This window comes from Candidatus Hydrogenedentota bacterium, assembly GCA_019637335.1.
In the GTDB taxonomy this organism is placed as follows: domain Bacteria; phylum Hydrogenedentota; class Hydrogenedentia; order Hydrogenedentales; family JAEUWI01; genus JAEUWI01.
On record JAHBVV010000005.1, the window covers coordinates 230,687 to 274,365 of the forward strand.

Consider the following 43,679-nt stretch of genomic DNA (forward strand, 5'->3'; position numbering starts at 1 on the left):
CCTCGACGGCGTCAATGCGCGGGTCTTCTTCGACAAACAACTTCCGGTTGGCGGTGGCGAGCCCGATGGAGAGGAGGCCGCCAAGACCAGCCATGAAGAAGGTTGCTATCAGTACGTCCGCCATTACACCACCTCACATTTGCGCGATGCTGCCTTGCAATCGTCGCCTTTGTCCTGTGCAAGATGGGCGCCAACAATAAACGGGTCCAAATCCCCGCAAAAGCGCGAAATACAGAGCTCTCGGCCCCCAGCCAGCGCGCTATACTGTGCGAGAGACATGTGCAATTGAACACTGCTGCGCAGTGGACGAGGGGTCTCTGGCGCGGGCTGCCGCCCCGTTGCAATGGGGCCGCGATGATCGCCCATTTCCCTTTGCAGGACGTTCAAACTACAGTAATGTGCATGCAATATCGCCCGGCCCGAAGACGCACATCCGGGGGCGCGGGATCGAGCAGAGGGGATTTCCGAGGGGTTGTTGTATGAATTGCGCACTAGTGCACGCGCAGAAGTGCTCAGGTTTTCGCCCGCTGGTCGCCTGGGGCGAACTGGATTCGCACTCCCGCCGCCTCAGTGCTAGAATCGGGTGGTCATCGCGCTGCGGGAATGGTCCAGCCCGAAGCGGCACGGTTTATGCGAACAGTTCGGTTGCACACAGCAACCTGTACGCGCTTCCGGTCGGCGCCGTTGACCTGATGCGTGGATGCGCCACCGGCGAGAAGCACGATGTGTAGACGGGAGTATTCCATGGTAGATACGGATCTCATCAAACGGATCGTCCAGCAATATGGATCGGACCGGAGCCGCCTGATGGATATGGCGCGCGCGGTTCATGCGGCATTGGGGCACATCTCCGAGGAGGCGTCCGCCGCGCTTGCGGAGGCCCTGGGCGTACCGTTGGTGGAAGTGCGGGACATGGTCAGCTTCTACGCGTTCTTTTCCCGGGAAGCGCAGGCGCAGAATGTGGTCCGGCTGTGCCACGCGGCGGTGGAGCGGATGCAGGGCGCGGACGCGATTGCGGCGGCGCTGGAGTCGGCGGCGGGGACGCGGTTTGGAGCCAATGATCCCGGCGCGGACATCGCCCTGCGTTACACGAGCTGCATCGGCCTGAGCGATCAGGGCCCGAGCGCGCTGGTCAATGGGGTTCCGCTGACGAACCTGACCGCGGACGACATTCCGGGGATTGTGGCGGCCATCCGTTCCGGCGCGGACCTGAGCAAGCTCCCGCAGGCGAGCGTGGACAACGATGTGCGGGTGGCGGGCCCGGTAATCTTCGCGTCGACGGAGCGGGGCGCGGCGGTGCGGAAGGCGGTGACGATGACGCCGGACGAGGTTATCGACGAGATAAACACGTCGCGGCTGCGCGGGCGGGGCGGCGCGGGTTTCCCGACGGCGATGAAATGGCGCTTCTGCCGGGACGCCAAGGGGGAGGCGCACTACGTGGTGTGCAACGCGGACGAGGGTGAGCCGGGGACGTTCAAGGACCGGGTGATCCTGGCGCAGAACCCGAACCTGGTTTTCGGGGGGATGACGGTGGCGGCGTATGCGGTCGGGGCGCGGGAGGGCATCCTCTACCTGCGCGCGGAATACGAATACATGGTCCCGCACCTGGAGGGCGAACTGGCGAAGCGCCGGCACCTCGGGCTGCTCGGGACGAATATTTGCGGCCGCGAAGGCTTCGACTTTGATATCCGCATCCAGCTCGGGGCCGGGGCGTACATCTGCGGCGAGGAATCGGCGCTGATCGAGTCGCTCGAAGGGAAGCGCGGCGCGCCGCGCGCGCGCCCGCCGTTCCCGGTGCAGTGCGGCTACCTGGGCCAGCCGACGCTGGTGAACAACGTCGAGACCTTGTGCTGCGCGGCGCGGATCCTGGTGAATGGGGGCGCGTGGTTCGCGGGCATCGGCACGAAGGACTCCACCGGAACGAAGCTGTTGAGCGTCTCCGGCGACTGCGAGAAGCCGGGTGTGTACGAGCTGGACTACGGGATTACGGTGCGGCAGCTGCTGGAGATGGTGGGCGCGGAAAACGCGCAGGCCGTGCAGATGGGCGGCCCTTCGGGCCGTTGCCTGGCCCCGAAGGACTACGCGCGCACAATATCCTTCGACGATCTGCCCACGGGCGGTTCGGTGATGATCTTCGGGCCGGAGCGCGACATCATCGAAGTGATGCGGCAGTTCACCGCGTTCTTCGCGGAGGAATCCTGCGGGTGGTGCACCCCGTGCCGCGCGGGGACGACGCTGCTGGAGAAGGGGCTGGAGAAGATTCTGGAGGGCCGGGCGACGGATCGCGACCTTCGCGAGCTGGAGTCCCTGGGCCTCACCGTGAAGACGATGAGCCGGTGCGGTCTGGGACAGACGGCGGCCAACCCGGTGCTAACGACCCTGCGCAACTTCCCGGACCTGTACGCGGACCGCGTGCGGCCCGATAACGGCGGCGTGGGGATAGACCTCGAGAAGGCGGAGGCCGAATTCCACGCGATCGCGGGGCACGCGGCGGCCACAGGAGAGACGAACTGATGAGCGCGCAACACGATACTTCCGCCGAGACCTTTACCTTCACCTTGGACGGTGCAACGGTAACCGCGAAACCGGGCCAGACGATACTCGAGGCCGCCCAGGACGCGGGCATTTACATCCCGAAGCTGTGTCAGAAGGATGGCCTGAGCCCGGGCGGTCACTGCCGTATTTGCACGGTGATGGTGAACGGACGCCCGGCCAGCGCGTGCACGCTGCCGGCGACGCCGGATGTGGTGGTGGAGAACAATACGGACGATCTGAACACGATGCGGCGGCACGTGGTCGAGATGCTGTTCGTCGAAGGCAACCACGTGTGCCCCTCCTGCGAAGCGAGCGGCAACTGCGAGCTTCAGGCCCTGGGCTACCGCCTGGGCATGACGGCGCCACAGTATCCGTACCTCAGCCCGGTGCGCGAGTTGGACGCCACACACGACGACATCCTGATCGACCGCAACCGCTGCGTGCTCTGCGGGCGTTGCGCCCGGGCGTCGCGGGAGCTGGACGGCAAGTCGGTCTTCGGGTTCGAGGGCCGCGGCATCAACAAGCGCATCGCGGTGAACGCGAGCAACGGCCTGGCCGGCACGGACATCGAGTTGACGGACGAGGCGGTGGCGGCGTGCCCCGTCGGCTGCATCCTGGTCAAAGGCCGGAGCCACGTCGTCCCCATCGGGCAGCGCATGTACGATCATACCCCCATCGGCGCGGATGTTGAGTCCTGAACCCGGCGCGGGCCGAACTGCATAGGAGTATAAGAACCATGGCGAAACCGCGGATTGCAACGGGCCACTTCACCGGTTGTTTCGGGTGCCATATGTCGCTGCTGGACATCGACGAGCGGATCCTGGATCTGGTGGACATCGTGGATTTCGACAAGTCGCCAATCAACGACAAGAAGCGATTCGACCAGCCGGTGGATATTGGCATTGTCGAGGGCGGCATCAGCAACGACGAGAACCTGGAATTCCTGCTGGAGTTCCGGAAAAATTGCAAGATACTTATTGCGATGGGCGCGTGCGCGATCACGGGCGGGGTTCCGTCGATGCGCAACACTGTTCCCCTTCGCGAGTGCCTGGAGGAGGCCTATCTGAACGGGCCGACGGTGGAAGGCGGGATCATTCCGAACGACCCGGATATTCCCGTGTTGCTCGACAAGGTGTACCCGTGCCACGAAGTGGTGAAGATTGATTACTTTCTCCCGGGGTGCCCGCCGTCGGCGGACACGCTGTGGGCGGCGCTGACGGCGCTGCTCTCGGGCCAGGAGCCGGAGCTGCCGTACGAGCTGGTTAAATACGACTGAACGGAAACAACAGGGCCCAGCATGAATTCATACGCATCACGGATGCGCGGAGGTACCAGGCAATGACACAGGCTGTAACGACCGATCGCCGGAAGGTGGTGATCAATCCGGTGACCCGCGTGGAGGGGCACGGGAAAGTGACCTTGCACCTCGACGACGCCGGCCACATTGAGGAAGCGCGGTTCCACATCATCGAGTTCCGCGGGTTCGAGCGCTTCATCCAGGGGCGGCCCTACTGGGAGGCTCCCACCGTGGTCCAGCGCCTCTGCGGCATCTGCCCGGTGAGCCATCACCTCTGCGCCTCCAAGGCGATGGACGTGGTGGCGGGGGTGGACGAGGTTTCGCCGACGGCCGACAAGATGCGCCGCCTGATGCACTATGGCCAGACCTTCCAGTCGCACGTGCTGCACTTCTACCACCTGGCCTCGCCGGACCTGCTGTTCGGCTTTGACGCCCCGGTGGAACAGCGCAACGTGATCGGCGTGATCCGCGCGCACCCCGATGTCGCTCGGAAGGCCGTCCTGATGCGCAAGTACGGGCAGGAGGTGATCAAGGCGACGGCGGGAAAGAAGATCCACGGCACGGGATCGGTGCCCGGCGGCATCAATAAGAATCTCAGCATTGCGGAGCGGGACGTGTTGCTGCGCGGCATCGACGAGATGATCGCCTGGGCCGTTGAAGGGCTGGAGATTTGCAAGTCGGTCGTGAAGTCCGACATGGACCGCCTGCTCGCCTTCGGCAGCTTCGATTCCAACTTCGTCAGTATCGTGACCGAGGACGGCGGGCTGGACCTGTACGACGGCAATCTCCGCGCGCGGGACCAGGACGGCAAGATCATCTTCGACCAGGTCCCCCCGGCGGAGTACGTGAATTACATTCGCGAGGAGGTCCGCCCCTGGAGCTACATGAAGTTCCCGTACATCATTTCGATGGGCAAGGAACGCGGCTGGTACCGCGTGGGCCCGCTCGCGCGTATCAACAACTGCGATTACATCGACACCCCGATCGCGGAAGCGGAGCGCCAGGCCTTCGTCGCGCTGGGCGGCGGGAAGCCGATCCAGTCGACGATGGCGTACCACTGGGCGCGCATGATCGAGACCGTGCACTCGGCGGAGAAGATCAAGGAGCTGTTGAACGACCCGGACCTTCAGGGCGACGAATTGATCCGGAAGGGCGAACGCCGGGCCTCGGGCGCGGCGTGGATCGAGGCGCCGCGCGGTACGCTGATCCACCACTACGAAGTGGACGACAAGGACCTGATCACGATGGCGAATCTGATCGTGTCCACAACGCACAACAACGAGGCGATGAACCGGGCGGTGCAGACGGTGGCGGCGCAGTACCTGGACGGCCACGAGATCACCGAGGGCCTGCTCAACCACATTGAGGTGGGCATACGGGCCTACGATCCGTGCCTGAGCTGCGCGACACACGCGCTGGGCCAGATGCGGCTGCAGGTGCAGCTCGTGGACCAGTCCGAGAACGTGGTTTCGGAGCTGGTGCGCGGATGAGCCCGGACCGGCATAGACGCACCGTGGTGCTGGGCTACGGGAATCCCGGGCGGCGCGACGACGGGCTTGGCCCGGCGGCCGCCGCGGCCCTGGAGGCGCGGCCTTTGCCGGATGTGGCCGTGGAGGCGGCGTATCAACTCAACATTGAGGACGCCGCGACGCTTGCGGAATACGGAAAGGCGATATTCGTGGATGCGGCCGTGTCGGGGCCGGAGCCCTACGAGCTGCGCCCTATAGCGCCGGCGTCCACCATCGCCTTTACCAGCCATTCGATGGATCCCGCGTCGGTGCTGGCGATATGCGAAGAAAGTTTCTGCCCCGCGCCCGAGGCCTGGGTGCTTGCGATACGGGGGTATGATTTTGCGCTGGGGGAAGGCCTCACCCCGCGGGCCGAAGAAAACCTGAACGCCGCGCTGGACGCCGTTCGCGCGCTGCTTCAGGTCAAGGAGGACAGGACACATGGATGCCGCACGGCACACAAAAACCATACTGACCATTGACGACGATGCCGATATTCGCGCCGCGCTGCGGGTGGTGTTGCAGGCGGAGGGCTTCAGCGTGGGCGAGGCCGCGAGTGGCGAAGAGGGCCTGAAGGTGGCGAAGAGCATCCAGCCGGACGCCATCGTCGTGGACTTGATGATGGAGAAGGTGGACACGGGCCAGCAGGTCGTGAAGGCGCTGCGGGAGAGCGGGTATGATCGCCCGATCTATTTGCTGAGCGCGGCGGGCGATACCGTGCGCTACAACATCGATCCGCGCGCCCTGGGACTCTCCGGCATCTTCCAGAAGCCCATCGACCCGAAGTCCCTCGTGGAAACCCTGAAGGCGAAGCTGCTGCGGGACCAGGGCTCCACAGCCTGATCCACGGCGGCGCGCCCTCCTGGAGCCGTGCCGATGCCCCTGAACCGGAATTCCGGATCGCGGATTGCTCACACACGGGAGTACCCGGTGCTCTCGAATCTGGATCTCCGGCAGCGGCTGCGGGGTCTGGTGCTGGCGCGCTTTGCCGTGGCCGCCGCGATGGTTTTCGGCGCGTTTTTCGCCCGGAACGTTGTCGGCATCGAGCAGTTGGATGTGGGCGCGCTTTGCGTGCTGGCGGCTGTGCTGTGCGGGTACAATGCCGCCGTGTACCTGGTGCTCCGCCCGTACCACCGGGACGACGAGAGCGCCGAGGTGGCCCGTGTATTCCTCGAGCGGGTGCTGCATTTTTCCGTTGCGGCGGACTTCATCGGCCTTACCGTTGCGCTATGGCTTGTCGGCGGCCCGTACTCGCCCTTCCAGGCGTTTTTTATTTTTCACGTTATCATCGCGAGCGTGCTGCTGTCGCGCCGCGCGGCCTTTGCGCACGCGTCGGTTGCGTTCGCGTTGCTCTCTGGGCTGGTTATTGGCACGTGGTTCGGGTGGATACCCGGGCGCTACCCGGAAGGGGCGGTGGCGGCCTGCGCGGATCTTACCGGGCAGTATGTCCTGACTGTGTTGACGGTCCAGGGCCTCCTGATCATGTTGACCGCCTACCTTACGACGCACCTGGTGCACGTGCTGCGGCTGTATACCGAGCGGCTGATGGAAACCAATCAGAAACTGGAGCGGGTCTCCCGGTTGCGGCGGGATTTCCTGCATATTGCGTTGCACAACCTGCGCTCACCGGTTGGTGTCGTGAGCATGCACATGAGCAACCTGGCGCATGGCTACGGCGGCCCGCTGACCGCGGACCAGCAGCACTGGGTGGAACGATCGCAGGCCCGGCTGCACGAGCTGAGCCGTTTCCTGAACGATCTGGAATACCTCGCGGCGCTGGAGGCGGATGAGCTTGACCATCAGATGGAGCCGGTGGACCTGGGCGCGTTGGCGGCGGAGCTGGTGGAGGAAAACCGCGACCTGGCGGAAAAGTCCGGGCACACGTTGAGGATCGAGACCGGCGATGGCGCGCTCGCGGTCTCTGGTATCGCCCGCCTGATACGCGAGGCCATCGCGAACTACATCACGAACGCGATCAAGTACACGCCGCGGGGTGGAGAGATCTCCGTTCGCGTTCTTGAGCGCGGGCAGACCGCCTGTGTGGAGGTGGAAGATACCGGGATCGGGATCGCGCCGGCGGATCAGGGGCAGCTTTTCCACGAGATGGTGCGGATCGCGCACGGGAACGCGGAGATCGGCGACGTCGCGGGGTCGGGCCTGGGGTTGTACATCGTCCAGCGCATCGCGGAGATGCACGGCGCGAAAATCGGCGTCCGCAGCCAGGTTGGCGCGGGAAGCACGTTTTCCTTGTGCTTTCCGAAGCTGCCGGGGTTTGATGGGCGAACGGAAAACGGGTATAATACTAGAAAAGATTCGGAAGGGCGCGACCATGCATGAATTCAGCCTTGCGGAGCGTATACTGGAGTGCGCGCTGGAAGTTTCCGGCGAGCACGGGGGCGCGGCCATCGAGCGGGTCGTGCTGGAAATTGGCGCGCTGCGGGCGGTCGTCCCGGAGTCGCTGAAGTTTGCGTTTGAGGCCGCGTCAATGGAAACCGCCGCGGAGGGCGCCCTGCTCGAATGGCGCGAAATACCGGCGGAAGTCGAATGCCGATCCTGTCTTGAAACATACTGCCCACAGGACATTGTCTGGTGCTGCCCCGGTTGCGGGGCCACGGGCGGCCGCGCTGTTCGCGGCGATGAACTTATCATAACCAGTGTGTCGTTGTCGGACACCCCCTGCCTTGAGGGGGCGATCCGGTAGTCGCAAGGAGGTGCCCCATGGAAATCAATGTTGTCCAGAAGGTCATGAAAGTGAACGACGAACTGGCCGAAGCGGTCCGCAAGTCGCTCGCGGATGCCGGCGTGCTTGCCCTGAACATCATGAGTTCCCCGGGGTCCGGCAAGACTACGCTTATCGAGAAGACGCTGGCCGCGTTGAACCACTCTATCCGCGTCGGCGTGATCGAGGGGGACCCGGAGACCTCGCTTGACGCGGAACGCATCGCGAAGTACGACGTTCCGGTGACGCAGATCGAGACCGCGGGCGGTTGCCACCTGGAGGCGAATCTCGTCCAGCGCGCGCTGGCGAACTTCGACCTGCCGAATCTCGACCTGCTGATCATCGAGAATGTGGGCAACCTCGTCTGCCCGGCGAGCTTCGACCTCGGCGAGGCGGCGAAGGTGGTGATGGTGAGCACGACGGAGGGGCACGACAAGCCCGCGAAGTATCCGAACATGTTCCGGAAGGCCGATGCGATTATCCTGAACAAAGTGGACCTGATGCCCTATGTGGACTTCAATTTTGAGAAGTTTCGCGACTATGTGCACCAGCTGAACCCCGGCGCCCCGCTGATCGATATCTCGTGCGTCACCGGCGAGGGGCTGGACGCCTGGCTGCTGTGGATCGAAGAACGGCTCGCGCTGGAATCCGCCCAACCGGTTTCCTGAGGGGGGCGGATGCGGGCTTCGCGCACAACGCCTCCCCCGGCGCGGCGGCGCCACCGGCTTCTCGTGCGCGGGCTCGTGCAGGGCGTGGGCTTTCGTCCCTTTGTATACCGCCTGGCGCGCGAACTCATGCTGGGCGGCTACGTGACCAACACGGGGGCCGGCGCGTGCGTGGAGATCGAGGGGCCGGCGGCGGCCCTGGAGGCTTTTCGGGCGCGGCTCTTCGCCGAGCTTCCTCCGCCCGCCGCCATCACGGAATGCACCGTCGAGGAGATTCCGGCGGGGGCCGGCGCGGGCTTCTCGATCCTGGAGAGTGATCGCGCCGGGCGGATGCAGGCGCTGGTCCTTCCCGATATCGCGACTTGCGCCGAGTGCCTGGCCGAAATCCGTGACCCCTCGGATCGGCGCTATCGCTATCCCTTCACCAACTGCACGCATTGCGGCCCGCGCTACAGCATTATCGAGGCGATGCCCTACGACCGCCTGTACACGACCATGGCCGACTTCACGATGTGCGCCGACTGCCGCCGGGAGTACGAGGACCCCGGCGACCGGCGCTTCCACGCGCAGCCGGTGGCCTGTCCCGCGTGCGGTCCGGCGCTTTCCCTGTGGGACCGCGACGGTACTATGGAGGCGCGGGGCGACGAAGCGCTGCGCGCCGCGGCCGCGATCCTGCGAAATGGGGGGATCCTGGCGCTGAAGGGACTCGGCGGATTTCAGTTGCTCGCCGATGCGGGCAGCGATCGCGCCGTGGCCCTGCTTCGCGAACGGAAGCGCCGAGATGCAAAGCCCTTTGCGCTGATGTACGCCGATACCGCGTTGATGGCGGCGGACTGCGCGATCGATCCGGTGCGCCTCGCGGTCATACAGTCGCCGGAGGCCCCCATCGTGCTGGCGCCATCCCGGCCGGAGGCCGCGGCGCTTCAGGCGCGCATTGCGCCGGACACGCGCTTCCTGGGCGTCATGGCGCCGTATACGCCGCTGCATCACCTGCTGCTGGCGGAGCTTTCCGGGCCCGCCGTCGCGACGAGCGGGAATCTGGACGAGGAACCCATTTGTATTGACAACCAGGACGCGCTTTCGCGGCTCGCGGGTATCGCCGACGCGTTTCTGGTGCACGATCGCCCGATCGCGCGGCAGGTGGACGACTCCATTGTCACGGTTGTGGAGGGCGCGCCGATGCTGCTGCGCCGTGCGCGCGGGTACGCGCCGGGGCCGCTGGATTCCGCCGCGGGCGGCGAGGATGTGCTTGCGGTTGGCGCGCATTTGAAGAGCAGCGTGGCCTATCGCAAGGCCGGGACGATATTTCCGAGCCAGCATATCGGCAACCTGGAGAACGTCCTCGCACTGGACGCCTTCCGGAGCACGGCGGACAGCATGCGGCGGCTGTTCGAGGCGGCGCCCGTTCGGGTGGTCCACGATCTGCACCCGGATTACGCGAGCACGCGGCATGCGCTCGCTCTGGGGCTGCCGGCGCACGGTGTGCAACACCACTACGCGCACGTGCTCTCCTGCATGGCGGAGCACGGCCTGGAGGGGCCGGTGCTCGGGGTATCCTGGGATGGGACGGGGTACGGTTTGGATGGTACAATATGGGGAAGCGAGTTTCTCCGTTGCACGCGTACCGGGTTTGATCGCATCGGCAGCTTGCGCCCGTTCCCGCTTCCGGGCGGCGATGCGGCGGCGCGCGCGCCCTGGCGTTGCGCGGCCAGCCTGCTCCACGGCATCGGCGCGCTGGACGTGCTGGCGAAATTCGGCCTGACGGAGACGGTTCCCGAACCGGAATGGCGCCTGGTCCGGCAGATGCTCGACCGGAAATTTAACGCGCCCGTCACCACCAGCATGGGCCGCCTCTTCGATGCCCTCGCGAGCCTCTGCGGCCTCTGCCAGCACAGCCAGTTCGAGGGCCAGGCGGCGATGCGGCTGGAGCGCGCGGCGGCGGCCTGGCATGGCCCCGCGCACCCGTTGCCCCTTCCCGCCGAAGCGGAGGGCGGGCGGATGCAGCTGGACTGGCGCGGCATGGTCGCGGAGACGGTGGCGGCCCGGCGCGCAGGTGTTCCGGCGGGCGCCATCGCCCTCGGGTTTCACGAAGCGTTGGCCGAGGCCCTCGCGCTGGTTGCGCGGGACGCGGGCCTGCCGGTGATTCTCACGGGCGGCTGTTTTCAGAATGTGTTGCTGCACGAACTGGCCCTGGCGGCCTTGAAACGGAATGATTGCCGCGTATACCGGCATGGTGCGGTTCCGCCCAATGACGGCGGAATTGCGGCCGGCCAGGCGTGGTTTCAGCCGGCTGGAGAAGAAATACCATGTGTTTAGCCGTACCCGGTGAAATTCTCGAAATAACCGAAGAGGATCCGCTTGCGCGGCAGGCGAAGGTGAGCTTCGGCGGCTTGGTGAAGCCCGTGTCGCTGGCCCTGCTTCCCGAGGCGTGTGCGGGGGAATACGTGCTGGTGCACGCGGGCGTCGCCATCAGTGTGGTCGACGCGGAGGAAGCTGAGAAGACCCTGGAGTACCTCCGCGAGATCGACGAACTGAACGAGCTGGAAGACGGGGCCTCCCCATGAAGTACATGGACGAATACCGCGACCGCGATGCGATCCTGCGTCTCGCCGAGGCGATCCGACGGACCGTGACCCGGCCGCACGCGATCATGGAGATCTGCGGCGGCCAGACCCATGCCATCGTCCGCTTCGGGCTGGATCAGCTGCTGCCGGACGAAGTCACGCTGGTGCACGGGCCGGGGTGCCCGGTTTGCGTTACGCCGGTCGAGATGATCGACAAGGCGATCGCGCTCGCCGCCATGCCCGATGTGATCCTGTGCACCTTTGGCGACATGATGCGGGTGCCGGGCTCCGAGCACGACCTCCTGGGCATCAAGGCGCGCGGCGGCGACGTGCGGTTCGTGTATTCGCCGCTGGACGCGGTGAAGGTGGCGGAGGAAAACCCGGGCAGGCAGGTGGTGTTCTTCGGCATTGGCTTCGAGACGACGGCGCCGGCGAACGCGCTGGCGGTGAAAACGGCCGCCGCGCGACAGCTCCGGAATTTTTCCATGCTCGTGTCGCTCGTGCTCGTACCGCCGGCCATGGAGGCGATCCTGTCGGCGGAGCGTTGCGCGGTCAACGGCTTCCTCGGGCCGGGGCACGTCTGCACGATCATGGGCAGCGAGGAATACGAGCCCATCGCGCGGAAATACCGCGTGCCCATCGTGATCAGCGGCTTCGAACCGCTGGACCTGCTCCTGGGCATTCACATGTGCGTGAAGCAACTGGAAGCGGGCCGATGTGACGTGGAGAACCAGTACGCGCGGTCGGTGGCGCGGGCGGGCAATGCGGCCGCGCGCGCGCTGCTCCAGGAGGTTTTCGAGATCAGCCCGCAACAATGGCGCGGCCTGGGCCCGATTCCCGCCAGCGGAATGCGCCTGTCGGAGGCGTACCGCGATTTCGACGCGGAGGGGCGCTTTGAACTGGCGGGCGTGGTCGCGCGCGAGTCCGAGGAGTGTATCAGCGGGGAAATCCTGCAGGGGCTGAAGAAGCCGTGTGACTGCCCGGCCTTCGGGACGCGCTGCACGCCGGATCGCCCGCTGGGCGCCCCGATGGTGTCGAGCGAAGGGGCCTGCTCGGCCTACCACCGCTACCGCCCGGCCCTCGCGCCGGCCCAGACGGGAGAATGCGCATGAACGGCAAGCCCGCGCCCGCGATCGCGTGTCCCCTGCCACTTCCCGACCAGGGACACATCACCCTGGCGCACGGCGGCGGCGGCACGCGCATGCACGACCTGCTGGAGCGCGTGTTCCTGAAGCGGTTCCGGAACGAACTGGGCGACGGCCAGACCGACGCCGCCACGATCGCCGTGGGCGAAGGCCGGTTGGCCTTTACGACGGATTCCTTCGTGGTCGATCCCCCCTTCTTTCCCGGGGGCGATATCGGATCGCTCGCAGTGCACGGCACGGTCAACGATCTGGCGATGGCCGGCGCGGAGCCGCGCTACCTGTCCGCCGCGTTCATTCTGGAGGAGGGCTTCGAACTGGCGCGGCTGGAGCAGGTGGCGGATTCGATGCAGGCGGCGGCGCTCGCGGCCGGGGTCCAGATCGTGACGGGGGACACCAAGGTCATCGAGCGGCAGCGCGGCGGCGGCATCTACATCAACACGGCGGGCATCGGCGTGGTTCGGCCTGGCGTGGCGCTGGGTCCGGGCGCCATTCAGTCGGGAGACCGCGTGATCATCAACGGCGATCTCGGCCGGCATGGCATGGCGATCATGACCATGCGCGCGGGCTTCGACGTGGATACACCCATCGAAAGCGATTCGGCGGCGCTGTGGCCCGAGGTGAAGGCCCTGCTCGACGCGGGCATCGCGGTGCATTGCCTGCGCGACCTGACCCGGGGCGGCCTCGCAAGCGCGCTGAACGAACTCAGCGCGTCGTCCGGGCGGGCGATACACATTGCCGAGGACCGGGTCCCGGTGTTGCCCGCCGTGCGCGGGGTCTGCGAGATTCTCGGCTTCGATCCGCTGCACGTGGCGAATGAGGGGCGCTTCGCGGCGATCGTGGCGCCGGAGGATGCGGCGCGGGCGGTGGCGATTTTAAGTGCGCTGCACCCGGACGCGCCCGCGGCGGACATCGGCGCGGTGACGGACGCGGCGGAGCGGCGGGTGACGTTGGAAAGTGTGATCGGGGTGACGCGGGTGCTGGATATGCTGAGCGGGGAGCAGTTGCCCCGGATTTGTTGAGGGGTGTTGTGGTTGATGGAGGGGGGTGGCTTTTTGGGGTACAGCCTCGGGCGGGGGTGTTTGTGGTTGTTGGAAGGGTTGGGGTGGTATTTCCGCCCGATGCAGTCCCCCTTTTTGGGGTGCAGCCACGGGCGGGAGTGCTTGTGGTTGTTGGAAGGGTTGGGGTGGTATTTCCGCCCGATGCAGTCCCCCTTTTTGGGGTACAGCCACGGGCGGGGGTGCTTGTGGTTGTTGGAAGGGTTGGGGTGGTATTTCCGCCCGATGCAGTCCCCCTATTCTCGGGGGAGGAGGCCGTAGTGGCGGAGGCCTTCGATGATGCCGGCGGCGTATTCGGCTTTTGCGAAGTAGATGCGGCTGGTGTCGCGGCGGAGGGGTTCGAGTTCTTCGGCGTAGTTGCCGACGGCGATGCCGCTGGTGCGGCCTTTGAGCATGTCGGCGTCGTTGCCGGAGTCGCCGGCGGTTGCGATGCGCTCTATGGGTATGTTCCATTTGTTGGAGAGGTAGCGGACGGCCTTGCCCTTCGAGGCCCGCAATGGGAGTACATCGACGTAGACGCCGTGGGAGAAGATCACGGTGTGGGGCACGCCGCAACGTCCCAGGGCGTCGTGTATGCGGGGTAACGCTTCATCCGCAGGGGTGTCCTTGTCAAGGTCGTAGCTGACCTTGAATTCGCGCTGGGTGTTCTCGTCGGTCTGGATGGTGAGGAAGGGCAGCTTGTCGAGGGCGTCGCGCACGCGGTCCGGGCGCCACTTGCTGCGGAGGTGGCTCGCCCAGCCCTTGTCGGGCACGAGGTCGCGGCCGTAGTAGATTTCCGCGCCGACGGAGGAAATTATGACATCGAGCTCGTCGATACCGTGCTCTTCCAGGACGTCGAGGACCATGTCCTTGTAGCGCCCGGAGGCCACGCCGAAGCCGATGCGGCCCCTGTGATCCTTGAGCAGGGCGAGCAGGCGCTGCATGGATTCGTCGTCGCCGAGGAGGGTGTTGTCGATGTCGGTGAGGAGAAGCGCTTCGACGTCGGCGAGCCGCCGTCCGGGGGCGTCGTTGCCGTACTTCAGGAAGATGGTGCTCTTTGGGGTGGCGTTGACGATTTCTCCGACGGCTTTGAGGTAGTCCAGGCAGTGTTTTTGCCAGGAATAGTGCTGGCGGACGCGGTTCACGCCGTTGTCGCTGAAGCGCTGCCAGCGATCGCGGTCGGTGAGGATGGCCTTGATGGCCTTGCCGATTTCGGCGGGCTTGTTCACGTCGACAAGGATGCCGCATTCGCAGTTTTCGACGATGTCCTGGGGGCCGCCGTTTTCGGTGCCGACGAAGGGCAGTCCACAGGCGGCGGCCTCGATGTAGGTGAGGCCGAAGGGCTCGACGAAGGCGCAGTTAACGAAGACGCCGCGCTTGGCCGCGGCGAGGCGGTACATTTCGGGCACGTCGATTTCGGATTCGTGCTTTTTGGGCACGGCCATCTTGCCGTAGAGGTCGTAGCGGTCCATCATGAGGAGCATGTCGGTGAGGACGGCCTGTTCGGCGTCGGGGAGGTCGGTGATGGAGCGGCGGATGCCCGCGAAGATGGCGAGGTTGGCGAGGGCCTGGAGTTCCTTGTCCTGCCCGTAGGCCTCGACGAGGGCGTTGATGTTCTTGCGTTTGTCGGGGCGGCAGAGTGCGAGGATGACGGGCCGGTCGTTGTTGTAGTGGAATCGGTCGAGCTCGGCCTGCATGCGCATCCGGGCCTGTTTCCAGCGTTCCTGGATGTTGTCGGGGGCCACTTCGTATTCGTAGTAGGGGAAGAAACGCTCCAGTGCGGTTCCCGGCGGGATGACGGCGAAGCGTGGGTCCTTGCCGTTGTAGTAGCGCTTGTACTGCACGTCCCGCTCGTGGCGGGTGCTGGTGACGACGAGGTCGGCGCTGGAAAGGGCCTTTTCCTCGGCGTCGATGCGGAGGTGCATGTTGTATTCGCGGTTGATGTGTTCCTCGGGCATGCCCTGGGATTCGAGATAGGATTTTTTGTCGCGGCCGAGCGAGTGGCCGGTGAACACGAAAGGCACGCCGAAGGCGGAGGATACCGCGTTGGCGATGTAGCCGGCGTCGGCGTAGTGCCCGTGGACGAGCGTGGGTAGTTTGCCCTCCTTGCGCGTGAAGGTGATCATGGCGTCCGCGAAGTCGTCGAGGTAGGGCCAGAGGCGCTCCTTGCGGATGTATCGCGGGCCGCCGCAGGGCAGGCGCACGATGCGCGTTCTGGGACCGAGTTTTTCGATCTCTTCGCCGTAATCGGACTCGACGCGCTTGTCGCGGATGCGCCGCGTGAACAGGTCGACCTGGCTGACGCCGTCCATCTCGCCGAGGGTTCGGGCGAGATCGATCACATAGCGGACCTGTCCTCCGGTGTCGGAGTCGCGGCCCATTTCGATCCGCTCGCCCCGTATGAGGCCGTGAATGCTGATAAGCTGGATATACATGCTGCTCCTTTTCCTGCCAAACCGAAGCGCCGCCCGCCCTCGCCGCGCCGGCGGTTAGTGATCCGTTTCGTCCGCGGGATAGCGGAGGCCCCATTGCTGGCGGATTCGGTCCAGCGTTCGGGCGATGCGCAGGCTCATCGCGTGCGGGACGATCGGGCTTTCGAAGCGGCCCTGCCGCACGCATTCCGTGACTTCGCTCGCTTCCAGGTGGTAGCCGTATCCGGTGCGTTCGAAGGTTGTGGTCGCGGGGCCGCCGCCGGTGTCCAGGGACCAGGCATCCGGCTGCGAGAAGCGGTGGGGGATGCGAATCACGCCGTTTTCCCCCGCGATGAGCGCTTCCTGGGGCGCATCGTGGCGGAGGGAGGTGCTCAAGAGGGCGCGGCGCCCGCCGCCGAAATCGAGAATCATCGCGGCGGACTCGTCCACCCCGGTTTCCGCGGGCGACCAGGACGCCTGGATCCGTTCGGGCTCTTGTCCATAGACCATGTCGGCCAGCGCGACGGTGTAGATGCCGATATCGAGGAGGGCTCCGCCGCCGAGTTCGAGGTTGAAGAGGCGGCTTTCGGGGCCGGCCGCCGCCCTGTAGGAGAAATCGGCGACGACGAGGCGCACGTTTCCGATGGCGCCGGAGGCCAGGGCCTCGCGGACTTGCCGGATCGCGGGGAAGAATGCGGTCCAGAGGGCTTCCATGAGAAAGCGGCCGTGTTTTCGGGCGGCGTCCACCATGCGGGCGGCTTGGGGGGCGTTCATGGCGAGGGGCTTTTCGCAGAGGACGTGCTTGCCGTGCTCCAGGCAGAGGAGGGTGTCGGCGCAATGCCTGGGGTGCGGTGTTGCGATATAGACGACATCGATGGCGGCGTCGCGCACGAGCGTTTCGTAGTCGCCATAGCGGACGGGTATCTCATGCGTGTCGGCGAAGGCGTCGGCGCGGTCCTGGGTGCGCGATGCCACCGCGCGCAACTCGGCTCCAGGTACGAGGCGCAGATCCTCCGCCATCTGCCGGGCGATATCGCCCGTTCCCAGGATTCCCCATGTGATTGGTTGGTCCATCATCATCGACCCGCGGTTGCGTTTTTGTCCGGGCGGTGGCGGTCAGACTCCTGTGGGTTGAGTAGGCGGCGTTGGCGAACGATATCGCCAGCAGCCGCATGTTCAGTATGGCAGATGCCCGCCGCGTGGTCAACGCGCGGCCGGGCGGCGGGCTACAAACGCTTGTGACGGGATTTGGGTCGCCCGAAATGGACGGCGGGGACGCCCACCACGGCGCGTCTTCAACCTGCGCTCCCGGCCTTTGCCACTTCCTTTTTGGGTATGTTGTAACTTGGGTTGGATGAGGTGGTCTTGGGGATGTCTTTTCGGAGCAGGCATTCATGACGCTTCGCGCCACCCGTTAAGGATGAAAAGCCGACTGCTTCGCAACCGGTACACAGCCGGGACGGCTGTGCCACGTTCTTTGCACGCTTCACCTTGGTTCTTACGAGTGCCTTCAAAGGAATGTGGCGCCAGGCGTCCCGCCTGTGTCTTTTCGGAGCAGCTATTCATGACGTGTTGCGTCACCCGTTAAGGATGTAAAGACTGCCCCTGACCGTTGGCGCTGTACTGGAGTCTCGCACGCTCAAGCCTTCGCGGCGGAGCCGCGGAGCTTGAACGTGGCACCCGTGGCTTCTCTTGAATTTTCGGAGCAGGCGGATCAGGATCCGCCGAGATCGCGGTAGAAGAGGTCCTTCGCCTCGATGGTCATGCCTTCGTTGTGGCATTGAATGGCGAAGTGGCCCTCGGTGTACTCGGCGTCGTCGTAGGTCATCACGAGTTCTTCGTTGACCCAGATCTGGAGGAGCGGGCCGACGGCCTTGACCCGCATGTCGAACCATTCGTCGTCTTTGGTCAGGAGCTTTGTGGCCTCGCCCGTGGGGGCGCCGGGCTTCCAGAGCCAGCCGGTGTAGGCGTCCTGGTTGTGGCAGATCTGGGCCTCGTAGCCGCGGGGGTAGCCGTCGATATTGTCTTCCGGGGGATTGGCGCGGAAGTAGAGGCCGCTGTTTGCGCCGCCGCCCTGGTCGCTAATGCGGAACTTGCCCTTGACCTCCAGATCCTTCAGGATGGGATCGGCGTAGATATGGCCCTGGCCGCCGGGGGAGGTCCCGGTCATGACGCCGTCGACGACCTGCCAGGTTGCGGCGCCGCGCTGGGTCCAGCCGTTGAGGGTTTCGCCGTCGAAAAGGGAAACCCATTCGGCCTCCGGGGCGGCTTCGGTCTCGGGTGCGGCTTCGGCCTGGGGCGCGGGTTCCGCTTCGGCTTGCTCCGGCATCGGGGCCGGGGCCGCTTCTTCGGGGGGCGCTTGCGGTTCCGCGGGTTCAGGCGCAGGCGTTGCGGCGGCGGGCTGTTCCGGCGTCGCGGGTTTTGGCGCGGGCGCGCAGGATGCCAGGACGAGTCCGGGCAACAGGGTCAATATGAAGGCATATCGGATTTTCATGGTCAATCCTCCCAGTAGGTGTTGGTGTCGCGCGGGCCGCGCGGGCGGCTGTCGGCGTCAAGCCGCCATTTTGTCGCATGGGACCGCGATTTACAACTTTCGCGGGCGGGGTTGCAAATAGGCGGCGTTTATGCGAGTGTAGGGGGTGTGTTTATGGGGAATGGGGTGGGGGAGGGGTCCAACGCGAAATGCGGAAGGCGCCCGAGATGAACCCGTACCGGAAGCGCAGAATACAATTGTTTGAGTCCCTGGTCAGCCGGTTGAATGCGGAGCCCATTCGGATTCTGGATGTCGGCGGTGAGATGGCGTTCTGGAAGGATACGGAGTTCTGGGACAATCCGAAGTACCAGATCACGGTATCGAATATCGGGCGCGAAGAGGAGGAGCGGGCCTACCTTGCGCAGCACGGCCCCTCCAATATCGACTGGCTCTATGCGGACGCCACGGACTTGGGGCCCGCGCTGGAGCGGGGCTACGATGCCCTGTTTTCCAACTCGGTGATCGAGCATGTCGGAGGCTGGGCGGAGATGGCGCGTATGGCGGCGTGGTTTGAGGGCTTTGATGGCCCGTATTTTGTGCAAACGCCGAACCTTTGGTTTCCGATTGAGCCGCATTTTCGCACGCCGTTCTTTGGGTTATTGCCGTATGGCGTTCGGGTGTTGCTGGTGCGCTGCTTCCATCTGGGCTGTTACCGGCGGGCGCGCACGTGGGCGGAGGCGCGGGCGAAGGTGGACACGACGCGGCTGCTCACGGCGGGCGAAATGCGGCGTTTGTTCCCGAAGGCGACGCTGGTGCGGGAGAAGGTGTACGGGCTGACCAAGTCGATCTACGCGCATACGTTTCCCGATCGGTGATGCGGCGGTGATGCCCGGTTGTCCGGCGGTATGGTGCGCGCGCGGGCGGATTGGGTATACTGCCCGGGCATTCGGGGCGGGTGCGCGGGCATCCCGGGCCGGATGGAGGCATCGGGAGGCGCGATCGCCGCAGCCGGGAAGAAACGCGAGGCAATGCAACTTACACAGAGACAGGAGGCGCTGATTGCGCGGCGCCTGCGGGAGATGGGCGCCGAGCTGGACGCCGGCCTGGCGCCGTCCGCGCGGCAGGAGCGCCTGCGCGAGATTCAGCTGGGGATCTACCGCGAGCTGGAAGGGCTGCAGCGGCCCGCCCTCAGCGACGAGGACGTGTTGTCCGTCTTGCGGCGTCCGCCGCGCGGGGACATCCGGGTTGGGGCTTCGGCTCCCGGGCCGATTTCCGGCGCGGTGTGGCTCGGGGTGTGCGCGCACAACGCCGCGCGCTTCGGGGCCGAGCCATGGATGGCCCGGGCCGCCGCGTTCGCGCTCGGGCTGCTCGTGGGCCCACTTGCGCTGCTTTGCTATCTGGTCGGTTATGCGGAATGGTATTTTAATACACCGGAGAAAGCGCGGCCCGCGATCGACTGGCTGGCGGTGGCGCGGCGTTCCGCGGGGCCGATTGTGGCGCTGGTGCTGTTGCGCTGGGGCGGCGGGAAGGCGGAGTCGCTGATCTCGTACGGGTATGAACGGATCGCCGGGGGGCCTGTTCCGCCGCTCGGGTCGTGGGCCTGGCTCCAGTTTTACGAGGGCGCGGCGTTCTACCTGGTGTTTTTGTCTGTCCTGCCGCTCGGCGTGTTGAGCGGGCTCCCGCTGGCGAATGCCTGGGGCCACAGCCTCAAGCGGCTCGCGCAGGCGCTGGTGGCGCTGTATGGCGTGCTGGTCTGCTTCGGGCTGGCGTCGATCCTCGCCGGCGTTATCCTCGATCGCGTCGAGGTCTACCTCCAGTAGCGCGGTGCGCGATTACTGGGAGAGCACGGCCACGGACCGCGCGCGGCATTCGAAGGCGCTGTTCTGGGCCGGGGCCGCGGCGGCGTCGAGATAGCGATCGCGGGGGGCGTCCTGGCCGGTATCGATGCGTGTGTTCCACGAACCCGGGGGCAGCCGGAAGGTGATGTCTTCCTCGGTGTTGTTGAACATGAGGTACAGCGCGACACCGCCGTTCGCCCGGGGGCGAATCATATAGGCCAGCTGCGTGTCGGTCGACTGCCAGTCCACGGCGGATCCCCGTTCGTCGAACCAGACGACTTCGGCTTCGGCGGCGTCCTCGACATGGGGGAAGTAGGTTGGGCGCCGGAGGGCGGGCTGGGCTTTGCGGAAGGCAATCAGATCCTTGCAGAAGCCGTGCAGTTCGGCGTTCTTCTCCAGCAGGGTCCAGTCGAACCAGGAAATATCGTTGTCCTGGCAGTAGGCGTTGTTGTTGCCGCGCTGGGTGCGCCCGAATTCGTCGCCGCCGAGCAGCATGGGCACGCCGAGGGAGAGGAAGAGGGTGGCGAGGTAGTTCTTCTGCATGCGCGCGCGGAGTCCGTTCACCCAGGCGTTGGACGTTTCGCCTTCCACGCCGCAGTTGATGCTGATGTTGTCGTTGCTGCCGTCGCGGTTTCCCTCGCCGTTGGTCCAGTTGTGTTTTCTTGCGAAACTTACCAGGTCGCGCAGGGTGAAGCCGTCGTGGCAGGTAACGAAATTGATGCTGTGCTCGGGGGTTCGGCCCGCCCATTCATAGACGTCGGCGCTGCCCATCATGCGCGAGGCGAAGGCGCCGCGCGTGTAGGCGTCGCCCCGCCAATAGCGCCGGACGTCGTCGCGGTAGCGCCCGTTCCATTCGGCCCAGCGGTGGTCGCCGAAGGAGCCGACCTGGTAGGCTCCGCCCGCGTCCCAGGCCTCGGCGATGAGCTTGACGTCGCGGAGGACGGGGTCTTCGGCGATGCGCTCGACGAGCGGGGGGTTCTCGACGACCTGGCCGTCCTGGTCGCGGCCGAGGATGGAGGCCAGGTCGAAGCGGAAACCGTCGACATGCATGACGGAGACCCAGTAGCGGAGGCAATCGAGGATGAAGTCGCGGACGAGGGGGTGGTTGCAGTTGACGGTGTTTCCACAGCCGGAATAGTTGAGGTAGCTGCCGTTGTCGTCGAGCATGTAGAAGATGGAGTTGATCATGCCCCGGAAGCAGAGGGTTGGCCCGCGCTCGTTTCCCTCGGAGGTATGGTTGAAGACGACGTCGAGGATGACCTCCAGGCCCGCGCGGTGCACTTCCTCGACCATTTCGCGGAATTCAATGAGGTGCTCGCAGGTTTCGGCGCTGCACGCAAGGTTGCCGGCGGGGGCGAAGAAACCGATGCTGTTGTAGCCCCAGTAATTGGTCAGTTCCTCGCGCCCGTTGATGCTGCACCGGCCGAGTCGCGTCTCGCCGGGTTCCTGGATGGGGAGCAGTTCGATCGCGGTGACGCCGAGGTCTTTGAGGTAGGGGAGCTTCTCGATCAGCCCGCGGTACGTGCCGGGATGCGCGACGCCGGAGGAGGGGTGTTTCGTGAGGCCGCGCACGTGGACTTCGTAGATGATAGTTTCGTTGATGGGGGTGCGGGGCCGCAGATCGCCGGACCGATAGTAGGATTCGGCGACCGTTACGGACTTGATCGTGCCGTCGTACACGTTGCCCGCGAAGGCCTTGGCGTAGGGGTCCAACAGGAAGTTGCGGGGATTGAAGTGGTGGCCTTCCTCCGGGGCGTGGGGGCCATCCATCCGGTACTTGTAGTAGAGCACGCGGGGGGCGTTTTCGATGAAGATCGTCCAGACGTCGCCGGTGCGGTCGCGCCGCGAGTCGAACTCGACTTCCCAGGCGGGTTCCAGGTCTTCCCGGGCGGCGTAAATGCAGAGCCACACCCGCGTTGCGAAGCGGCTAACGACGGAGAAGCGGGTGCCGTTGTCGGTGACCACGGCGCCGAGGCGGTAGGGTCGGCCGGGGAGCACGTTGAAGCGCGCGATCTCCTCGGGGGTGAGTCTATTGTGCCGCTGGGTCTGTGCCACGTTCATGGGCAGGTACTTCCTATCTTGCGGGTAGCGTATTGGTAACAGTCTAGCCGTCTGAAGCAAAGAGGATTTTCAACCACGAATGAACACGAATTCACACGAATAAGAGAGACTGTTGACCGGGCTCGAGAACCCAAGTGGAACGATAATAGGCCCGCCTTTGAGCCTTTGAAGAGGAGAATCTTCCCATGGATTTGCACAGACCGCCACAGATGAAGCGTAGAGACAGACAGCCGGTACCGTTACACAGGTGAGGGATTCGTATTCGAATCAGGAGATCTCCTGGCGTAAGGAGAGGGAGTATTCCTGATCTATCTGTGCGGGCCTGCGCGAACCTTTGGGAAAACTCCCTCGTTGCGGCGAAAGGTTTGATCTATGTTCTCCGCAGCCAATCAGGTTTCTTGTTGCCTGGATGGCTGGCTGCGGGCCTGGGAAAAGGCCGGAGGAACTGAATCTCGGATTCCTATTCGTGTCCATTCGTGTCCATTCGTGGTTAAACTGCTACTCAACTTCATGCGGCTAAAGAATTACGCGTATTGTAGCAGGCGCGTTCGGGGGCGCGTTAGCGGCCGGGGCGGGGTCAAGGGTTGGGATCCGTGCCGCGCTTCCAGGCTTCGGCGTCTTCGAGAATGCGGTCCCAGTCAAAGGGCTCCGGTTCGTTGTCCCGGCCCTCGCGCTCCCAGCGGCGTATGATGCGCCGGTTGCGGATGACGCGCACGCCGAAGACGACGATACAGAGCGCCGCGAGCACGCCCCAGAAGGAGCCGGTCCGGAGGGTGGTTATCAGCGAGAGGCTCCAGAGGCTTCCGGTGTAGCCATGCCAGAAGGTATCGAGCGGCATGCCGGCCACGCCGGCCAGGGCTCCCTCAAAGGTGGTGGAGCGCATGGCGCGGACCATCTCCCAGAATCGGTCTTCGCCGGCGGCGTCCTTGAGGTAACGGGTCATGGAGAGCGCCTGCGCGTAGGCGTTGCCAAAATCCCGGTCGCCCTCGGGGTGGCGGAAGACGCGGTCGAGTTCGTCCAGCGGGATGATTTGTCCGGTCAGGTGCATCCAGCTTACGGGGACGTTGCTTTCCCAGCGGATTTCGTTGGCGAGCATCATGCATATGCCCTCATTGAGCCAGCGGGGGAGCTTCTGTGTATCGGTGTTCCGGTGGAGGAGCACGTGTACGAGCTCGTGGCGCACGGTGCCCCGGTAGTCGTCGGCGATGGAGCGCAGGCGCGGGGATTTGAGGGCGATGGCGCTGCGTTCGGCGATGGTCACGCCATTGACCCCGACGTGGGCGTAGGGGCCGGTGAAAGCCTGAAATTCCTCCTCGTTGTGCGCGATGTGCACGTCGACCGGCTCTTCACCCAGGGGGAGAAAGCGCTCGAACTCCTTTTGGGCGTCCACGAGGTAGCGGAGGCTCTCTTCCGCGGCCGCCCGGTCACTCGGATGGAAGGTGACGGTAAACGGCCCTTCCCGCAGGGAATCGGCGGGCGCCGCCAGGGCGGGCAGCGCGAACAGGAGGAGAATGGCGTGGAAAAACGGCTTCATGGGGCCATTGTACCCGATCCGGGCGTCTCCATGGCGCGCGGGCGCCTATGGAGACCAGGGCAATCACATTTAAACTTCCAACTCGAGCCGGGCGCCACATGAACCAGCTTCAATGTTAAAAAGGGCGCGTGTTCGAGCGCTGGCATTTCGCCTGCGGCGAATCCCTGACCTTGCCGGCAGAGATGCCGGCGCTCCAAAACGCTCACTATCGTTGATTCAAGGTTCCAAATCGACTCGAGCCTACGCCCATATACCGAGAACGAGTCTAAATGCGATTCCCCTGCTATGGAGCCGGCGGTTTTTCGCGCCCGTGGGCCATGACGTAGAGCGCGGGCAGAACAAACAGCGTGAGCACGGTCGCGCTGAGGATGCCTCCGACGACGACGGTGGCGAGTGGGCGCTGGACCTCCGCGCCGAAGCCCGTGGAGAGCGCCATCGGGAGGAAGCCGGCGGCGTCGGTGATGCTGGTGGCGAGCACGGGGCGGAGGCGTTCGCGCGTGGCGGCCTTCACGGCGTCGTACAGGCCGGCGCCCTCCTCGCGCGCGCGCTGAATGGCGGCGACGAGCACCTGCCCATCCAGGACGGCGATGCCGCAGAGGGCGATAAAGCCGACGGCGGCGCTCACGCTGAAGGGGATGCCGCGTGCCTGGAGGGCGAGTATGCCGCCGATGGCGGCGAAGGGGATGCCGGTGTAGATGACGAGGACATCGCGCAACTGGCCGAGGCTCAGGTAGAGCAGGATAAAGATGAGGACGAGCGTGACGGGGACGACGATGGCCAGCCGCAGCCGGGCGCGCTCCAGGTTCTGGAATTGGCCGCCCCAATCGAGCACGTAGCCGTCGGGGAGGTCCACCTCGGCGGCGATGCGGGATTTGGCCTCCTCCACGAACGACGCGACGTCGCGGCCTCGCACGTTGGCCTGCACCCGGATCAGGCGGCGGCTCCATTCGCGGCTGATGGTGCTCGGGGTCGAGGCGGTCTCCACGGAGGCGAGGCGACCGAGCGGGAGCAGCTGGCCGGCGCGGGTGGGTATGATCGCCTTTTCCAGCTGTTCGGGGTCCGCGCGGAATTCGTCGGGGAGGCGCATGACGAGGGGGAAGACGCGTTGGCCTTCGTAGACGCGTCCGGCGTCGATGCTGCCGATGGCCCGCACGAAGTCCAGCACATCGGAGGCGGGCACGCCATGGCGCGCGATGGCTTCCTGGTCAATCCGCACTTGTAGCGCGGGCTGTCCGGTGATCTGGTCGGTGGAGATGTCCACGGCGCCCTCCATGCCGAGGAGTACGGTCTGAATATCGTCGGAGATCCGGATGAGGGTGTCGAAGTCGTCGCCATACACCTTGATGCCGAGGTCGGATCGAATGCCCGAAATCATCTCGTTCATTCGCATTTCAATCGGCTGCGTGTAGGCGATGTTGAGGCCGGGGAGGTCGCCCAGGACCTCCTCGAAGGCGGCGGCGAGGTCGGCCTGGGCCGTGGCGTTGCGCCACTCATCGCGCGGGTTGAGCGCGATGAAGACGTCGGTGAGCTCGGTTCCCATGGGGTCGGTGGCGACTTCCGCGGAACCGATGCGGCTCCAGACGTACTTGATTTCATTGGGGAATTCGTCGAGGAGGATGCGCTCGATGCGCGTATTGTAGCTTGCGGAGCTCTCCACGGAGACGCCGGCCAGGCGGATGACATTGGCGACGACGGCGCCTTCGCTGAGCCGGGGGATGAACTCGCCGCCGAGGCGCACGGAGATGGCGGCGGCCAGCGCGACCAGCGCGATGGCGGTGGCGACCATGATCCACCGCATCCGGAGGGCGCCGGCGAGGAGCGGGGCGTATACGGCGGCGATGAGTGCTCCGAGGCCGCGCCTTTCCGGGCGGGCGTTCCGGGGGAGGAGGTAGTAGGCGAGCACGGGCGACAGGAACAGCGCGATGGCGAGGGCCCCGAGCAACGCGAAGATGAAGGCCCAGGCCATGGGCGCGAACATCTTTCGCTCGATACCCTGGAGGGCGAGCACGGGCACGAATACGACGGCAATAATGCCCATGCCGAAGGCGACCGGGCGGGCGACTTCCCGCCCCGACGCGATGACGCAGGCGAGGCGTTCGGCGGAAGTTAACTTGCGGCCGAGCCGCGCCTGCTCCTCGCGCAGGCGGCGGAGGTTGGCCTCGTTCATGACGACCGAACCGTCCACGAGGATGCCGAAATCCATGGCCCCGAGGCTCAGGAGGCTGGCCGCGATGGCGAGCTCGTACATGCCGATGACGGCGAAGGCCATTGCGAGCGGAATGGTGAGGGCGACCATGATGCCGGCGCGGATATTGCCGAGCAGGAGAAAGAGCACGACAACCACGAGCACCGCGCCGGTCACCAGGTTGTGGCGCACGGTCTCGATAACGTTGCCGATGAGCTCGGTTCTGTCATACACGATTGTGACGTCCACGTCGTCGGGCAGGGCCTCGGCGGCGATGTCGAGGCGATCTCGCAGGGCCCGGGTGACCTCGTGGCTGTTCTCGCCCATCAGCATGAACCCGAGGCCGAGCACGGCTTCGCCCCGGCCCTGGAAGGTGACCGCGCCCCGGCGGATTTCGTGGCCGGCGCGGACCTCGGCGACGTCCCGCACGCGAATGGGCGCGCCGCCGTGGGCTTTTACGACGATGTTCTCGATCTCCGCGATGGCGCCGACGCGGCCGAGGCCCTGGACGAGCAGGGATTCGCCGGCGCGCGTGATCTGGCCGCCCCCGACGTTGGCGTTGTTGCGGAGGAGGGCGTCGTGCACGTCGTGCAGGACGAGCCCGTACTTGATGAGGGCTTCGGGGCGGACGATGACGTGATACTGCTTTTCGTGGCCGCCCCAGGAGTTGACCTCGGCGACGCCGGGCGTTTTCAGGAGTTCCGGCTTTACGACCCAATCGTGCAGCGTGCGCAGTTCTTCGAGCGAGCGTTCCGGGTTGTCCGAGTGGAGCATGTAGTGGAAGACTTCGCCCAGGCCGGTGGCGATGGGGCCGAGCTGCGGGCGTTCGATGCCCTCGGGCAGCTCCACGGTGTTCAGGCGCTCCGTGATGAACTGGCGCGCGCCATAGACGCTGGTGTCGTCGGTGAAGGTTGCGACGACCTGGGAGAATCCGAACTTGGACACGGAGCGGACTTCGGCGAGCCCGGGCAATCCGGAGACGGCCAGCTCGACGGGCAGGGTGACCTGTTGCTCGATTTCCTCCGGGCCCAGGGCGGGGGCGGTGGTGTTGATCTGGACCTGCACCGGGGTGGTGTCGGGAAAGGCGTCGATGGGGAGATTCGTCAGACGCCATACGCCGAAGCCGGCGGCGAGAAGAAAGAGCAGCAGCACGAGCCCGCGATTTTCGAGCGCGAGCGCAATGAGGCGGTGAAGCATGGTGATGTCCTTTTCCGGTTGCCGCTCAGTCGTGGACGCAGCCGGCGCCCAGACGGGCCTTCAGCAGCTCGGATTTCAGGACATAGCTTTCGCCCAGCGCGATTTCCTCGTCCGCGCGCAGCCCTTCCAGGACGGGCACGGAGCCGCGCCGTTCGGGTCCCGTACGGATCAGGCGCGTTTCGTACAGGTCGTGATCGAGTTTGGCGAATACCACCGGGAAACCGTCGACGTACTGGATAGCCTGGGGCGGCACGACGACCGTCGCTCCGCGGGTCTCCGATCCGGCGAGTTCCGCGCGGCCGAACATGGCGTTGCGGAGGAGGCCGTCCGGGTTCTCGAGCACCGCGCGGGCCTGGACCATGCGGGTGGTTTCGTCGACGCTCGGCGCGATCCACTGGAGTTTGCCTTCCATCCGCATGCCGGGGAGGGGGTCGAACTCGGCGGTGACCGTGGCGCCCTCGCGGGCGTTTATCAGGAGGCCCTCGGGAATGGAGAGCTCCATCCACATGGTGGACAGGTCGGCGACCTGAAAGAGGGGCGCGCCCGATTCCGCCGCGGCGCCGGCCACCGCGTTGCGCTCCGTTACCGTGCCCGCGAAAGGCGCGCGCACGGGGAACACCGAGGCGCGCTCGCCCCGCGCGTTCACCTCCTCGGGCGTCAGTCCGAGGTCCAGCATGCGCTGGCGGGCCATGGCGAGTTCCGCCTCGGCCTCCGCCAGCTGGGCGCGGGCTATTTCGAGGTCCTGGCGGGGCGCGATGGCCAGATCGACGAGCTTCTGCGCGCGTGCGACCACTTCGCGGTACAGGGCGACGTTGGCGGCCGCCTTCGCGTATACGCTGCGTTCCGTGGCCAGTTCGGGCGCGCTGATTTCGGCGAGCAACTGCCCGGCCTTGACCCGGTCACCCGCGTCGACATGAACGGCTTTGATGACGCCGTCGAGCAGGGGTGTGACGTAGGCGAGCTGGTTCTTATTGAACGCGACCTGCCCGAGCACCATCGCGCCCCCGGACCAGTCCGCGAGCGCCGGATAGCCGGTTCGGACGCCGGCCTTTTCCGCGGACGCCATCGACTGGAAACGGATCTTGAGTCCCTGCCCGGGGTTGAGGCCGGCGAGCAATTCCGGGTGGCAGATACCGCATTCGACTTCCATCAGGCCGTGTTCTCCGCAGAACAGGCCCCCTTTTGCGGCGGTTGACGGGGCGCCGCTCTTCCCGGCGAGCTCGGGGTGGCAGATGAGGCACTCGTCCTCGTACAGGCCGTGTTCGTTGCACCAGAGGCGATTGGGATCGCGAGCTTGAATCTGCTCCTGTTCTCCGGCGGGGGCGTGTCCGTGGACCGCGGCGAGCTCGGGGTGGCAGATGCAGCAATCGTCCTCGTAGACATCATGCTCGTTGCACCAGAGGCGGTTGGGGTCGCGCGTCTCGGCGGTCAGGACGGGTACGTTACAGGCGGTCAGGAAGCAGGGAACGAGAAGCAGGATGGCGCCGCGGCGGACCTGCGTAAATTGGGAAAGCTGAAGCATGATCGGACTCCCGCGGGGTGGGTTCTTACCGGTGGGGAAAGCACGGGGACGGATCCGCGACGGGAAAACATCCCGCGCGGACTTCGCCGGCCGATCAAATGCGCAGCGGCAAGGGGAAGGGCAGGATCCGGCTGTCGGCTCGCCGGGGTGGCGGGATCGCTCTGGCGCGGCGCTGGTCCGCGTCGCGGGGGGCGACGGCGGGAGCGCTTGCGAGCGCCTTGAGGGGATCGGGGGCGGACGGGGCGCGGTCGGGGCGGGCGTGCATGGCGCATACGGCGCCCGCAAGCCGAAATTCCACGCATTGGAGGTCGTTTGCGGCGCCCGGCGGGCGAATCTCGCCGTGGGTGGGCGCCGCCGGGTAGCCCTCGGTGGCGGGCTCGGGGCAGCAATCGGCCTTCGGCGCGACGGCGGCGGGATCGGGACAGAGACAGAGGGCCAGATCGATGCCGCGGGCGGTCCCGCTCAGGAGCGCCAGCGCGACGACGAAGGTGGCTATCGCGCGCTGGAATACGCTTGTTCGAATCCCATGTTGTCTCATACCCGGCATTCTACCCGGCGAATGGGGTTGAGTCAACGGGATACGCCACGAAGGGCGCAGCGCAGCGTCTGGCCGCAACCGAAAGAATCTGAACCGCGAATGAACGCGAATGAACGCGAATTGTATGGTGATTCAAGGTGCGCGGCGCGCGGGGGATCGGATTGGGCGCCACAAAGAGCACAAAGAACACAAAGAATCCGGCGCAGCCTTGGGCCGCAACCGAAGAGGGGATCACCACGAAGGGCACGAAGACCACGAAGAAAAAAAAGAGAATAGCTTTAACCGCAGAGAACGCAGAGAGCGCATAGGGTGATTTCTGGTACGCAGATGGATTGGGTGGATGATCGAGAGCGCATTCTTAACCACGAATGAACACCAATGCACACGAATGCATCGGGAGCAGCCGCGCGGGCGGTGATCAAGAATTGTGCCCACGGATTGCACTGATGACACGGATAGAAAATGATTTCGGTCGTTGGGGTGTGCCGGCGGCTGCGTGCTGTTTCCAAGGTGGCCTGTTCGGATTGTTGAGCATCGGAATTGTGGCGGGGTTTATCGGGTGGCGGGCTGCTTCTTCTCGTTTGGTTCGCGTGTCGCTCCAATCCGTGTCATCGGTGTAATCCGTGGGCAAGAAAGGAATTTCGTCCACGAGACTTGCGGAACGGCCCGGAAATCCTCCCTGGATTTTTCGCTTCGTAAATGCTTTTACAAAAAATGGTTCTATGGATTTTGAACGAAAGAACTTGCAGAAAAAACAAGGCTCATCCGGTTTGAAGGTACATCGGCAACGATGGCGGCAAATAGGAGTAGTTTGCTCGGTTCTCTTTTCCGGGCGGCGATGCTATATGCGAATACAAGATTCCTTGGGCCTGGTCTGTAGCGCAGACGGTATATTCGGCAGCAGAACTGGATGCCAGCGCACGCTTTCGGCCCGAAGGGCCAATGCAGTTTTCAGCCCCGGGCAACGCCCGGGGTTTGAGTGGTGTGTTTCTTATACGCCCTGAAAGGGCAGCGCAGTCGAATTTCAGAAACGCTGGGCTGGCTCACCACTGCGCTGCCCTTTCAGGGCGTGGAAGGTGGTGTCCCCGTGTTCCCTGGGCGTTGCCCAGGGCTGGGAGCTGCGCTGGCCCTTCGGGCCGAAAGACCAGTCGATACGATTACTCCGACAGAGGCCCCAACGGGCATACATTGGCGGTTCCGGAGAATTCGGGCACGGAGAAACGCCTGTGAATAATCTCGTACGCTCAAACCGGATGAACCAAAAACAAGAGATTGACGGATAGTAGTACGAAGGACAGCCTTTGGCCGAAACCAATTAAAGGTGAACCGCGAATTAACGTGAATGTACGCGAATGAAGAATGGATGGCAGTGTCCTTTGGGTAAGTGTCCTTTGGGTAATGGCCGATCTGGGATCCACGCGCCGGGTGGAATGGCGTGTCCAGGATGCGGATGATCCGACCGTTCTGCCGCGATTGCGGCGCGATGGCCGGGCTTGCCCCGCCTGGTTCGCAGGGGTTACTGTATGGGCCTGCCGTGCCTCATTTCGGGGTGGCGTGAGTGAAATGAGGCATGTAAAGTCAGCCCTTCAAATTGGTTGCGCAGTTAGCCGCCGGATTTCCGGCGCGAAATCGGCTGGCATATAAGTTGCTTACCTTCCGGTGTGGAGGTCTGGGCAGACGCCTCGGGAGGGGGTGGCGCCCGCCGCCCGGAATGGCGCCGCTTCCCGGCGCGAACATACGGAACAACCCTTCCCGCCGGTTCGGGCCGGAACCGGGTGACAATCAAAGGAGAATTCCCAGCATGGCGGTGGATGTCAATCAAATCGGCGCGCGCGTCGAGCAGGAGGCGGCGCTGCTGCACCAGGTTCGCTCGGAGATCAAGCGGGTGATCGTGGGCCAGGAGTACCTGATCGACCGGCTGTTGCTCGCGCTGTTGTGCAACAACCACGTGCTGATTGAGGGGGTGCCGGGGCTGGCGAAGACGCTTTCGGTGACGACGCTGGCGCAGGTGGTGCAGTGCAGCTTCAACCGTATTCAGTTCACGCCGGACTTGCTGCCCGCGGACCTGATCGGCACGCTCATCTACAACCCGAAAGAGGGCGGCTTCATCACACGGAAGGGGCCGATTTTCGCGAACGTCATCCTGGCGGACGAGATCAACCGCGCGCCGGCGAAGGTGCAGAGCGCGCTGCTGGAGGCGATGCAGGAGCAGCAGGTGACGATCGGGGACGAGAGCTACAAGCTGGCCGATCCGTTTTTTGTGCTGGCGACGCAGAACCCGGTGGAGCAGGAGGGCACCTACCCGCTTCCCGAGGCGCAGGTGGACCGCTTCATGCTGAAACTTCGGGTGACGTACCCGACGAAGGCGGAGGAATTGCAGATCCTCCGGGCGCAGGCGAAGTCGGCCCCCGGCAACGCGGTGCGGGCGGTGTTGACGCCGGAGGATATCGCGCGGCTGCGGCTGCTGGCCGACGACATTTACATGGACGAGAAGATCGAGGAATACATCGTCAACCTGGTGGAATGCACGCGCAACCCGGCGGCGTACAAGCTCGACATCGGCGGTTACATCCGGTATGGCGCGTCGCCCCGGGCGACGATATTTCTTGCGATGGCGTCTCGCGCGCAGGCGCTGCTCCAGGGCCGGGGCTACGTGACCCCGCAGGATGTGAAGAGCATCGCGCCGGATGTGCTGCGCCACCGCGTCATCCCGACGTACGAGGCCGAGGCGGACGAGAAGACGCCGGAGGATCTGGTGGCGCGTATTCTCGATACCGTGGACGTACCCTGAGCGCGGCGGCCAAGCCCGCGCGAACCCGATCGAACGGCGCACGATGATCTCCAAAGAACTCGCGAAAAAAGTCCGGTACATCCAGATCATGACCAACAAGGCGGTCAATGATGTGCTTGCGGGCGAATACCACAGCGTGTTCAAAGGGCAGGGCATGGAGTTCGACGAGGTGCGCGAGTACCAGCCGGGCGACGACATCCGCGCGATTGACTGGAACGTGACGGCGCGGACGGGCCACCCGTACATCAAGCGCTTCCGGGAGGAACGCGAGCTCACGATACTGTTTGTGGTCGACCTGTCGGCCTCGGGCCGCTTCGGCAGCGTCGCGAACCTGAAGAACGAAGTGGCGACGGAGCTCTGCGCGCTGCTGGCCTTTTCCGCGATCAAGAACAACGACAAGGTGGGGCTGGTGGCCTTCACGGAGGCGGTGGAGCTTTTCGTGCCGCCGGCGAAGGGCGCGACGCACGTGTTGCGGCTGATCCGCGAGCTGCTCGCCTTCGATCCGAAAAAGCGCGGCACGAATATCGGCGCGGCGCTGGACTACGCCGCGCGGATTTTGCACCGGCGCAGCGTCGTGTTTTTGATCAGCGATTTCCAGGACGCGGGCTACGAGCGCACGCTCCGCATCATGAGCCGCCGCCACGATCTCATTGCGGTATCGGTGAGCGATCCGCGGGAGCACGAACTGCCCGACGCCGGGCTGATCGAGCTGGAGGACGCGGAGACGGGGGCGCTGATCACCGTGGACACCGGCAGCAAGTCGGTGCGGCGGGCCTATGCGGCGTCGGCCCTGGCGCGCGCCGGGGCGCTTCGCGAGACCCTGCGGTCGATGGACATCGACCTGATCGAAGTGGGCGCGTCCGACGATTACCTGCTGGACCTGATCCGGTTCTTCAAGCGGCGGGAGCGTCAGAAGCGATGATGGCGCGCCTGCGATTCGACTATCCGCGCGCCCTTGTTGGAGCCGTCCTGGCGCTTGCGTTCGCCGCGGGCCTGGTGGCCGGGTGCGGCTCCGATTCGGGGGCTGGCGATGCCGTGAAGGCGGGCGTCACCCGGACCTACGAGCGCGGGCCGATCACCGTTGAGTTGTCGGTGTCGGCGGATACCCTGACGACCGCGGAGACCCTGACCGTCACCCTGACCGCGATCGCCGACGCCGGGTACTCGGTGGAATTCCCGCCGTATCCGGAGGCCCCGCAGGCTGGGCCCGATTCCGAGGCGCCCCAACGCGATGCGCCCCAGGCGTTCACGCTGTCCGGTGTTCGGGACGCGGATCCGGTGCTTCGGGAGGGCGATCGCATCGCGCGGCGCCGCACGTACGAGGTCGAACCGTTTCTGGACGGCGCCTATGAGGTCCCCGCGCTTGCGCTGACCTACTGGGAAGAGCGCGAGGGCGACGACGAGAAGGCGACGCTGGAAACGGAGGCGATCGCGGTGACGGTGACGCCGATCCTGGCTCCGGGCGAACCGCCGTCCCCCAGGGAGATAGCCGGGCCGGTGGCGCTGCGCGATCCGCCGCCCTGGGGGTTGTATCTGCTGCTGGCCGCCCTCGCGTCCGCCCTGGCCGGCGCGGGGTACTGGTACTGGTTCCGCTATACGCCGCCGGGACCGCCGCCGGCCCCGCCCGTGCCGCCGCACCAGCGCGCGCTGGAGGCGCTGGACGCTATCCGTCGCGCGAGGCTTGTGGAGCAGGGCCGCTACAAGGAGTACTACATCGCGGTGTCGGGCGTGCTGCGCCGCTACATGGAGGAGCAGTTTCAATTGCGCGCGCCCGAGCGCACCACCGAGGAATTTCTGGCGGATCTTCAGGACAACGCCGTGCTTGGCTTGCAGGAGCAGTTGCTGTTGCGCGAGTTTCTGCGGCACTGCGACCTGGTGAAGTTCGCGCGGGCCGAGCCGACGCCCGAGCAGATCCGCGACACCTTCGACACCTGCGAACGCTTCATCATCGACTCGGAAGCGGCCCAGCGCGCCGCGCGGATTCGGTCCGGCGCCGGCGGGGAGGGCTGAGCCATGCACTTCGCCTCGCCCCAGGTCCTGCTGCTGCTTTTCGCGCTTCCCGTCCTGTTTTATATCAGCCACTACCGGCGCCGTCCGGCGTCGCTGCGCTTTTCGAGCACGGCGCGGCTCGCGGCGCTGGAAACCACGCTGCGCGTGCGCTGCCAGCGCTGGCTGCCGGCCCTCCGGTATCTTGCGCTGGCGCTGCTTGTCGTGGCGCTGGCGCGTCCGCAGCAGGGCCAGGAGCGGGTGCGCGACCTGAGCCGGGGCATCGCGATTCAGATGGTGCTTGATCGTTCGGGCAGCATGGCGGAGGAAATGGCGTTCGACGGCCAGGTCATGAACCGGCTCGACGTGGTCAAGCGGGTGTTCAAGGAGTTTGTCGCGGGGAACGGGGATTCGCTGGATGGGCGGCCGAATGACCTGATCGGCCTGGTGGCTTTTGCGGGCTACGCGGACACGATCGCGCCGCTTACGCTCGGGCACGACACGCTGCTCAATCTGGTGGACGACATACAGCTGGTGCAGCTGAAAAGCGAGGACGGGACGGCGATCGGCGACGGGCTGGCCCTGGCGGCGGCGCGCCTGAAGACGGCGGAGGAGTCGCAGATGCGCGTAAACGCGCGGATCGGGAGCGACTACGAAATCAAGAGCAAGATCATCATTCTCCTGACGGACGGCCAGAACAACCGAGGCGAGATGGAGCCGGAGGAGGCGGCGCGGCTGGCCAAGGACTGGGGGATCAAGGTTTACGTGATCGGGATCGGCGACGATCCGGAGACGGGCCGCTTTTCCGGCCCCTTCGCGCAACTTGCGCAGATGCAGCAGCGCAACCTGAATGAGGACTCCTTGAGCCGGCTGGCGGACTTGACGGGCGGGATTTATCGCCGGGCGGGGTCGGGGAACGCGCTGCGGGAGATCTATGAGGAGATCGGCGCGCTGGAGACGAGCGAGATCGAGTCTCTCCGCTACCTGGACTACCAGGAGCGGTTCCTGCCGTTTGGCTTGGGCGGGTTGATCCTGCTGCTGGCGGAGGCGGCGCTCCAGGCCACCTGGCTTCGGAGGCACCCATGACGTTTCATCACGTGGAGATGCTTCACCTGCTCTGGATACTGCCGGGGCTGCTGGCGCTGTGGTTCTACGCGGCGTGGCGGCGCCGGGAGGCGATCGAGCGCTTTGTCGCGGCCCCGCTCCTGGGGCGCATCGGGCGCGCCCCGGACCCGCGGCGCCGGGTCTGGAAGCAGGCCCTGTTGTTTTTCGGGGCGGCGGCGATCATCGTGGGCCTGGCGCGCCCGGCGTGGAACCCGATCCCGGAGACCGTGCGGCGGGAAGGGCGGGATGTGGTTTTTGTGGTCGATGTGTCGCGCAGTATGCTTGCGGAGGATTTGGCCCCGAACCGGCTCGAGCGCGCGAAGCTGGCGATCCGCGATTGTCTTGAAGGGCTCGAAGGCGATCGCGTCGCGCTCATCGCGTTTGCGGGGACGTCCGCCGTGAAATGCCCCCTCACGCTCGATTACGGGTATTTCCGCATGATGCTCGAGGAAATCGGGCCGCATGATATTGCGCGCGGCGGCACGCTGATCGGCGATGCGCTGCGCAAGGCGCTGCTCGAAGTGTTTGACGAGAAGGATCGGGGGTTCCGCGATGTCATTCTTATTACCGATGGCGACGATCAGGAGAGTTTCCCGGTGGAGGCGGCGCGTCAGGCCGGGGAGGCGGGGGTACGCCTTATCGCGATCGGCCTGGGCGACGAAACGCATGGGCAGCGTGTCCCGATCACGGATGAATCGGGCCGGAGGACGTTCCTGACGTACCAGGGCGAGGAGGTCTGGACGCGGCTCAACGCGGATACGCTCCGCGAGATGGCGGCGGCGACCCCGGACGGCAAGTATTTGAACGTCGCGACGGGGACCTTCGATTTGAACGCGATTTACCAGGAGTTTATTGCGAGCGCGCAGAAAAAATCGCTCGAAGACACCCGCATCACGCGCTACGAGGAGAAATTCCAGATATTCCTCGGGATCGCGCTTCTGCTGCTCTGCGCGGAAGCGGGTTTGGGCGACCGGAGGGCCGCAACGCCATGAAAGGAGTATTCAGCCAGGTGATGTTGGCGTCCGCCGGGTTCCTGATCCTCGCGGGAGCGTCCGCGGCGGCTCCGAACCCGGCCGTGGAGGACGCGAACGCGTTGTACCGTGCGGGGCGCTACGCGGAGGCCCTGGAGGCGTACACGACGATCGGCGCGCAGCGCCCCGAGAGCGCCGAATTGCATTTCAACCGGGGCGCGGCGCAGTTCAGGCTTGGGGATCTTGCGGGGGCGCGGGAATCGTTTGAGGCGGCGGCGCTGCACGCGGCGGATCCGCTGTTGCAGGCGCGCAGCGCGTACAACCTGGGGAATTGCGGGCTATCCGAGGCGGAGGGCCTGCTTCAGGAGAACCCGGCTTCGGCGATCGAGACCCTGCGCCGGAGCGCCGCGTATTACAAGGATGCGCTGGCGCGGGACCCGGAATTTGACGACGCGGCATACAATCTTGAGGTGGCCCGCCGGACCATTCGCGCGATTGAGGAGCAGCTCCAGCAGCAGCAGGAGGAACAGCAGCGGCAGCGGGACGAGGTGAAGGAGAAGCTTGAGGAGCTAATCGAGGAGCAGCGCGCGCAGAACGCGCAATCGGCGGAGGCGGCGGAGCAACAGCAGGATCCGGAGCGGCCCGATCCCGGCGAGCAGGCGATGAACGAGATGGCGCAGGACCAGCAAGGCACGCGCGAGAAGACGGAGGAGCTTTCCGAGGGGATGCAATCCCAGGGCGAGGACGGTAAGGACAGCCTGGACGCGGCCCGCGAGCACGCGGAGGCGGCGGCGCGGAAGCAGCGGGATGCGGAGGAGCAACTGAAGGAGCAGAACGCGGCGGCGGCCAATGAGGCGCAGCAGGAAGCGCTGGAAGAACTGGAAAAGGCGCGCGACGCGATGGAGGAGGGAGACGACTCCTCCAACGAGCAGGAGCCGGGCGAGCCGGGCGAAGAGGGCGATTCCGATGGAACGCCGCCGGCCGGGGAATCGAATCCGGACGCGCCGGACGGCGAGCAACAGGAACAGCCCGCGCCCGAACCCGGCGAGGAAGCCGAAGACCTTCCTCCCCCCGACGCGACGGCCCGTGATATTCTCAACCAGGAGCAGCGCAATAAGGAGCAACGAAACCTCCAGCGCATGATCCGCGTCCGCCCCGTTGAGAAGGATTGGTAGGCCATGTGGTACCGACCTGCGATAGTCGCTGTTTGGGTTGTGGCGCTGGCGTGGCCGGCCGGGGCGCAGCAGGCGCCCCAAATCAAGGCGGTCGCCCAGCGCGACGAAGTCGTTGTGGGCGAGCCGTTTTTCTACCAGATTCACCTGGAAAACGCGTCCTCCGCGACGCCGCCCGATCTTTCCGGGATCGGGGGGGATTTCACGGTGGAGTATCTCGGCGGCAGCCAGAGCAACAGCTCCTCGATTCGGATCATTAACGGCCGCCGGACGGAAGTGGTCCGCCGCGAATATGTGTTGAATTACCGGCTGACCGCGCGGCGCCCGGGCATGCTGGAAATTCCCTCGGTGCAAGTCGATATCGGCGGCCAGACACTCTCCACGGCGCCGGTCTCCGTGCGGGCGCGGCGTCCGGAGCCCGTGGATGGCTTCAAGCTCGAAGCCGCGCTTTCGAAGGATGCCGCCTATGTGGGCGAGCCCCTGGTGTTGACGACCACGTTCTACATCGGCCGGCAGGTCCAGAGTTTCGGCATCACGATGCCCGCCCTGGAATCCGGCGATTTCGCTGCGGAGCCGGTGACGCCGCCGCGCCGGTCCGGCCGGGAGTATTTTGCGATCTCGGTAAATGGCGCGGAGGTCATCGCGGAGCGGGGCAATGAAAGCGCGGACGGGCGGCAGTACATCACGCTGGTGTTCCAGCACGTGATCGTTCCCAGGGCGGCGGGCGAGGTGCTACTGGACCAGCCGGTGGTATCGCTCGACACGCCATCGGGCCAGCGGCGCTCACCCTTGGAAGGTTTTTCCATTTTCGGTTCGCGGGACCTCCGGCGGTTGGTGGTTCCGGGCAATGCCCTGACCCTCACGGTGCGCCCGCTGCCGGCGGCGGGGCGTCCGGCGGATTTCAGCGGCCTGGTCGGCGCGTATGAGCTTTCGGCGGCGGCCTCGCCCAACTCGGTGAACGTCGGGGATCCCATCACGCTTACGCTGACGCTCTCGGGCCCGCCCGGCCTGGCTTCCTTCGAGTTGCCGCCGCTCCAGGCCCAACCGGCGCTGTCGTCCGGGTTCCGCATTCCCAGCGAGATGGCGCCCGGACGGCTGGATGGCGGGCGGAAGGTGTTCACGCAGACCCTTCGCGCCGAATCGGCGGAGGTGACGGAGATCCCGCCGATCCAGCTGAGTTACTTCGATCCGGAGCGGGGGGAATACGCCGTCGCGGCAACGGATCCGATACCGCTGGATGTGCGGCAGACCCAGGTGGTGACCGCGGCGGACGCGGAGGGGTATCAGCAGGCGGTGGGGACCGTGGCGCATGTCGCGGTGGACGCCGGCATCGCGCACAATTTTACCGGCGCGGCCGCGCTTCGCCCCCAGCGTTTCGGTCCGGATGTATGGATGCGGACGCCGGGGAGCTGGGCGCTGTTGTTGGCTCCGCCCCTATTGTTTGGCGCGGCGGCGGCGGGCCGTCTGGCGCAACGCGCGGGCGGTTTTCGGGCGGAAACCCGGCGGCGGCGCCAGGCGCGCGCGAGACTTGAGGCGGCATTGGCGGGCGCGGGGGATGGCCCCGGCGCCTACACGGCCGCGCTGGACGGCCTTCGGGGGTATCTGGGCGCGCATCTCGGGCTGAACGCGAGCGCCCTGACCTACGCCGACGCGGAGGGGCCGCTGCGCCGGCGCGGCGCGGGCGAGGAGAGCCTGGCGTCGCTTCGAAAGGTCTTCGATACCTGCGAGGCCCACCGGTACGCGGGCGGCGCGACGCCGGAATCGGCCACGGGCTTCTTCGAATCGGTCCGTGACTGTGTCGCGTCCATCGAACGGGAGATTGGCACGTGAAATTGCAGCGGGCGCTACGAGGTACATGCTGGCTGGCGGCGCTGATCGCGCTGGCGGGCCTTTCGGCGCCGGGCGCGCGCGCGCTGGACGGCGACGCGCGGGAGGCGCTTTTGAGCGAGGCCACGGCGGCGTTTCAGGAGGGCAACCGCCTCATCGCGCCGGATCCGGCGGCGGCTCAGGCGCAGTATGAGAAGGCCACCTTGCTCATCGAGCGGATAATACGGGAGGGCGGCGTCGAGAATGGCCGGCTCTATTACAACCTAGGCAATATCTGGTTCCAGCGGGGCGATATCGGCCGGGCCATCCTCAACTACCTGCGCGCGGAGCAGTACATCCCCAACAACGTGAATCTTGCGCAGAATCTGGCCTATGTCCGGCAACAGCGGAGGGACGCGTTCACCACGGCGGCGCGCCGGAAGGTGCTGAATACGCTCTTCTTCTGGCACTACGACATCTCGTCGGGCGTCCGGCTCCGGATTTTTGCGGTGTGTTTCATCGCCTTCTGGGCGCTGGCCGCCGCGCGCCTCTACGCGCGGCGTCCGGGGATGAACGGCGCGCTTTTCGTGCTTGGCGCGGCGTCGTCGGCCCTTTTTCTATCGCTTACCCTGGAGGCGCGGAGTTACCGCAACGAGCCTCTCGGGGTTATTCTCGCGGAAGAGACCGTCGCGCGCAAGGGGGACGGCGAGACGTACCAGCCGAGCTTCGCGGAGCCGCTTCACGCGGGCACCGAGTTCCGGGTGCGCGAGGACCGTGGCGCCTGGCTGCATGTGGTGTTGCCGGACGACCGCACCTGCTGGATCCGCCGGGACGCGGTAGGGCTGGTCAAGGAGACGCCGGGCGAGAATCAGCGCGCTCCGGGCTGAACCGCCGTCGGGGTTGCAATTCCGGGATGCGGCCCTCTAGACTCGATCCGGTAGTCGGGCAGGGGCGACGGGACGCCCCCGGAGGCAAATGGCATGGCCGGAGTCAGCGTGGTGATCCCCGCGTACAACGAAGCCGGGTCGATCCGCGAGACGGTCGAGGGGGTCCGGAAGGCGTTTGAGGGGTCGCCCCACCCCCTGGAAATCGTGGTGGTGGACGATGGTTCGGCGGACGAAACCGCGGCGATAGCGGAAGAAGCGGGCGCGCGGGTTATCGGGCATCCGACGAATAAGGGCTATGGCAACGCGCTGCTTACGGGCTCCCGCCACGCGGCGCATTCATGGGTTGCGATTACGGACGCGGACGGCACCTATCCGGTGGAGGAGCTCCCGGCGATGCTGGACGAGGCGGAAGGGCGCGGCCTGGACATGGTCGTGGGGGCGCGGCAAGGGCGCCACTACGAGCAGAACCTGCTGAAGCGCGCGGCGCGGTGGGTGTTCAAGCGGCTGAGCGAGTGGGTGGTCGGCGAGCCCATTCCCGATATCAACAGCGGCCTCCGCGTGATGCGGCGCGAGCTGATCGCGACCTTCGCGGCGGCGCTCTCGGGCGGCTTTTCCTTCACGACGAGCATCACGATCATTGCGTTTCAGACGGGCCACCACGTGGTCTACCGCCCGATAGCGTATTACCCGCGCACGGGGCAGAGCCATGTTCGGCTTGTCCGGGACACGCTGCGGGCGTTGCAGATCATCGTCATGGCGGTGGTGCTCTTCAACCCGATCAAGCTGTTTCTCCTGCACGCGGCGGGTGTGGCCGGGTTCGCGATCGCGATGGCGGCGCTCGTGTTGCTGCTGCCGGGCCTGTACCCGCCGGCGCTTGTGCTGAGCCTCGGGGTGCTTGCGGGGAATATTATCGTGGCCCTCGGTTTCCTGGCGGTGCGCCAGCAGATCTACCTGGGCGGGATCGATTTGCCCCGGCGCGGCTATGCGCCCCCGCCCGGCCCGGACGCGCCGCCGGAGCATGGCAATCGCGATTAAACTTCCAACTCGAGCCGAGCGCCCCATGAACCATCTTCAATGTTAAAAAGGGCGCGTGTTGGAGCGCTGGCATTTCGCCTGCGGCGAATCCCTGATCTTGCCGGCAGAGATGCCGGCGCTCCAAAACGCTCACTATCGTTGATTCAAGGTTCCCAATCGACTCAAGTTTACGTCCATATACCGAGATCGCGTTTAAACGCGATTGCCCTGGCCTCGGGAGGCCTGATCCGCGGCACATTCCGCGGGTGTGATACACTGGAGTGCGCTGGCATGGCGCGCGGGGCGGCGCGCGTCTCCCCGGCGCGTTTGCGGGGCGCGGCATGGCGAGGACACGCAAAACGTGAACTACCTGATAGAGCACTTTATCGCGGTGGGCGGCTTTCTGCTCGCGTTCGTACTGCTGACGGACGTTCTGCGCAAGCACCGGCAGCCCGGGGGCACGCTGGCATGGGCCATGGCGATCGTGCTGATCCCGTATGTGGGCGTGCCGCTTTACCTCCTGTTCGGGGGACGGAAATTCCGGCGTATCCGCGAGCGCAAGCAGGATCTTTTCGAAGCGGAGACGGGGCGCGATCTGGAGCCGGTGCCCCCGCTGTGCCTGGCGGACCGCGTGCTGCGCACGGGCGTGATGCCACCGCCGCGCGGCGGGCACCGGATCGATGTGCACTTCAGCGGGGAGACGGCGTACCACCGGCTCATTGCCCTGATCGAAAGCGCGCAGGAGACGATCCACATCACGACGTTTATCCTGGGCCGGGACGAAGTGGGCCGGGCGGTCGTGGAGACACTGGCGCGCAAGGCGAAGGAGGGGGTGAAGGTGCGGCTCCTGCTGGACAGCCTCGGATCGATGTGGACGCAGCGTGGATTCGTGCGCCCGCTGGTGGCGTCCGGCGGCGAGGTGGGCCGGTTTCTGCCGGTGCTCCCGATCCAGCGGCGCTGGTCGGCGAACCTGCGCAACCACCGGAAGATCGTGGTGGTGGACAACGCCTCAGCCATGGTCGGGGGGATGAACCTGAGCACATACTTTATGGGGCCGAGGCGCAATCCGCAGCGCTTTCTCGACGCGTGCGTCTTCCTGGAGGGGCCCGCCGTGGAGGATATTCAGGAGGTGTTTCTGAGCGACTGGCAGTACGCCACGGGCGCGGATCCGAAGGCGATCGCGGCGGCGCTGACCCGCCCGGCGCCCACCGGGCACAGCATGGTGCAGGTGGCCGTGAGCGGGCCGGACGTGCCGGAGGACACGATGCACGACGCGCTGGTGGCGGCGATGACGGAGGCGCGTGAGCGGATCTGGATCGTGACGCCGTATTTCGTGCCGGACGAGCCGATGGTCAAGGCGCTGAGCCTCCAGGCGCGCATGGGGCGGGATGTGCGTGTGCTGCTTCCGAAGCGATCCAACCACCGCATTCCCGATTGGGCGCGGGGGCCGGTGTTGCGGCGGCTGCACGAGTCGGGCGTTAAGATCCACTGCTATGCGGGGGGGATGATCCACACGAAGCTGCTGCTCTTCGACGATCGGGTGGCGGTATCGGGGTCGCCCAATCTCGACATGCGGAGCATGTACCTGAACTTCGAAATTGCGCTGTTTCACTATAGCAAGCCCGAGATTCAGGCCATCGAGCACTGGATCCGGATTCATGTCCCCGTGTGCGAGGCGTGGACGCCGAAACGGCTGACGCTGGCGCGGGAGTGGACCGAGGGGATCTGCAAGGTGGTTTCGCCGCTGCTCTGATGCGGGTTCAGATGCCGTGCCCGTTTTCGTAGTCGTATTCGTAGATGCGGTGATCCATTTCGAGGGCGGGCTGCTCCGAGCGGGTGTGGCAGACGGGCTTTGCGGGCACGCCGACGACGGTGGTGTGCGGGGGCACGTCCTCGAGGACGACGGCGCCGCCGCCGACTTTGGCGCCTTCGCCGATCTCGACGTTGCCGAGGATCTTGGCGCCGGCGGCGATCAGGACGCCGTGGCGCACTTTCGGATGGCGGTCGCCCATGATTTTGCCCGTGCCGCCGAGGGTGACCTCGTGGAGCATGGAGACGTTGTCCTCGACGACGGCGGTCTCGCCGATGACGACGCTTGTGGCGTGATCGATCATGATGCCCATCCCGAGGCGCGCGGCGGGGTGGATGTCGACGGCGAAGACTTCGGAGATGCGGCTTTGCAGGAAGAGCGCGAGTTCGTGCCGGTCGCGCGTCCAGTAGTAGTGGGCGACGCGGTAGGCCTGGATCGCCTGGTAGCCCTTGAAATAGAGGAGGGGCGTGGAGAACTTGTTGCAGGCGGCGTCGCGGTCGCATACCGCGACCATGTCCGCGCGGATGGCTTCGCCGATCCGGGGGTCGCTGTCGAAGGCCTCGTCGATGAGGTCGCGGAGGGTGACGGCGGTGAGGGTGTGGCTTTCGAGCTTACCGGCGAGCTGGAAGCTGAGGGCGTCCTCCAGGGTGCTGTGGTTCAGGATGATGGAGTAGATGAAGCTGGCCAGCATGGGCTCCGATCGCGCGTCGGCCTCGGCTTCGGCGCGGACACGCTCCCATACTTCATCCCGTACCTGCTCCATGTGTCGAAACTCCCGGCCGGCGGCCCTGACTGCGCGTGTTTCTCGCGCTAAGACGTGAAAATGTGGTATTTCTTTCATCTGAAGTAGTCACCCTCGTCGCACCCGACCATGGCGGATCTACGCGATCGGAAACCGTCATCCCCACGAAA

At 65.6% G+C, this 43,679-nt stretch carries 35 protein-coding genes (1 of these 35 cut by a window edge); 25 read left to right on the forward strand and 10 right to left on the reverse strand.

Annotation, left to right across the window (positions count from 1 at the left end; all coding sequences use genetic code 11):
- Positions 1–124, reverse strand: partial view of a 4Fe-4S binding protein gene (locus tag KF886_08835; protein MBX3177452.1) — the start only. 758 nt of this gene lie to the left of the window's left edge; the window shows 124 of its 882 coding nt (coding positions 1–124); it begins with the start codon at positions 122–124; its stop codon lies beyond the left edge, outside the window.
- 620 nt (positions 125–744) lie between these two features.
- Here KF886_08835 and KF886_08840 point away from each other — a divergent pair.
- The 13 genes from KF886_08840 (at position 745) to hypE (ending at position 13,452) form a co-directional block, all read left to right on the forward strand.
- Positions 745–2,514: an NAD(P)H-dependent oxidoreductase subunit E gene (locus tag KF886_08840; protein MBX3177453.1), complete on the forward strand. Its 1,770-nt coding sequence runs from the start codon at positions 745–747 to the stop codon at positions 2,512–2,514.
- A complete protein-coding gene (locus KF886_08845; GenBank protein ID MBX3177454.1) occupies positions 2,514–3,233 on the forward strand; it encodes a (2Fe-2S)-binding protein in 720 nt (239 codons plus the stop codon). Before KF886_08840 ends, KF886_08845 begins: the two co-directional genes overlap by 1 nt.
- Before the next feature lie 38 nt (positions 3,234–3,271).
- Positions 3,272–3,811, forward strand: a complete 540-nt coding sequence (locus KF886_08850) for an NADP oxidoreductase (protein ID MBX3177455.1) — start codon at positions 3,272–3,274, stop codon at positions 3,809–3,811.
- A gap of 62 nt (positions 3,812–3,873) precedes the next feature.
- The gene (locus KF886_08855; protein MBX3177456.1) at positions 3,874–5,322 is read left to right on the forward strand and encodes a Ni/Fe hydrogenase subunit alpha; all 1,449 of its coding nucleotides are present in this window, start codon (positions 3,874–3,876) and stop codon (positions 5,320–5,322) included.
- The gene (locus KF886_08860; protein ID MBX3177457.1) at positions 5,319–5,822 is read left to right on the forward strand and encodes a hydrogenase maturation protease; all 504 of its coding nucleotides are present in this window, start codon (positions 5,319–5,321) and stop codon (positions 5,820–5,822) included. Before KF886_08855 ends, KF886_08860 begins: the two co-directional genes overlap by 4 nt.
- A complete protein-coding gene (locus tag KF886_08865; GenBank protein ID MBX3177458.1) occupies positions 5,782–6,183 on the forward strand; it encodes a response regulator in 402 nt (133 codons plus the stop codon). Before KF886_08860 ends, KF886_08865 begins: the two co-directional genes overlap by 41 nt.
- 33 nt (positions 6,184–6,216) lie before the next feature.
- Positions 6,217–7,677: a hypothetical protein gene (locus KF886_08870; GenBank protein MBX3177459.1), complete on the forward strand. Its 1,461-nt coding sequence runs from the start codon at positions 6,217–6,219 to the stop codon at positions 7,675–7,677.
- On the forward strand, positions 7,670–8,041 hold the full coding sequence (locus KF886_08875; protein ID MBX3177460.1) for a hydrogenase maturation nickel metallochaperone HypA: 372 nt from the start codon (positions 7,670–7,672) through the stop codon (positions 8,039–8,041). The genes KF886_08870 and KF886_08875 overlap by 8 nt, the downstream gene beginning before the upstream one ends.
- Before the next feature lie 17 nt (positions 8,042–8,058).
- The gene (gene hypB, locus KF886_08880) at positions 8,059–8,727 is read left to right on the forward strand and encodes a hydrogenase nickel incorporation protein HypB (protein MBX3177461.1); all 669 of its coding nucleotides are present in this window, start codon (positions 8,059–8,061) and stop codon (positions 8,725–8,727) included.
- 9 nt (positions 8,728–8,736) lie between these two features.
- Entirely contained in the window at positions 8,737–11,040 is a 2,304-nt protein-coding gene (hypF, locus tag KF886_08885) for a carbamoyltransferase HypF (GenBank protein MBX3177462.1), read from the forward strand.
- Entirely contained in the window at positions 11,031–11,288 is a 258-nt protein-coding gene (locus KF886_08890) for a HypC/HybG/HupF family hydrogenase formation chaperone (protein ID MBX3177463.1), read from the forward strand. The genes hypF and KF886_08890 overlap by 10 nt, the downstream gene beginning before the upstream one ends.
- Positions 11,285–12,400, forward strand: a complete 1,116-nt coding sequence (gene hypD, locus KF886_08895) for a hydrogenase formation protein HypD (GenBank protein ID MBX3177464.1) — start codon at positions 11,285–11,287, stop codon at positions 12,398–12,400. Before KF886_08890 ends, hypD begins: the two co-directional genes overlap by 4 nt.
- Positions 12,397–13,452, forward strand: a complete 1,056-nt coding sequence (gene hypE / locus KF886_08900; protein MBX3177465.1) for a hydrogenase expression/formation protein HypE — start codon at positions 12,397–12,399, stop codon at positions 13,450–13,452. The genes hypD and hypE overlap by 4 nt, the downstream gene beginning before the upstream one ends.
- A 272-nt stretch (positions 13,453–13,724) precedes the next feature.
- On the opposite strand, the gene KF886_08905 is transcribed toward hypE, so the two are convergent.
- The 3 genes from KF886_08905 to KF886_08915 form a co-directional block, all read right to left on the reverse strand.
- Positions 13,725–15,902: an HAD-IIB family hydrolase gene (locus KF886_08905; protein MBX3177466.1), complete on the reverse strand. Its 2,178-nt coding sequence runs from the start codon at positions 15,900–15,902 to the stop codon at positions 13,725–13,727.
- 54 nt (positions 15,903–15,956) lie between these two features.
- Entirely contained in the window at positions 15,957–16,955 is a 999-nt protein-coding gene (locus tag KF886_08910; protein ID MBX3177467.1) for a Gfo/Idh/MocA family oxidoreductase, read from the reverse strand.
- A gap of 637 nt (positions 16,956–17,592) precedes the next feature.
- Entirely contained in the window at positions 17,593–18,372 is a 780-nt protein-coding gene (locus KF886_08915; GenBank protein MBX3177468.1) for a DUF1080 domain-containing protein, read from the reverse strand.
- A gap of 206 nt (positions 18,373–18,578) precedes the next feature.
- Between KF886_08915 and KF886_08920 the strand changes: the two genes are divergently transcribed.
- Together KF886_08920 and KF886_08925 are read left to right on the forward strand one after the other, a co-directional pair.
- Positions 18,579–19,226 carry a class I SAM-dependent methyltransferase gene (locus KF886_08920; protein MBX3177469.1) on the forward strand — a complete coding sequence of 216 codons (648 nt, stop codon included), beginning with the start codon at positions 18,579–18,581 and terminating at the stop codon, positions 19,224–19,226.
- Positions 19,227–19,379: 153 nt separating this feature from the next.
- Positions 19,380–20,171, forward strand: coding sequence for a hypothetical protein (locus KF886_08925; GenBank protein ID MBX3177470.1), 792 nt, complete (start codon positions 19,380–19,382; stop codon positions 20,169–20,171).
- 12 nt (positions 20,172–20,183) lie between these two features.
- Here KF886_08925 and glgX read toward each other — a convergent pair whose 3' ends face one another.
- The 5 genes from glgX to KF886_08950 form a co-directional block, all read right to left on the reverse strand.
- Entirely contained in the window at positions 20,184–22,250 is a 2,067-nt protein-coding gene (gene glgX / locus KF886_08930) for a glycogen debranching protein GlgX (protein ID MBX3177471.1), read from the reverse strand.
- Positions 22,251–22,827: 577 nt separating this feature from the next.
- The gene (locus KF886_08935) at positions 22,828–23,784 is read right to left on the reverse strand and encodes a hypothetical protein (GenBank protein MBX3177472.1); all 957 of its coding nucleotides are present in this window, start codon (positions 23,782–23,784) and stop codon (positions 22,828–22,830) included.
- 283 nt (positions 23,785–24,067) lie between these two features.
- The gene (locus KF886_08940; GenBank protein MBX3177473.1) at positions 24,068–27,166 is read right to left on the reverse strand and encodes an efflux RND transporter permease subunit; all 3,099 of its coding nucleotides are present in this window, start codon (positions 27,164–27,166) and stop codon (positions 24,068–24,070) included.
- A gap of 25 nt (positions 27,167–27,191) precedes the next feature.
- Positions 27,192–28,688, reverse strand: coding sequence for an efflux RND transporter periplasmic adaptor subunit (locus KF886_08945; protein MBX3177474.1), 1,497 nt, complete (start codon positions 28,686–28,688; stop codon positions 27,192–27,194).
- 94 nt (positions 28,689–28,782) lie between these two features.
- The gene (locus KF886_08950) at positions 28,783–29,226 is read right to left on the reverse strand and encodes a hypothetical protein (protein MBX3177475.1); all 444 of its coding nucleotides are present in this window, start codon (positions 29,224–29,226) and stop codon (positions 28,783–28,785) included.
- 1,801 nt (positions 29,227–31,027) lie between these two features.
- On the opposite strand from KF886_08950, the gene KF886_08955 reads away from it, so the two are divergent.
- From KF886_08955 to KF886_09000, 10 genes are all read left to right on the forward strand, one after another.
- Positions 31,028–32,017, forward strand: a complete 990-nt coding sequence (locus tag KF886_08955) for a MoxR family ATPase (GenBank protein MBX3177476.1) — start codon at positions 31,028–31,030, stop codon at positions 32,015–32,017.
- Between the two features lie 43 nt (positions 32,018–32,060).
- Positions 32,061–32,939, forward strand: a complete 879-nt coding sequence (locus KF886_08960) for a DUF58 domain-containing protein (protein ID MBX3177477.1) — start codon at positions 32,061–32,063, stop codon at positions 32,937–32,939.
- Positions 32,936–34,027 carry a DUF4381 family protein gene (locus KF886_08965; protein ID MBX3177478.1) on the forward strand — a complete coding sequence of 364 codons (1,092 nt, stop codon included), beginning with the start codon at positions 32,936–32,938 and terminating at the stop codon, positions 34,025–34,027. The genes KF886_08960 and KF886_08965 overlap by 4 nt, the downstream gene beginning before the upstream one ends.
- A 3-nt stretch (positions 34,028–34,030) precedes the next feature.
- The gene (locus KF886_08970) at positions 34,031–35,089 is read left to right on the forward strand and encodes a VWA domain-containing protein (protein MBX3177479.1); all 1,059 of its coding nucleotides are present in this window, start codon (positions 34,031–34,033) and stop codon (positions 35,087–35,089) included.
- Entirely contained in the window at positions 35,086–36,099 is a 1,014-nt protein-coding gene (locus KF886_08975) for a VWA domain-containing protein (GenBank protein ID MBX3177480.1), read from the forward strand. Before KF886_08970 ends, KF886_08975 begins: the two co-directional genes overlap by 4 nt.
- Positions 36,096–37,253 (forward strand): tetratricopeptide repeat protein, encoded by a 1,158-nt coding sequence (locus tag KF886_08980; protein ID MBX3177481.1) that lies wholly within the window; start codon positions 36,096–36,098, stop codon positions 37,251–37,253. The genes KF886_08975 and KF886_08980 overlap by 4 nt, the downstream gene beginning before the upstream one ends.
- Positions 37,254–37,256: 3 nt before the next feature.
- A complete protein-coding gene (locus KF886_08985) occupies positions 37,257–39,080 on the forward strand; it encodes a protein BatD (GenBank protein MBX3177482.1) in 1,824 nt (607 codons plus the stop codon).
- Entirely contained in the window at positions 39,077–39,943 is an 867-nt protein-coding gene (locus KF886_08990) for a hypothetical protein (protein ID MBX3177483.1), read from the forward strand. The genes KF886_08985 and KF886_08990 overlap by 4 nt, the downstream gene beginning before the upstream one ends.
- A 93-nt stretch (positions 39,944–40,036) precedes the next feature.
- A complete protein-coding gene (locus KF886_08995; protein MBX3177484.1) occupies positions 40,037–40,978 on the forward strand; it encodes a glycosyltransferase family 2 protein in 942 nt (313 codons plus the stop codon).
- Positions 40,979–41,318: 340 nt separating this feature from the next.
- Entirely contained in the window at positions 41,319–42,710 is a 1,392-nt protein-coding gene (locus KF886_09000) for a PLDc N-terminal domain-containing protein (GenBank protein MBX3177485.1), read from the forward strand.
- 7 nt (positions 42,711–42,717) lie between these two features.
- Here the strand turns inward: KF886_09000 and cysE are convergent, their stop codons facing one another.
- Entirely contained in the window at positions 42,718–43,530 is an 813-nt protein-coding gene (gene cysE, locus KF886_09005; GenBank protein MBX3177486.1) for a serine O-acetyltransferase, read from the reverse strand.
- Between the last annotated feature and the right edge of the window lie 149 nt (positions 43,531–43,679).

Excerpts from the sequence above, each read along its gene's own strand:
- KF886_08860 (MBX3177457.1), top strand. The coding sequence starts at position 5,319 with ATGAGCCCGGACCGGCATAGACGCACCGTGGTGCTGGGCTACGGGAAT.
- KF886_08965 (MBX3177478.1), top strand. The coding sequence starts at position 32,936 with ATGATGGCGCGCCTGCGATTCGACTATCCGCGCGCCCTTGTTGGAGCC.
- KF886_08950 (MBX3177475.1), bottom strand. The coding sequence starts at position 29,226 with ATGAGACAACATGGGATTCGAACAAGCGTATTCCAGCGCGCGATAGCC.
- KF886_08960 (MBX3177477.1), top strand. The coding sequence starts at position 32,061 with ATGATCTCCAAAGAACTCGCGAAAAAAGTCCGGTACATCCAGATCATG.
- hypF (MBX3177462.1), top strand. The coding sequence starts at position 8,737 with ATGCGGGCTTCGCGCACAACGCCTCCCCCGGCGCGGCGGCGCCACCGG.
- KF886_08870 (MBX3177459.1), top strand. The coding sequence starts at position 6,217 with ATGCCCCTGAACCGGAATTCCGGATCGCGGATTGCTCACACACGGGAG.
- KF886_08935 (MBX3177472.1), bottom strand. The coding sequence starts at position 23,784 with ATGAAGCCGTTTTTCCACGCCATTCTCCTCCTGTTCGCGCTGCCCGCC.
- hypB (MBX3177461.1), top strand. The coding sequence starts at position 8,059 with ATGGAAATCAATGTTGTCCAGAAGGTCATGAAAGTGAACGACGAACTG.
- KF886_08925 (MBX3177470.1), top strand. The coding sequence starts at position 19,380 with ATGCAACTTACACAGAGACAGGAGGCGCTGATTGCGCGGCGCCTGCGG.
- KF886_08850 (MBX3177455.1), top strand. The coding sequence starts at position 3,272 with ATGGCGAAACCGCGGATTGCAACGGGCCACTTCACCGGTTGTTTCGGG.
- KF886_08910 (MBX3177467.1), bottom strand. The coding sequence starts at position 16,955 with ATGATGGACCAACCAATCACATGGGGAATCCTGGGAACGGGCGATATC.
- KF886_08995 (MBX3177484.1), top strand. The coding sequence starts at position 40,037 with ATGGCCGGAGTCAGCGTGGTGATCCCCGCGTACAACGAAGCCGGGTCG.
- glgX (MBX3177471.1), bottom strand. The coding sequence starts at position 22,250 with ATGAACGTGGCACAGACCCAGCGGCACAATAGACTCACCCCCGAGGAG.
- KF886_08970 (MBX3177479.1), top strand. The coding sequence starts at position 34,031 with ATGCACTTCGCCTCGCCCCAGGTCCTGCTGCTGCTTTTCGCGCTTCCC.
- KF886_08955 (MBX3177476.1), top strand. The coding sequence starts at position 31,028 with ATGGCGGTGGATGTCAATCAAATCGGCGCGCGCGTCGAGCAGGAGGCG.
- KF886_08915 (MBX3177468.1), bottom strand. The coding sequence starts at position 18,372 with ATGAAAATCCGATATGCCTTCATATTGACCCTGTTGCCCGGACTCGTC.
- KF886_08985 (MBX3177482.1), top strand. The coding sequence starts at position 37,257 with ATGTGGTACCGACCTGCGATAGTCGCTGTTTGGGTTGTGGCGCTGGCG.
- cysE (MBX3177486.1), bottom strand. The coding sequence starts at position 43,530 with ATGGAGCAGGTACGGGATGAAGTATGGGAGCGTGTCCGCGCCGAAGCC.
- KF886_08980 (MBX3177481.1), top strand. The coding sequence starts at position 36,096 with ATGAAAGGAGTATTCAGCCAGGTGATGTTGGCGTCCGCCGGGTTCCTG.
- KF886_08945 (MBX3177474.1), bottom strand. The coding sequence starts at position 28,688 with ATGCTTCAGCTTTCCCAATTTACGCAGGTCCGCCGCGGCGCCATCCTG.
- hypE (MBX3177465.1), top strand. The coding sequence starts at position 12,397 with ATGAACGGCAAGCCCGCGCCCGCGATCGCGTGTCCCCTGCCACTTCCC.
- KF886_08975 (MBX3177480.1), top strand. The coding sequence starts at position 35,086 with ATGACGTTTCATCACGTGGAGATGCTTCACCTGCTCTGGATACTGCCG.
- KF886_08855 (MBX3177456.1), top strand. The coding sequence starts at position 3,874 with ATGACACAGGCTGTAACGACCGATCGCCGGAAGGTGGTGATCAATCCG.
- KF886_08845 (MBX3177454.1), top strand. The coding sequence starts at position 2,514 with ATGAGCGCGCAACACGATACTTCCGCCGAGACCTTTACCTTCACCTTG.
- KF886_08905 (MBX3177466.1), bottom strand. The coding sequence starts at position 15,902 with ATGTATATCCAGCTTATCAGCATTCACGGCCTCATACGGGGCGAGCGG.
- KF886_08840 (MBX3177453.1), top strand. The coding sequence starts at position 745 with ATGGTAGATACGGATCTCATCAAACGGATCGTCCAGCAATATGGATCG.
- KF886_08940 (MBX3177473.1), bottom strand. The coding sequence starts at position 27,166 with ATGCTTCACCGCCTCATTGCGCTCGCGCTCGAAAATCGCGGGCTCGTG.
- hypD (MBX3177464.1), top strand. The coding sequence starts at position 11,285 with ATGAAGTACATGGACGAATACCGCGACCGCGATGCGATCCTGCGTCTC.
- KF886_08920 (MBX3177469.1), top strand. The coding sequence starts at position 18,579 with ATGAACCCGTACCGGAAGCGCAGAATACAATTGTTTGAGTCCCTGGTC.
- KF886_08875 (MBX3177460.1), top strand. The coding sequence starts at position 7,670 with ATGCATGAATTCAGCCTTGCGGAGCGTATACTGGAGTGCGCGCTGGAA.
- KF886_08865 (MBX3177458.1), top strand. The coding sequence starts at position 5,782 with ATGGATGCCGCACGGCACACAAAAACCATACTGACCATTGACGACGAT.
- KF886_08890 (MBX3177463.1), top strand. The coding sequence starts at position 11,031 with ATGTGTTTAGCCGTACCCGGTGAAATTCTCGAAATAACCGAAGAGGAT.